The organism is Prauserella cavernicola (genome assembly GCF_016595675.1).
GTDB classification, from domain to species: domain Bacteria; phylum Actinomycetota; class Actinomycetes; order Mycobacteriales; family Pseudonocardiaceae; genus Prauserella_A; species Prauserella_A cavernicola.
Map to the genome: position 1 here is coordinate 57,526 of NZ_JAENJH010000012.1, position 55,261 is coordinate 112,786.

Genomic DNA, 55,261 nt, shown 5'->3' on the forward strand with positions numbered 1-55,261 from the left:
CCTGCACCAGGTGCGCACCCACCGACAGCGGTGCCAGCAGCGCGTCGAGCACGCCGTCGGCCAGTGTCCACTCCCTGGTGGACAGCACCCGATCGCCCCCACCGATCCCGAGTTCGCCCGCCCGCGCACGGGCCTGGGCGAGAACCTCGTCGACCGTCGAGCCCAGCAGCGCGGGCGTATCACCCGCGATGGGCAGCAGCGGCGAGAAGTCGTCGCCGGAGAGCCGGGCCTCCGACAGGTAGTCCAGCGCACCGGACGGCGTCGCGCCGCCGAGTCCACGGCCGAGCGGGTCGAGCGCGACGACCGCCGTGGTCTCCGCCTCGCCCACCTGGTCCGCGGCACCGTCGGGACCCACGAACGCCACGCGCGCCCCGGCCGCGCCGGCCACCACGTGCGCCCCGCACCACCACGTGCCCAGCAACACCCCGGCCGTCTGCCAGTGGGCGGGCAGGTCCACGGCGACGGCGTCGCCCTCCTCCACGTCGAGCTCCTCGACCAGCCAGTTCGCGGTCTTGGCCGCCCAGTTCACGAGGGTGGCGACCGACAGCTCGATCCGGCTGCCCAGCGCGTCGTCGTAGTGCGTCACCACCGGGCGGGCGGAGGACGACAGCAGGGGCCGGAGAAGGTGCTCGGTGAGACTCACGGCCACGACTGTAACTAGTTCACGCAGGGCGCCGTGGCCCGCATCGGCGCTGCGGCAGGCGCCGATCCACCGCCCGAAGGCTGCTGCTGATCCCGCTTCGCCAGGTCGTCGACGAAGCCGCGCACCTCGCCGAGATCGACGGTGACGATGCTCTGCCCGTCCTGGCTGCGCGCGCCGACCTGCTCGACCGGGATCGTCACGAACTCCATGTCGCCGTTGGCGATTCCCTTTGCCTGCTCGGCGAAACCGAGCAGGTTGAGGCCGGGGTCGAGCACGAGCGAGCGGCGCAGCGTCTCGGTGAGCTGGCCCAGCCGCTCCGAGTTGGTGAGCGTGCCGGCCGAGAGCACCTGGTTCAGCGCAGAGGAGAGGAACACCTGCTGGCGGACGATCCGGTCGAGGTCACCCCTCGGGAGGTTCTTGCGCTGCCGCACGAACGACAGCGCCTCGCCGCCCGAGACCACCTGCGGGCCCGCGGCGAAGTCGGCGCCCGAGTCCTTGTCGACGGTGGGGGCGTTGAGACACACCTCGACGCCCCCGAGCGACTCGGTGAGCAGGTAGAAGCCGAGCAGGTTGATCTCGGCGTAGTGGTCGATGCGGACCTGGGTGAAGTCCTGGACCGTCCGGACCAGCGCCCGGCGGCCCGCCTGGTCGGAGTCGCGCTCGACCCGCGCGTGGTCGGTCATGCCCTCGGCGCGCAGCCGCTGCGACTCGGCGACCTTCGCGGCACCGTAGGCCGAGTTGATCTTTCCCTTGCCGCCCTGCGGGACGTCGACCCACGTGTCGCGGGGGATGGAGATGCCGGTGGGCTTCCCACCGTTCTTGGGGATGCGCAGCACGATCAGGGTGTCGGTGTTGACGCCGGCTTTGTCCTCGGTGCGCAGCTCCTTGAGCATCGACAGCGGCAGCGGGTTGCCCTGCATGTCGTTTCGGGAGTCGGCCCCGACGAGCAGGATGTCGGTGGCGCCGTCGTCCTGCGGCGGAGGGGGAGGGGTGTCCGGGTCCTCGTCGTCGACGTTCTGCTGCAGCGCATCGGTGGTCTGCACGTTGTCCTGCAGGTCGTCCAGCGTGGTGTAGGCGTAGCCGGTGGCGGCGAGCGCGACCACCGACAACAGGGCTACCACAGTCCGGACCGTCCCCCTGCCGACCGCCCGCAGTCTGCTGCGGCGTGGCGGCGCGGGGGCGGGACGGGGACGGGGGTACGGCGTCGGAACCGGACGGGCCACCGCCTCGTCGGCAGGCTCCTTCGCCTCCGGTTCCCCACCCTCGCGCTCGTCGCGCTCGTCCACGCTGGCTCCTCCCCACCCCGCGTGCGATCCGAACGATCAGTTTAGTTGACGCAGGGCACTCCACCGGCCGTTATCGGTTCCTCGGCCGGGTCATCCTCGGAGGTCTGCTCCTGGCTCGTGGTGGTGGGTTCGGAGTACTGCCGCGCGTGGCCCGTGAAGCTGGCCGGCCGCGCCTCGACCGACGAGCCGTACTGGAAGTCGGTGCCGAACAGCACCTGCAGCTGACCACTCGGCACCGTGTCGTCGGGCTCGGCGGCGACCTCGCCGCCGAGTGCCTGCTTCAGTAGCTCGGCACCCACCTCGTCGCCCGGCGCGTACCGCACCACGGTGGCGGTCTGCGGGTCCATTGTGGCCGAACTCTCGCCGAGGAAACCGTTGTCCTGCAACTTGTCCCGCATCTCTTCACCGAGACCGGGGTCGCCGGAGGCGTTGTAGATCTCAACGGTGTAGTTCTCGGCCCCCTCGATGGTGGTAGGCGCCGCGGACCCGTTCGGGCCTGCCTCGTCGTCCTCGTAGCCGACGAGGCCGTCGACGAACTTCCTGACCTCGTCGACGTCGATCTCGAGCGCCAGCGCGGCGCCGAACCGCGCGTTGCCCACCACAGGAATGGTGCGGAACTCGACGTTGCCGCCGCTGAGGTTGCGCATCTGCGCCGCGAACTGCAACAGGTCCCAGTCCTGGGAGAGCACCACCGAGCGCTGCACCGCGCCAACCACGTCACCGATCTTGCCGGGGTTGAACAGCGTGTCGGGGGAGAGCATCTTGCGGACCAGCCCGGAGAGGAACGCCTGCTGCCGCGCGATGCGGTCGAGGTCGCCGTTGGGCAGCCCGTAGCGCTGCCGCACGAACGCGAGCGCCTGCACGCCCTCGATCGTCTGCGCGCCCGCGCGCAGGTTGACGCCGGACTTCCGCTCGCGCACCGGCTCGTTCAGGCACACCTCGACGCCGCCGAGCGCCTTGGTGACCTCGTAGAAGCTGGCCAGGTTCACCTCGGCGTAGCGGTCGATGAGTCCCGGCTTGTCGAGCAGCTGCTCGATGGTGGCGATCAGGTTCTTGCGGCCGGCGACCTTGGCCTGCTCGTCGATCTCCTCGAGGTCGGTCTCGCCCTCGTTCTGCAGCGTGCTGAACGTGTCGTTGTAGGCGTAGACGAACGCGCTGTTGAGCTTGTGGGTGCCGTAGCCGCCCGCCAGTTCCACCCAGGTGTCGCGGGGGAACGAGATGGCGGTGGCGCGAGTGCCGTCCTGGGGGATGTGCACCAGGATCATCGTGTCCGTCTGGCGCTCGCCCGTCGCCTCGCCGGCGTGCAGCCGGTCGAGCACCTCCTGCGGCAGCGGGTTGCCCTGAGCGTCGGTGCGGCTGTCCTGGCCGACGAGCAGGATGTCGATGGCTCCGTCGAGTGGTTCGGCCTGAGGGTCGACGTCGGAGCCGAAGACGTCGGTGGTGGTGACACCGTCGTTCACGCCGCCGATGAACTGCCACAGGTACCAGGTCAGAGCCAGCACAGTGACAGAGAGCAGCGAGACGACGACCTTGCCACCGCGCAGCGCGAGCGTGCCCACCCGTCCCCTGCGGTGCACCGTGGGCGCCTCGACCGGTCCCCGCGGCCAGCCGGTCACGTGCGCTCCTCCCCGTCAGTCCCGCAGTCAACCCTACTGATGCGGACGTGAGAGGGACGTTCAAATCCGAAACGTTGCCCGGATGTTGCCTTCGCTCGCACCGGCGCCGTGGCACACTGCCCGGACGAGCCATGGGGGAACACGGGAGGCAAAGCATGCGGGTCCTGGTCACGGGCGGTGCCGGGTTCATCGGTTCGCACTTCGTGCGGCAGGCGCTCTCCGGGGCGTATCCGGCGCTGCGGGACGCCGAAATCGTGGTGCTCGACAAGCTGACGTACGCGGGTAGCGAGACGAATCTCACGCCTGTCGCCGACAGCGATCGGCTGCGCTTCGTCCGTGGCGACATCTGCGATCCCGCCACCGTCACCGAGGTGATGCGGGGCGTCGACCTCGTCGTGCACTTCGCGGCCGAGTCGCATGTGGACCGTTCCATCCTCGGCGCCGCGGACTTCGTGCTCACCAACGTGCTCGGCACGCAGACGTTGCTGCAGGCCGCCTACGACGCGGGTGTGGGCAAGTTCGTGCACGTCTCCACCGACGAGGTCTACGGCTCGATCGCCGAGGGCTCGTGGACGGAGGAGCACATCCTCGAGCCGAACTCGCCCTATTCGGCGTCGAAGGCGTCGTCGGATCTGCTCGCGCGCTCTTTTCACCGCACCTACGGCCTGCCGGTGTGCGTCACGCGGTGCTCGAACAACTACGGGCCGTACCAGTTCCCCGAGAAGGTCATCCCGCTGTTCGTCACCAACCTGCTCGACGGCCTGCAGGTGCCGCTCTACGGCGACGGGCTCAACGTGCGCGACTGGTTGCACGTGGACGACCACTGCCACGGGATCCAGTTGGTGGCCGAGCACGGCAGGGCGGGCGAGATCTACAACATCGGCGGTGGCACGGAACTCACCAACCGGGAGCTGACGGAGCGGCTGCTGGCCGCCGTCGGCGTCGGCTGGGAGATGGTGCAGCCGGTCGAGGACCGCAAGGGACACGACCGCCGATACTCGGTCGACATCACGAAGATCAGCACGGAGCTCGGCTACCGGCCGCGCGTCGACTTCGCCACCGGCCTCACCGACACGGTGCGCTGGTACACGGAGAACCGCGTGTGGTGGGAACAGCTCAAGGGGCGCGCCGCGCTCACGGAAAGGTGATCAGGTTTGGCGAAACTGGCTCTGCTCGTGCCCGGGGGTTCCGGGCAGCTCGGGCGTGATCTGGCCGCGCTCACGAGCGATGACGTCGACGTGCGGGCTCCCGGCTCCGCGGCGCTGGACGTGACACAGACGGGTGCGGTCGTCGAGGCCGTCACCGACCTTGCCTCGCGTGCCAGGGAGGCGGGCAGCTTCCCCGTCGTGGTCAACGCCGCCGCGTACACGGCCGTGGACGCCGCCGAGGAGGACGAGGCGAGGGCGTTCGCCGTGAACGCCGACGGTCCGAGGGTCCTCGCGGCGGTGTGCTCCTCGCGCAGGGTTCCGCTCGTGCACGTCTCCACCGACTACGTCTTCGCCGGCGACGGGGACCGCCCGTACGAGCCGGACTCGCCGCTCGGCCCGCACAGCGCCTACGGCCGCACCAAGGCCGCTGGCGAGGACGCCGTGCTCGGCTCCGGCGCCAGCGCGTGGATCGTGCGTACGGCCTGGGCCTACGGCGCGACCGGCGCGAACTTCGTGAAAACCATGGCACGGCTGGAAAGCGAGCGCGAGACGTTGTCCGTTGTGGACGACCAGCGTGGCTCGCCGACGTGGTCGGCCGACCTCGCCGCGGGCCTGGTCGAACTGGCCGGCCGCATCGCCGAGGACCGAGGGCCCGAGCGCAGTGTGCTGCACTGCACCGGCGGCGGAGACACGACGTGGCACGGCTTCGCGCGGGCGATCTTCGAGGAGCTGGGCGCCGATCCGGACAGGGTGCACCCGTGCTCCACCGACGAGTTCCCCCGGCCCGCGCCGCGGCCGGCCTACTCGGTCCTGTCGAACGAGGCGTGGAGCGAGTCGGGACTCACCCCGCTGCGCCCGTGGCGAGAGGCGCTGCACGCCTTCGTCGCCGCGCACCGCGAGGCGCTGCGTCAGCCCACCGCCCGGCGGTAGGCGGCGACGGTCGCCTGGGCGCAGCGCCGCCAGGTGAAGCTGGCCGCGTGCGCCCTGCGCGCGGCGGCCGTCGACGCCGCGTCGGGTTCGTCCACCGCGGCACGCAGCTCTCCGGTCAGGCCCTCCACATCGCCGTAGCCCACGAGGTGGGCGAGCCCGGCCGAGACCTCCCGCAGCGCGGGCACGTCGGTGCACACCACCGGCACGTCGCACGCCATCGCCTCCAGCACCGGCAGGCCGAAGCCCTCGTCGCGCGAGGGCAGCACCAGTGCCGACGCCCCGGCCACCACACGCTGCAGGTCCAGATCGGACAGATAGCCGACGTGCTGTGTGCGCTCGGCGGCGGGAAACGTGCCGGGTCCCGCGAACACCAGCGGCGGCAGGTCCGGGTCGGCGGCGTGCGCCTCGAGCAGCCAGCGCAGTCCCTTGCGCGGTCCCGGCGCCCCGGCGAAGAGCAGGTACCTGCCAGGCAGGCCGAGTCGCTCGCTGAGCTGCTGGCTCGGCGGGCGGGCCGCGAACCAGCCCGCGTCGACGCCCAGCGGGGTCACGTCGATCTTGGCGCGGTCGACGTCGAGCCGCTCGGCCACCCGGTCGGCGACCGCGGCGGTGGGCGTGCAGATCACGTCGGCGCGGGCAGCGCCGCGCCGCACCAGTTCGGGCAGCTCGGCATCGCTCGGCGGCAGCTCGTCCGGTGCGTCGAAGAACGCGAGGTCGTGGATGGTGAGCACCCCGGCCGCGCGGTACGTGCGCGGCAGTACGAAGTTGGTGCCGTGCACGACGTCGGTGGCTCCGGCGAACAGCTCCACCGGGGGGAACGTCGAGCGCAGCCACGCCTTGCGCAGCAGCCGCGCGGCGACCGGCATCCCCCTCGCCCGCACGCCGTGCGGCAGCACCGAACGCAGCTTTCGCCAGCCCCGCAACGTGAACGCCACCGCGCGGGTGTCCACACCGGACAGCGACGCGAGCTCCTCGGACAGCGAGGCGGTGTAGCGGCCGATCCCCGTGCGGTCTCCCAGCAGCGGGGTGCCGTCGAGCAGCACGCGCAGGTCCTTGCTAGCCACGGCGCAGACCCCGCCTGGCCAGCTTCTTCACTCGGCCGCCCGCGCGCCGCGCGAGCTCGGTGGGACCTCCCGCGGTGAGGTACTCCTTCACCAGCGCCAGGTCGCGGCGCACCAGTTCCGCGCCGCGCACCGGATCCGCCACGGTCAGGTCGGCGGCGCCCGGCAGCCGGTCGGCGGCGGGACGCGGGTCGCGGCAGAACTCCACGAGCGGCTCCAGCACCACCGGCCACGTGTAGCGGCGCGCGACCTGCTCGATGCGCTCCCGGCAGCCCTGCGCGAACTCGGTGTCGTAGAGGCAGCGCTCCAGCGCGTCGGCCAGTGCCTCGCTGTCCTCGGGCGGCACCACCACGCCGAGACGTTCCTCGCGCACCAGGTCGGCGAAGGCGTCGCCGTCGGTGGTGACGATGGGCAGCCCCGACCACAGGTAGTCGAGCACCCGGGTGCGGAACGCGAAGGTGGTCTCGACGTGCTCGAAGTGGGTGGTGACTCCGCAGTCGGCGTCGAGCAGCCAGTTCTGCCGCTCGTCGTAGGGCACCCACTGCTCGTTGAAGAACACGTGCTTGCCGGTGAGCCCGAGCGAGTCGGCCAGCCGGATGGTCCGCGCGCCGATGTCCATCTCGGCGACCTCCGGGTTCGGGTGGCGCATGCCGAGGAACACCAGCCGCACATCGGCGCGCGTCGTGCTCAGGCGCTCGATCGCGCGCACGAGCGTGAGCGGGTCGAACCAGCTGTAGACCCCGCCCGCCCACAGCACCACGTGGTCGGTCTCGGCGATGCCGTCGAGCGAGGCTCGCAGGCCGGGCCCGGTGCGCTGCGGCGGCCTCGGCGACAGGCCGAACGGCACCACCGACAGCAGTGACCGGGTGGTGGGGTCGGCGTCGTAGAGACGCGGGGTGAGCCTGCCCATCGCGGCGAGGTGGCCCAGCCAGAAGTGCCGCTGCCGCTGCGAGGCGCACAGGAAGAAGTCGCCGCGCTCCAGCTGCGCGTCGAGCACCTTCGTGACGCCGACGAGGTCGGCCGCGCGTTTGTCGTCGGGCGTCTCCTTGCCCTGCTCGAGCAGTTCGAGGTGCATCGGGTCGTACAGGTCGCACACCACGATCTTGTGGGCGTGCTCGTTCTTGAGCGCGGGAGCCAGCTCCAGCACGTGCCCCTGCAGGATCACGATGTCGGCCCACTCGACGGGCTCGGCGAGGTCGCGCCTGCGGGCCGCGCTGACCGCGAACGGCGCCGGCGGCGGGTCGGCGAGCGGGTTGACGGTGACGAGCCTGACCTCGTGCTCGCCGGAGAGCACCTCGGCGATGTTCCACGCCCTGATGGCGGGGCCCGCCATGCGCTCGGTGATCGCGTCGCCGGTGATCACCAGGACCCTGCGGCGCTTGCCGAACGACTTCTCGATGCCGAACGCCGACACCAGGATGTCGTGCGCCGCGAGGTAGCGCGGCAGCGGGTACGCGGGCTCGAGTGCGTTGCGCAGCAACGGAAGCAGGTCGGCGTCGGTACGCACGCGAGCGGCCTGCTCGGTCTCCCTGGCCTCGGCGAGCGAGGGCAGCAGCTCCACGAACTGGTCGACGGCGAGCACCCCGGCGAGCGCGCTCCTCGGCACGGGGACCGGCTCGGTCTCGGCGGGGCCGACGCCACGCTGGAGGTCCAGCTGCGTGGCGTCGAGCTCGCCGCGCGCGGTGGCGCGGCGGACGGTGAGCGCGAGCGCGGCGGGCAGGGCGGTGGCCAGCGTCTCGGCGGAGAGGTTCTTGTAGAGCGCGCAGAGTGCGTTGCGCTCCAGCAGGAACGTCTCCCGGCCGCTGTCCGGTGTGTCCACTTCGGACATCGTGCCGTGGTGGTGGTGGTAGGACAGCGACTCCGGCACGTACCGCACCCGCCAGCCGCGCAGGTTCAGCCGCCAGCCCAGGTCGACGTCCTCGTAGAACATGAAGAAGCGCTCGTCGAAGCCGCCCAGTTCGGCGAACACGCTCGCGCGCACGAACATGGCCGAGCCCGTGGCGAACAGCACGTCCTTGGCGGTGTCGTGCTCGCGGGCGGGCACGTCGGCGATGGGCGAGCCCGCGTGCCGCTTGTAGCCCATGCCGAACCAGGTGAGCCCGCCGTCGACGAAGTCGGTGCCGGTGCCCTCCCAGTCGAGGACCTTGCTGGCCACGGCGGCCACACCGGGCTCGTCGCGCAGCGCCGACACGGCCGCGTCGACCCAGCCGGGAGCGGGGCGGGCGTCGTTGTTGAGGAACGCGAGCACGGTGCCCTCGGCCTGCCGCGCGCCGAGGTTGCAGCCGCCGGCGAAGCCGAGGTTCTCGCCGGACTCGATCAGGCGCACGTCCGGCACGGCGGCGCGGATGCGGGCGGCGTCGTCGCCGGGTGAGGCGTTGTCGACGCAGATGATCTCGAGCCGTGGGTAGTCGTGCTCGCCGAGAGCGCGCAGGCACGTGATGGTGTCGTCGGCGCCGCGGTAGTTGACCACGACCACCGAGACCAGCGGCTGTACCAAGGTTGCGCTCCTCGCGTCTACTTGGTCAGAGCCTATCGGCCTGCCCAGCGCCGCCAGAGGACGCCTCGCGCCACCACCGAGCGCCCGCCGACGCCCCGGCGGGCCAGCAGCGCGGCGGGCAGCCGCGCCGCCACCTCGGCGAGGACGCGGCAGCGGAGTCCGAGGCGGAAGTTCGCCGCGTCCGGCACGTCGCGGCGCAGCGGAAGCACCGCGGTCAGCGCCGCGAAGCGCGCCAACTCGCGGGCTGCCACGCTCGCGGGAGCGCAGCGGACGAGCATGAGCAGCCGGTTGCGCTCGTTCCAGCGGTGGAACAGGGGCGAGCCGGGCCGGGTGCTCGCGCCGTGCCGGTGCCGGGCGACGGCGTCCTTCGCCACCACGAGGTCCCAGCCGGCGAGCCGCAGCCGCCACGCGGTGTCGGTGTCCTCGTAGTAGCAGAAGAAGGCCGAGGGCACCGAGCCCGCGGCCCGCAGTGCCCCGGTGCGCAGCAGCGCGGCACCGCCGCAGAAGCCGAACGACTCGGCGTGCTCGGTCAGGTCGGCGCCGTGGCCGTCGGCGGTCAGCCGCACGCCGAGCGACTGTGGCGTGCCGTCGGGGTACTCCAGCCGCGAGGCGACCGCGGCGACACCGGGCGACATGGCGTCCTCCAGCGCGGCCAGCCAGCCCGGCTCCGGCGCGGCGTCGTCGTTGAGCCAGGCCACGTACTCGGTGTCCACAGCGGACAAGGCGGCCGCGAGTCCGCCCGCGTAGCCCGCGTTGCGCGGCAGCCGCAGTACCTCGGGTGCCGACGGGTGCTCGGCGAGCAGGCGTGCCGACCCGTCGTCGGAGGCGTTGTCGACCACCAGGGTCCGGTGTGGACGATCCTGCGCCGCGAGGGCGTCGAGGCAGTCGGTGAGGTGCGCCGCGCCACGCCAGGTGACGACGACGACGGTGGTTGCGGGCACGCGGGCAGAATAGCGGCGTGCGTGAACTCGTCGTGCTCGCCGAGCAGCTGCTCGCGCCCGTGCCGGGTGGCACGGGCCGCTACACGGCCGAGCTGCTGCGTGCTCTGGCGACCACGGTGCCGGAAGGCTGGGCGCTCACCAGCGCCGTGGCCAGGCACTCCGACGTCGAGCGCGCCAGGCTCGATGGCGTGCCGGGCCCGAGGGTGCTGCCCCTGCCGCGGCGGGCGCTGATCGCGGCCTGGCAGCTCGGGCTGCCGCTGTGGCCGGGCGGGTCGGCGGTGCACGCGCCCACCCCGCTGGCGCCGCCGAGAACACCTCGGGGCCGCACGCTCTCGGTGACGGTGCACGACACCGTGCCGTGGACCCATCCCGAGACCCTGACCCCGCGCGGCGTCGCGTGGCACATCTCGGCCATCACCAGGGCAGCGGCCACCGCCACCGCGCTCGTCGTGCCCACGCGCGCGGTCGCGCGCGAGCTGGCCGAGCACGTACCCGGCGCCGACGGTGCCCACGTGATCGGACACGGCGTCACCGAGCTGCCCGCACCGGCGCCGCTGGAGCTGCCGCCCCGCTACGTGCTCGCGGTCGGCACGCTCGAACCGCGCAAGGGCATCGACGTGCTCGTCCGGGCCGTGGCCGGGCTCGACGAACCGCTGCTGCTCGCGGGCCAGCCCGGCTGGGGTGAGCTCGACCCGGTCCGGCTCGGCGAGCGGGCCGGGCTGCGTCCCGGCCAGGTCAGGGTGCTCGGCAGGCTGACCGACGCCGAGCTCGCCGCCGCGCTGCGCGGCGCGACCGTGCTCGCCGCGCCGAGTCTCGCCGAGGGCTTCGGGCTGCCCGTGCTCGAGGCCATGGCCGCAGGGGTACCGGTCGTGCACTCCGATGCGCCCGCCCTCGTGGAGGTCGCCGGGGGAGCGGGCCGCAGTGTGCCGCGCGGCGACGCCGACGCGCTGACCGCGGCGCTGCGCGAGGTGCTCGGCTCGGCGAATCTCGCCCGTGAGCTGGGGAAGGCCGGCCGGGCCAGAGCGGCCGCGTTCTCGTGGCGAGCGGCCGCCGAGGCCATCTGGTCACTGCATAGTGGGGCGAGTTCGTCGGATCCTGTCCGCTCGGAGTACGGGGGGCCGTAGTCTGCACGGGTGGCAGAACCACACGTGCTGATCGACGCCACGGCCGTGCCGGCCGATCGTGGTGGCGTTGGACGGTACGTCGATTCGCTCGTCGCCGCGCTCGACGAGGCCGGTTCGAACCTCACCGTCGTGTGCCAGCCCCGCGACGCCGAGCTGTACGCGGGCCTCGCGCCCCGCTCCCGGATCGTCAGCGCCGCCGAGTCGACGGCCACCAGGACCGCGCGGCTGACCTGGGAACAGACCACCCTGCCGAGGCTCGTCCGCAGACTCGGCGTCGACGTGGTCCACTCGCCGCACTACACGATGCCGCTCGGGAGCAGGGCGGCCTCGGTCGTCACGCTGCACGACGCGACGTTCTTCACCGACGCCGTGCTGCACTCGTCGGTGAAGGCGCGCTTCTTCCGGGCATGGACCGTGGCCGCGCTGCGCAGGGCCTCGCTGTGCGTGGTGCCCAGCGCCGCGACCGCGGAGGAGCTCACCCGCGTCACGCGGACCCGCACCGCCGAGGTCGAGATCATCCAGCACGGAGTGGACACCGACCGGTTCCACCCGCCCGCGCCGGAGGAGACGCAGGCCGCGCGTGACGCTGTCGGGCTCGGCGACACGCCCTACGTCGCGTTCCTCGGCGCGCTCGAACCCCGCAAGAACGTGCCCGCGTTGATCAGGGGCTTCGCGCTCGCGGTCGCCGACCGGCCCGATCCGCCCGCGCTCGTCCTCGCCGGCCAGCCCGGCTGGGACCGGCAGGTGGAGAACGCGCTCGACGCCGTGCCCCACCGGCTGCGGGTGATCCGCGCCGGATATCTGCCCTTCGGCACACTCGCCGGGTTCCTCGGCGGCGCCGAGCTCGTCGCCTACCCCAGCCTCGGCGAGGGCTTCGGCCTGCCGGTGCTGGAGGCGATGGCGTCGGGGGCGTGCGTGCTCACCACGCGCAGGCTCGCGCTGCCCGAGGTCGGCGGCGACGCCGTGGCCTACTGCGGGGTCGGAGCGGGCGACGTGGCCGCGGCCCTCGGCGACCTGCTGGACGACCCGACGCGCAGGGCCACGCTCGCCGAGGCCGCACAGCGCAGGGCCAAGGAGTTCTCCTGGGAGACCAGCGCCGAGGGCCACCAGCTGGCCTACGACAAGGCCTGGCACCTGCACCGCACCCGCGAATCCTGACGAGCCGGGACGCTCCGCCGCCGGAGGCGAGGAGAGCCATCCGGCGTGCCGGGTGCACAATGGCCGCGTGACCGAGCCGAAGACGTACGGCGACGGCGTCGCCGTGGTGACAGTGACGTACTCGCCGGGGGAGACGCTGGAACGCTTCCTCGACACGCTCGCCAAGGCGACCGACCGGGACGTGCGGGTCGTGCTGGCCGACAACGGCTCCGTCGACGGCGCGCCGGAGCGGGCCGCCGAGCGCGAGAACGTGCAGCTGCTCAGCACCGGCGAGAACCTCGGCTACGGCACCGCGGCCAACCGGGGCGTCGCCGAACTCGACGACGGCTACGGCTGGGTCGTCGTGGCCAACCCCGACCTCGAGTGGGACCCGGGTTCGCTCGACGAGCTGCTCGACGTCGCGAAGCGCTGGCCGCGCGGCGGGGCGTTCGGACCGCTGATCCGCGAGCCCGACGGCACCGTCTACCCGTCGGCCCGGCTGCTGCCCGAGCTCAGGCGCGGGATCGGGCACGCGGTCTTCGGCAAGGTGTGGCGCTCCAACCCGTGGACGCGCGCGTACCGCCAGGAGAAGGGCGCGCCGACCGAGCGGGTCGCGGGCTGGCTGTCCGGTTCGTGCCTGCTCCTGCGGCGGGAGGCGTTCGACTCGATCGACGGGTTCGACCCGCGCTACTTCATGTACTTCGAGGACGTCGACCTCGGCGACCGGCTCGGCCGCGCGGGCTGGCACAACGTCTACGCGCCCTCCGCCGCGGTGATGCACATCGGCGGACAGGCGACGTCCAAGGCGTCGGCGAAGATGCTCGCCGCACACCACGACAGCGCCTACCGCTACCTCTCCGACCGTCGCAAGGGCGTGCTGTGGAAGCCCGTGCTCATGGCGATCCGAGCCGGGCTCGCGGTGCGGCTGCGCCTGGAGACCCGTCGCGGCTGAGTCCGCGTCCCCGACACGACGAAGGCCGTCCTCACCTCGCGGTGGGGACGGCCTTCGCTGTCGATGGGGGACCTACAGGCCCTCGAGCCTGCGGGCCATCGTGGACTGGGCCTGCTTCGTCCGTGTGGTCGGGACCAATCCGCTGATCTCGGTCTCCTCCGGGCCTGCGTCCTCGGCCTCCGGCGCGTCGAGCCGCGACGTCGGCTGGGAGTCGGCCAGGTGGGAGTCGCTGCTCTGGATGAACGCCGCCGAGAGCTTCGTGGTCGTGTCCGGGTCCTCTTCCGTGTCGAGCCACTGGACGACTGACGCCGGGATCTGCTGCGTGTTCGCGGCATCCATCGGCGACGTCATGTTGTCCGGTGTCACCACGCCGTCGCGCGCCTGGGCGCGGATCAGTACGGCATCAGCCCGATCGCGGGGATCCATGCCCTCGCCTCCCCGATACTTCACCGAGGCCCTCTCTCGCCGGGGCCGCCGCGTTGCTGTCTAGGGTAGGGCCTCCGGCCACGGACCGTTAGAGTTTCCCCCGGTTTGTCGCCGGATGATCACCAAAGGGAAAGGGAAGGTGCCCGGATGACCTCCGTGACCGGAGCAGATGCCGTGGTGCTGGTCGGTGGCAAGGGCACTCGCCTGCGCCCGCTCACGCTCTCCGCGCCGAAACCGATGCTCCCGACGGCCGGTGTGCCCTTCCTGTCCCACCTGCTCTCCCGCATCCGCGAGGCCGGGATGACGCACGTGGTGCTCGGCACGTCGTACCGCGCCGAGGTGTTCGAGGACTACTTCGGCGACGGCTCCTCGCTGGGCCTGGAGATCGAGTACGTCGTGGAGGACGAACCGCTCGACACCGGCGGCGCCATCCGCAACGTCGCCGACCGGCTCCGAGCCGACGACGTGGTGATCTTCAACGGCGACATCCTCTCCGGCGCCGATCTCGGCGCGCTCGTCGCGACCCACCGCGAGGCAGAGGCCGACGTCACTCTGCACCTGCAGCGCGTCGACGACCCGAGCCGGTTCGGCTCCGTGCCCACCGACGCCGACGGCAGGGTCACCGCGTTCCTGGAGAAGACCCCGGATCCGCCGACCGACCAGATCAACGCCGGGTGCTACGTGTTCCGCCGCGAGGTGGTCGAGTCCATTCCCGCCGGCCGCCCGGTCTCGGTGGAGCGCGAGACGTTCCCGGGGTTGTTGTCGGCCGGGGCGCGCGTGCACGGCTTCGTCGACAGTTCGTACTGGCTCGACGTCGGCACGCCCGAGGCGTTCGTGCGCGGGTCGGCCGACCTGGTGCGCGGGCTCGCGCCGACGTCGGCGCTGCCGGGCCCGACCGGTGAGGTGCTGCGGCTCGACGGCGCGAGCGTCGCCGACGGCGCCGTCGTGTGCGGTGGCACGACGCTCGGCGCGGGTGCCGTCGTCGGCGAGGGCGCGAGGGTCGAGGGATCGGTGCTCTTCGACGGCGCGCGGGTGGATGATGGTGCCGTGGTGGAGGGTTCGGTGCTGGGCTCCGGCGCATGCGTGGGAGCCGGTGCGGTGCTGCGCGGCGTGGTGCTCGGTGACGGCGCCTCGGTCGGCGACGGCTGCGAGCTGCTCGACGGCGTACGGGTGTGGCCGGAGGCGGTGCTTCCGTCCGGTTCGATCCGGTTCTCGAGCGATGCCTGAGCGGTTCCGCCGCTGGGAACCCGGGTTTCCCGTCGAGGTCTCCTCGGCGGTCGCTCCGCTGCGGCGCGGCTCGGGTGATCCGTGCCTGCGCCGGGACGAGGCGGGCAGGCTGTGGCTCACCGCCAACACCGAGGGCGGCCCTGGCACGCTCGTGTTCGTGCGCCGCGCCGACGGCGCCATCGAGGCGAAGGCCTGGGGCGGCGGTGCGGAGGTCCTGCTCGACGGATTGCCCGCCCTGCTCGGAGCCGACGATGACGACGCGGGCTTCGTCGCCCACCACGACGCCGTCGCCGCGTCCAGGCGGCAGCGTCCGCTGCTGCGACTCGGCGCGACGGGCCGCGTGTGGGACGTGCTGATCCCCGCGGTGCTGGAGCAGAAGGTCACCGGCATCGAGGCCAGGCGCTCGTGGCGCGAGTTGTGCCGCCGCTTCGGCGAGCCCGCGCCGGGACCCGTTCCGGCCGGGATGCGCCTTCCGCCGACGCCGGAGGCCATTCGCTCCATCGTGGACTGGAACTGGCACAGGGCGGGCGTTGATCTGAGCAGGCGCGCGGCACTGATCGCCGCCGCGAGCGTGGCGCACCGGCTCGAACGAGCGGTGGAACTGCGTGGTGCCGAGGGCCGGGCGTGGCTGCGGAAGGTGCCGGGCATCGGTGTGTGGACGGCGGCCGAGGTCGCGCAGCGCGCGTGGGGCGATCCGGACGCGGTGAGCTTCGGCGACTTCCACATCCCGGCCGTCGTCGGCCACGCGCTGGTGGGCAGGGCGCTCGACGACGAGGGCCTGCAGTCCGTGCTCGCCCCGTACGCGCCGCAGCGGCAGCGTGCTGTGCGCTACGTGGAGGCCGCCGGGTTCTCCCGGCCGCGGTTCGGACCCCGGTATCCGGTCAGGGACTACCGCGCGATCTGACGGAACCCCTCGAGCAACTGGCTCTCGGCGAGGTCGAGGTAGGCCTCGAGGCTCTTCTCGGCCTTGGCGAACTGGCGATTGGTCAGCAGGTCGGCGATGTTGCGGTTGAGCTCGATGTAGGGCTCGTGGAACTCCCTCGGCCGCGCCATCACGTGGAAGCCCAGGCGCAGCTCGGCCACGACCTGGCGCATGATCTCGTCCACGCGCGGGCTGCCGATCAGCGCGGTGAGCGCCTGGTGGAAGCGGATGTTGGCGGTGCCGACGTCGAGCCACCGCTGCTGCGGAGCGGCCTGTTCGGCCACGGCGACCTCGGCGTCGATCGCGGCGATCAGCTCGGGACGGGCCTTGCGCCCCGACCGGATTGCGCTGGTCTCGATGACGCGCCGGGTGCGGTAGAGGTCCACGATGTCGTCGGCGTCGAGCACGCGGACGAACACGCCGCGGTGGAACTCGTGCACCAGCAGCCGTTCGTGGACGAGCAGGCGGAACGCCTCGCGAAGGGTGTTGCGCGAGACCGACAACGCCTTGCCCGCGCTCTCCTCCGACAGGCGGGTACCCGGGGGCATCGCGCCCTCGATGATGCGCTGGCGCAGCAAATCGGCGACGCGTTCGGCCGTGCTCGTGCGGTCGAGCAACGTGCGATCGCCCGCGAGTAGCTCCACCCACGGGTCAGTGGCGGCCATGACCCCTCCATGTTCGTGTGACCGCAGCTTAACAAAACGAAGTAGGACAAGACTCTTGCAGGATTGTTGAACAACTCGTACCTTCTCTGAAACACCGGACCCGGGATGGGAGGCCGTTCATGGCCGACGAAGCCAGCTCGCCCACCAGCGAAAAATCCGACAAGAAGGGCGCTTCTGGCACGCTCGGCGCCGCGACGAAGCGTGGCGCGCTGATGGGCGCGATCTTCCTGATGGCGACCAGCGCCGTCGGTCCCGGCTTCATCACCCAGACGACCACGTTCACGGCCTCGCTGGGCGCGGCGTTCGCGTTCGCGATCCTGGTTTCGATCCTCGTCGACATCGCGGTGCAGCTCAACGTGTGGCGAGTCATCGGCGTCTCGGGCATGCGCGCCCAGGATCTCGGCAACAAGGTGCTGCCCGGCATCGGCTACGTGATGGCCGCGCTCGTGGTGGTCGGCGGGCTGGTGTTCAACATCGGCAACGTCGCGGGCACCTCGCTGGGGATGGACGCGCTGTTCGGTCTCGACGTCAAGATCGGTGGCACGATCTCGGCGATCATCGCCATCGGCATCTTCCTGTCCAAGCGGGCGGGCGTCGCGATGGACCGCCTCGTGGTGGTGCTGGGCGTGCTGATGATCGGGCTGACGACCTACGTCGCGATCGTGTCCGGTCCCCCCGTCGGCGAGGCGCTCACCCAAGCGGTATTGCCGGACAACATCGACTTCCTGGTGATCACCACGCTGATCGGTGGCACCGTCGGCGGCTACATCACCTACGCGGGCGCGCACCGGCTCGTCGACTCGGGCACCACCGGCGTCGAGCAGGTCAGGGACGTCTCGCGCAGCTCGGTCGTCGCGTTGCTGGTGACCGGCCTGATGCGCGTGGTGCTGTTCCTCGCCATCCTCGGCGTGGTCGCGGGCGGTGTCACGCTCGCCGCGGACAACCCGTCCGCCGACGCCTTCCACCACGCCGCCGGCGAGGTCGGGCTGCGGCTGTTCGGCATCGTGCTGTGGGCAGCGGCGATCACCTCGGTGGTCGGCGCCTCGTACACGTCGGTGTCGTTCGTGGTGACGTTCTCGCCCGCGCTCAAGCGCAGGCAGAACTGGCTGGTCGGCGGGTTCATCGCCATCTCGCTGGTGGCGTTCCTGCTGCTCGACCAGGCCCCGACGACGCTGCTGATCCTCGCCGGAGCGCTCAACGGGCTGATCCTGCCCGTCGGGTTCGGTGTGCTGATGTGGGTCGCCGCGCGCCGCTCCGACCTGCTGGGTGGCTACCGTTACCCGCGCTGGCTGCTGATCATCGGCGTGCTGGCGTGGCTGCTGACCCTGTACCTCGGCTGGAACTCGCTGAGCGGTATCGCCGATCTGTGGAGCTGACGATGCGTGTGCTGCCGTGTGCCGACTCTGGGCTGCTCGTCGAGCTCGACGACCTCACCGAGGTCAGGGCGCTGCACGCGGCACTCGAGGCCGACCGGCCCGAGGGCGTGACCGACTTCGTGCCCGCGGCCAGGACCCTGCTGTTGCGGCTCGGTCCCGGCGCTGACGTGACCGCGATCGAGCACGCCGTGCGCACCGTCCGGCCGGGCGAGGTCGCCGACACCGACAGCGAGCTGCTGCGGGTCCCGGTGGTCTACGACGGCGTCGACCTGGCCGAGGTGGCAGAGCTGACGGGGCTCACCGAGCGCGAGGTCATCGCCGAGCACACGGGTACGGAGTGGACGGTCGCCTTCGGCGGGTTCGCCCCCGGATTCGGCTACCTGATGGGAGGTTCGCCGAAACTGGAGGTGCCCAGGCGGGTCGAGTCGCGCACGCGGGTGCCCTTGGGCGCGGTCGGGCTGGCCGGCTCGTTCTCCGGGATCTACCCGCGCGAGTCGCCGGGCGGCTGGCAGCTCATCGGGCGCACGGAGCTGCGGATGTGGCAGGTCGACCGCGAGCCACCGGCGCTGCTGCGGCCCGGTGTGCGCGTGCGGTTCGAGGAGGCGGAGTGAACCGGGACCGGGCGAGCGTGGGGCTCGAGGTGCTGGAGCCGGGTCCGCTGGCGACGGTGCAAGACCTCGGCAGGCACGGGCTTGCCGGGATCGGCGTCGGCAGCTCTGGTGCCGCCGACCGTGGGTCGCTACGGCTGGCCAACCGTTTGCTCGGCAACGACGAGAACGCGGCGGCCGTGGAGGTGACCTTCGGCGGGTTCGCGGCGCGGGCGCTGCGCGACCTCACCGTGGCGATCACCGGCGCGCCGTGCCCGGTCACCGTCGACGAGCGCGGTGCGGCGACGAACGCGCTGGTGCGGGTTCCGGCCGGTGCCGTGCTGCGGCTCGGCGTCCCCGACCGTGGGCTGCGCGCCTACGTCGCGGTGCGCGGTGGCATCGCCGTTGACCCGGTGCTGGGCTCGCGCTCCACCGACGTGCTCTCCGGACTCGGGCCCGAGCAGCTGTGCGCGGGCGTGGAGCTGCCCGTCGGCCCGGCTCCGCGACAGCTCCCCGTCACCGACTTCGCGCCGGTCGCGCCGTTGCCCGCCGACGAGCTGGTGCTCACCGTTGTGCCGGGCCCGAGACAGGACTGGTTCACCTGCGAGGCGTTCGCCGCGCTGCTGCGGGAGTCCTACGCGGTGACCTCGGAGACCAACCGCGTCGGCATCCGGCTCGACGGTCCCGAGCTCGCGCGGAGCAGGGACGACGAACTGCCCAGCGAGGGCATGGTGATGGGCTCGCTGCAGGTGCCACCGTCGGGCAGGCCGACGCTCTTTCTCGCCGACCACCCGGTGACCGGCGGTTATCCGGTGATCGCCGTGGTCGTGGCCTGCGATGTCGACAAGGCCGCTCAGGCGCGTCCTGGCATGCGCGTGCGGTTCACCGTGAAGGGAAGGGGACACCGATGACCGGGACACCGGCGGAGGTCAGGGAGCGGTTCCGCGCCGGGCTGCGGGTGCCGACCTCGGGCTACTGCCCCGGCTGGACGCAGGCCAACCTGCTGAGCCTGCCGAAGGCCGACGCCTACGACTTCCTGCTGTTCTCCCAGCGCAACCCCAAGCCGTGCCCGGTGCTCGACGTGAGCGAGCCGGGACAGCGCAGCGCGTCGATCTTCTCCGGTGACCTGAGCACCGACCTGCCGGCGTATCGCGTGTACCGCGACGGCGAGTTCGTCGACGAGCGCTCCGAGGTCGCGGACCTGTGGCGTGAGGACCTGGTGACCTTCCTGATCGGCTGCAGCTTCACGTTCGAGACCGCGCTGCTGGAGGCCGGTGTCCCGGTCCGGCACCTCGATGCGGGCTCCAACGTGCCGATGTACGAGACCAACCGCGAGTGCAGGCCCGCGGGCTCGCTCTCGGGTCCGCTGGTGGTGTCGATGCGCCCGGTGCCCGCCGAGCTGGTGGCCACGGCGGTGCGGGTGACCTCGCGCTACCCGGCGGTGCACGGCGCGCCCGTCCACATCGGATCGCCTGAGCTGCTCGGCATCGCCGACCTCGCCACTCCGGACTTCGGCGATGCCGTGGAGGTCAGGCCGGGCGAGATACCGGTGTTCTGGGCGTGCGGGGTGACGCCGCAGGCCGCGGTGATGCGGTCGAAGCCGTCGTTCGCGATCGCCCACGCGCCGGGCCACATGGCGATCACCGACGTCCGCGACGCCGAGTTCCAGATCCCTTAGGCGGGTCTGACGGCGGCGGCGACGATCGCCACTGCCTCGTCGGCATCCAGGCCGAGGGCGCGCACCGTCTCGGCGTAGCGCTCGGCCGCCTCCTGCGCCTGCCTGCGGCTCTGGTCGCCGGAGGCCGCGACGAAGCTGCCCGCCCTGCCCCTGGTCTCGATGAGCCCGGCCTCCTCCAGCTCCCGGTAGGAGCGGGCGATGGTGTTGGGCGCGATGCCGAGGTCGGTCGCGAGCCCGCGCACGGTGGGCAGTTTCGTGCCCACGGCCAGCGTGCCGTCGTTGATCTGGCGGGCCAGCTCCGTGCGGACCTGTTCGAAGGGCGGCACCTTCGAGGTGCTGTCCACGGTGACGATCACGAGTGCCTCCAGACCGAGTGCGTCAGGCGCGTTCGAGTGCGGCCGAGATCAGCTCGCCCAGATCCTCGCTGCCCGAGGGCAGCGCGTCCACCGGCCACCAGCGGAGGTCGTCGGACTCGTCGCTGGCCACCGGCGCGGCGTCGCGCGGAGCGCGGACGTAGTAGCGGACGTCGAAGTGTCGCGTCGGAACACCCAGCGAGCACGTGAGCGCGTGGACGTCGAGGTGCACCGGCTCGGGATCGAGCTTGAGCCCGGCGATGCCCGACTCCTCGGTCGCCTCGCGCAGCGCGGCGTCGGCCAGCGTGGCGTCGCCCGGCTCGCAGTGCCCGCCCAGCTGCAGCCAGCGCCCGACCCTCGGGTGCAGCGTCAGCAGCACGCGCTCGCCCGGCTCGTCGAGCACCACGGCCGAAGCCGTGATGTGGCCGGGCACGCACTCGCGCGCGCACGCGTCCTCGCGCGCGGTCAGGAAGCCGAGGTAGCTCTGCCGCAGCGACTCCTGGCCCCCGCTCGAAGGCCGCCAGGAGTCCAGAGTGGACACGACATCGGCATGCAGCGAATGCGGCACTAGAGTTCCACCAATCCATCTCCGGTATCCCGCGCCTCGCGCGGCTCCGGTGCTCGCAGGGGATGACCGATCGCGACCGCGCCGAGCGGCTCCCACGACTCGTCCAGCCCCAGGGTCTGTCGCACGATGTCGGCCGCGAAGATCGTGGATCCGATCCAGCACGAGCCGAGGCCCTCCGCGGCCAGCGCCACCAGCAGGCCCTGCACCGCCGCGCCGCCCGCGACCGTGAACATCGTGTGCTCGCAGGCGTTGCGGCGCGCGTCGGGGTAGGTGTGCGCGCCCTCGGCGACGAGGAACGGCACCACCACCTCGGGCGCGTTGAACAGGATGTCGCCTCGGCTCAGCCGCTTGGCCACCTGCTCCTCGGTGAAGCCGTCGCCGACGAGATCCGCGCGCCAGGCGTCGCGCATGGCCTCCAGCAGCTTGTCGCGCTGCGGCCTGCTGCGCAGCCACCCGAAGCGCACCGGGTGGGTGTGGTGCGGAGCCGGTGCCGTCAGCGCGGACGCGATCGCCGCGCGCAGCGACTCCTCGGCCACCGGCTCGTGGCTGAACTCGCGCACCGACCGCCGTGCGGGCACCGCCTCGCGGCGGCCCTGCGCGATCGACTCGTTGGTGCCGAGGCGGAACAGGTCCTCCTCCACCGGGCGCACCAGGTCGCGTGCCGTGGCCGTGTCGTCGCCGATCTCCAGCCCGCGCACAATCGCTATCGGCATGCCGCCGAGCTTGCCCTTCACCAGATCCGCCGCCGCCGCCACCTCGTCGGCCACGGCGACCTCGGTGACGGCGAGCTCGTTGCCCTGCCCGTCGATCTTGCCCTCGTAGGAGTGCAGCACCCGCATTCCCGACGAGCCGATCGCCGCGTCGGTCTGGCCGACCCGCCACGCGCGCCCCATCGTGTCGGTGACCACCACGGCCACCTCCACGCCGAGCCGTTCGCGCAGGCCGTTGCGCAGCGCCAGCGCCGAGGCGTCCGGGTCGGCTGGCAGCAGCGCGACCTCGTCGCGCTCCACGTTCGACGCGTCGACACCCGAGGCGGCCTGCACGATCCCCAGGTGGTTCTGCGTGATCAGCGTGCGCGCGACCCTCGCGATCACGCGCACGGACTCCTCCTCGACGAGCTTGCGCCGCGCAGCGTCCCGCGCCTCCGGATCGCTCGGCACCGTGACGAGCCTGCCCTCGGCCTTCGAGACGATCTTGCTCGTCACCACCACCACGTCGCCCGAGCGCAGCCACGGCGCCGCCCGCACGACGGCTCCGGTCAGGTCGTCGCCGGGGCGGAACTCCGGTAGTCCCTCGACCGGGATGATCTCCAGCCTGGTGCCGCCGTGGTCAGTCAACGTCCACTCCAGACAGCTCCAGTGCCGCGCGCGCCATCCCGGTCGTCGCCTCCACATCGGACATCAGCAACGGCACGGCGCGCACGGCGACCCCCGGCACGTCCACGGTCTCGCCGGACTGCACGAGCCAGCCGTCGAGCAGGCCGTCGTCGGAGGTCTGCCGCGAGCCGTAGTGCCTGCCGACCGCCTCGGCCGTGGTCTCCACTCCGATCGCGCTCAGGCACGCGTCGGCCATGCCGCGCAACGGTTTGTCGCCGATGATGGGGGAGACGCCCACGACGCCCGCGGACGTCTTGCGCAGCGCCTCGCGCACACCGGGAACCGCCAGCACCGAGCCCACCGACACCACCGGGTTCGACGGCGCGAACAGCACGGCGTCGGCGTCCTCGAGGGCCTCGACCACGCCGGGGCCGGGGGCGGCCTCCTCGGCGCCCACGGGCACGATCGAGTGCGCGGGCAGCTCGGCGCGGTAGCGCACCCACCACTCCTGGAAGTGCAGCGCCTTGCGGCTGCCCTGCTCGTCGGGGTCGTCCACTACGACATGGGTCTCCACGCGGTCGTCGGTCATCGGCAGCAGCCGCACACCGGGCCGCCACCGGTCGCACAGTGCCTCGGTGACCGCCGACAGCGGATAGCCGGCGCGCAGCATCCGCGAGCGGATCAGGTGCGTGGCGATGTCCTTGTCGCCGAGCCCGAACCACGTCGGCTCAGCGCCGTAGGCCTCCAGCTCGGCCTTCACCGTCCACGTCTCGCCCGCGTGCCCCCAGCCCCTGGCGGTGTCGATGCCGCCGCCGAGCGTGTACATGCAGGTGTCGAGATCGGGGCAGATCCGCAGGCCGTGCATCCACACGTCGTCCCCGGTGTTGACCAGCGCGGTCACCTCGTGCGGCGACTCGCCCTCGCCGATCGGGGGCAGCCCGAGAGCGGCCTTCACGCCGAGCAGGAACCGGGCGCCGCCGACCCCGCCGACCACAACGACAACCTTCACAGCGCCTGCCTTTCCCTCACGACGCCCGATCCTTCCACGGAACCCAGTAGCGGTACCGGTGGTGCTCGCGGAAACCCAGACCGGCGTAGAGGTCCAGTGCGCCGGAGTTACCGACCGAGACCTGCAGAACACAGCGGGTAGCACCCTGGGCCGCGCCCCACTCGCCGATGCCCGACATCAGCGCGGTCGCCAGCCCGCGCCTGCGGAAGGCCGGGTCCACCGCGAGCCGCGCGACCAGCAGCAGCCCGTCGGCCACCGCGCCGCGCACGGAGCCCGCCGTCCCGCCGTCGACCTCGGCCACACCGAAGCCCACCGCGGGGCCGCTGGTGAGCACCCGCCGCTGTGCCTCGGTCGGCTCCGTGCCGCCCACCGTGAGCCGCCACCAGCCCGGAGTCGGCGCGTCGAGCACTCGCACGCGCGGGTCCCTGGTGGTGCTGTCGATGCCGCCGAGCAGCACCGCGACCTCGTGGCCTCCCGCGTACTCGGCGTAGGGCCGCCAGTCGTGCTCGCGCAGGGCCGGCTCGAGGGGTCCGTCCTTGATCGTCTGCACCACGGGATCGATCCGCTGCGCGTGGGCGAAGTCACACACGGTCTCCAGCGCGGAGGCCAGGCCGGTGCCGGGGTCGCCGACCGCCAGCGCACTGTTGGCCCTGCCCGTGAAGCCGCCCGCCGCCCGCAGCCGCCACCCACCGAGACGCCGCTCGGTCAGCGCCGGCCACGCGTCCGCGCACGCGTTTTCGATCTGCCCGGCCTCGGTCACGACTAGATTGGTACCAAAGGCAGCGAAAGACAGCGAAAGACGCCGAAAGGAGAGCTGATGAGCATCGCGCGCAAGGACGACCGGCACAACGAGGACCTGGTGCGAGAGATCTCCGACGGCTTCAACCGGGCGGTGGGAGCCAAGCGGGAGAAGGAAGAGGGCGACACCGAGCCGCAGGAGCAGCCGCGTTTCGTGGTCACGGGGGACATGCGGACCCCGCCCCAGACCGGCCGCGACAAGAGGCTGTGACCGACCCCTCTGACAGGGCCCTGATAAGGGTGGCCTCAGCTTAGAATGCCTGCCGGGACCGCGTAATGTCCGTGAGCGGGCCAGACCAGAGAAACAGCAGGAGAACGCAGTGACCTATGTGATCGCCGAGCCCTGCGTCGACGTGTTCGACAAGGCATGCATCGACGAGTGCCCCGTCGACTGCATCTACGAGGGCGACCGGATGCTCTACATCCACCCCGACGAGTGTGTCGACTGCGGAGCCTGCGAGCCGGTCTGTCCGGTGGAAGCCATCTACTACGAGGACGACGTCCCCGACGAGTGGAACGGCTACACCAAGGCCAACGTCGACTTCTTCGACGAGCTCGGTTCGCCTGGCGGCGCGTCGAAGGTCGGCAAGACCTCCCACGACCCGCAGTGGATCAAGGACCTGCCCCCGCAGGGCGAATGACCGCCGCGCTACCCGACTTTCCCTGGGACTCGCTGGCGGAGCACACCGCGACGGCACGGGCCCACCCGGACGGCATCGTCGACCTCTCGGTCGGCACCCCGGTGGATCCCGTGCCGGAGGCCATCCGCGACGCGCTGGCCTCGGTGTCGGACATCCCCGGTTACCCCACCACGCACGGCACGCCACAGCTGCGCGCCGCGGCGGTGGACGCGCTGCGCAGGCGGCACGGCATCGACGGGCTCGACCCCGACGCCGTCCTGCCCACCATCGGCTCCAAGGAGCTGGTGGCGTGGCTGCCGACGCTGCTCGGCGCCGGCGCGGGCTCGACCGTGGTCATCCCCGAGCTGGCGTACCCGACCTACGAGGTCGGCGCGCTGCTCGCGGGCGCCTCGGTGCTGCGCGCCGACGGTCTGACGCAGCTCGGGCCGCAGAAGCCCGCGGTGCTCTGGCTCAACTCGCCCTCGAACCCCACCGGGCGCGTGCTCGGTGTCGACCACCTGCGCAAGGTCGTGGAGTGGGCGCGCGAACGGGGCACGATCGTCGTCTCCGACGAGTGCTACCTGGCGCTCGCGTGGGAGAGCGAACCGGTGTCGGTGCTGCACCCCGAGGTGAACGGCGGCAGCCTCGACGGGCTGCTCGCGGTGCACTCGCTGTCGAAGTCGGCGAACCTGGCCAGCTACCGGGCGGGCTTCGTCACCGGCGACCCGGAACTGGTGCGCAAGGTCCTGGCCGTGCGCAAGCACGCGGGCATGATCGTGCCGAGGCCGGTGCAGGAGGCCATGACCGTCGCGCTGACCGACGACAAGGCCCTGTTCGTCCAGCGTGAGCGCTACGCGGGGCGGCGTGAGGTGCTGCGCACGGCGTTGCAGGACAGCGGTTTCCGCATCGACCACTCCGAGGCGGGCCTGTACCTGTGGGCGACGAGGGACGAGGACTCGGCCGACACGGTCGGCTGGCTCGCCGAGCGAGGCATCCTGGTCGCGCCGGGCACGTTCTACGGCCCGCGAGGCGGCAAGCACGTCCGAGTCGCCCTGACGGCGACCGACGAACGAGTGTCAACAGCCGCAACCCGCCTGACGCCCTGACCGGCGCCGCGAGTCCCCCACCCAGGCGCGCGAGTCCCCCGCTCGGGCATGCGAGTTCTGCAGTCCGGGCGGCGAGTGGCGCGCTGTGGAGCGGCGGCCGTCGCGTTCCCGGTCACCAGTCCACGTGCTCGCCGCGGACGCGACTCGCAATCGGGCACGCGGTCGGTGCCCGGATGGGCAATTCGCGCGCTGGAATGGGGAACTCGCGCGCCGGAGCGGGGGACTCGCACGCCTTGGCGGGGAACTCGCACGCCTTGGCGGGGAACTCGCGCGCCTGAGCGGGGGACTCGCGGTCTGGAGCGGGGGACTCGCGCGCTTTGGCGGGGGACTCGCGGGCTGGCCTTGGCACGCGGGGCCGGGTGGCTACGCCTGGGCGTAGCCACCCACCGGTCAGTCGTTCGCGTGCAGGGCCGCGTTGAGTTCGATGCCCGTGCCCTCGCGCGGGACTGCCTCGACCGCGCCCGTCGCCGAGTTGCGGCGGAACAGCACACCCGAGACGCCGGAGAGGTCGCGCGCCTTCACGGACTTGCCGTCGATGGCCACCTTGGTGCCCGCCGTGATGTAGAGCCCGGCCTCGACGACCGAGTCGTCGCCCAGCGAGATGCCGACCCCGCCGTTGGCGCCGATGAGGCAGCGCTCGCCGACCGAGATCACCTCGGTGCCGCCGCCGGAGAGCGTGCCCATGATCGAGGCGCCGCCGCCGACGTCGCTGCCGTCGCCCACCACGACGCCCGCCGAGATCCGGCCCTCGACCATCGAGGCGCCCAGCGTGCCCGCGTTGAAGTTCACGAAGCCCTCGTGCATGACCGTGGTGCCGCTCGAGAGGTGGGCGCCGAGGCGCACGCGGTCGGCGTCGCCGATCCGCACGCCGCCGGGCGTCACGTAGTCGACCATGCGCGGGAACTTGTCCACGCTGTAGACGGTCACCGGGCCCTTCGCGCGCAGGCGCAGGCGCGTGGCCTCGAAGCCGTCGACCGGGCAGGGGCCGTGGTTGGTCCACACCACGTTGGACAGCAGCCCGAACTGGCCGTCGAGGCTGAGCCCGTGGGGCCGGACGAGCCGGTGCGACAGCAGGTGCAGGCGCAGGTACACGTCGTGCGCGTCGGCGGGGGCCTTCGACAGCGAGGCGATCGAGGTGCGCACGGCGACGACCTCGACCCCGCGGTCGGTGTCCGTGCCGAGCAGCGCGAGGGCGGCCTCACCGAGTAGCTCGGCGGTCTCCTCGCCCGACAGGCGCGTGGTGCCCGACTCGCCGTCGGTCGTCAGCTTCGGATTCGGGAACCAGGTGTCGAGCACTGTGCCGTCGGTGGTGACGGTGGCCAGGCCGACACCGGTCGCGCCGGTGGTTTCCGGGTTGGGGGTCTGCTCACTCACGGCCGTAACCGTAACCCGCGGCTCAGCTCGACTGCGTCGTGACTTCGGGCAACTTCGACACTCCGGCCTCGACCTGGCCGAGCGTCGTCGACATGTCGACCAGGATGTCCGTGCACTCGTCGGAACCCTCGTTGCCGCAGTTTCCGGCCCGGTACGCGCGGATCAGCTGGTCGAGTTCGCGGCCGGCCTCGGCGAGTTCCGGATGCTCCGTGCCGGCGAACTTCTGCGCCATGCCCGGCATGGTGCCGAGCTGCGTCACGAACTTCTCGCAGCCGGGCGAGTCCACCTGCGTGGGTTCGGTGAAGCAGACGTCGGTGGTGAGGGCCTCGAGTTTCATCTGAAGTGCGCCGGGGCCCGGGTCGGCCGCGGCTCCCTTCGGGGTCGGGCCCGCCTCGCGCGAACAGCCCGACAATGACAGCAGCACCGCCACGGCGGCGACCAGAACAGCACGGGTACGCACGTATCAACCGTACGCACCGCGGGATACGGTGCTGCCCATGGCCTCGCTCGACCTGCACGCCGACCCCGTCGACCTCACCGCCGCACTCGTCGACATCGCCAGCGTCTCCGGGGAGGAGGCCGCGATCGCCGACGCCGTGGAGACCGCGTTGCGCGCGCAGGCCCCTCACCTCGAGGTGACGCGCGACGGCGACGCCGTGCTGGCGCGCACGTCGCTGGGGCGGGAGTCGCGGGTGGTGCTGGCCGGGCACCTCGACACCGTGCCGGTGAACGGGAACCTGCCCGGCAAGCGCACCGGTACCGGCGACGACGAGGTGCTGCACGGTCTGGGCACGGTGGACATGAAGGGCGGCGACGCGGTGTTCCTGCACCTCGCCGCCACGCTGCCGGAGCCACGGCACGACGTGACTTTCGTGTTCTACGACTGCGAGGAGGTCGAGGCGGTGCGCAACGGCCTCGGCCGCATCGAGCGTGAGCTGCCCGGCTGGCTCGAGGGCGACCTCGCGATCGTCGGCGAGCCGTCCAACGCCGTGATCGAGGCGGGCTGTCAGGGCACCATGCGCGTCGAGCTGCGCACCGCGGGGACGCGGGCCCACACGGCGCGTGCGTGGATGGGCAGCAACGCCATCCACGCGCTCGGCGAGCCGCTGCGCCGCCTCACCTCCTACGAGCCGAGGGTCGTGGAGATCGACGGGCTGACCTACCGCGAGGGCTTGCAGGCCGTGCGCATCGGCGGCGGGATCGCGGGCAACGTCGTGCCGGACTCGGCCGTGCTGGCCGTCAACCACCGCTTCGCGCCCGACCGCAGCCCAGAACAGGCCGAGCAGCACCTGCGCGAGGTCTTCGACGGGTTCGACCTGACCGTGGTCGACAGCTCGCCGGGCGCCCTGCCGGGGCTCGGCGCACCGGCGGCGGCCGAGCTGGTCGCGGCGGCGGGTGGCACGGCGGCCGCGAAGCTCGGCTGGACCGACGTCGCCCGGTTCGCCGCGCTCGGGATGCCCGCGGTGAACTTCGGCCCCGGCGACCCGACGCTGGCGCACACGCAGCAGGAGCACGTGGCCACCATCGAGATCCGCCGTGTCGCCGAGGTGCTCAGGTCGTTCCTGGCCGCGTGACTCTAGGCTGGGCGCTGTGAGTGACCAGGTGACGCACAGCGTCCGAGACGACGAGGAACACCCGCCGGAACGCCACCGCGGTCCGGTCGTGCTCCGCAGGGGACGGCAGGCCGAGGACTCCACGACCGACCAGCGCCTGCTGGACTCGCGGGGCCCGAGCGACTGGGTGCACACCGACCCGTGGCGGGTGATGCGCATCCAGGCCGAGTTCGTCGAGGGCTTCGGCGCGCTCGCCGAGGTGCCGCGCGCGGTCACCGTGTTCGGTTCGGCGCGCACCCCGAGGGAGCACCCCGAGTACCAGCTCGGCCGCGACATCGGTGCGGCGCTGGCCAACGCGGGTTTCGCCGCGATCACCGGCGGCGGCCCCGGCGCGATGGAGGCCGTCAACCGCGGCGCCTCCGAGGCGGGCGGGCTCTCGATCGGGCTGGGCATCGAGCTGCCGTTCGAGCAGGGCCTGAACCCGTGGGTCGACCTCGGCGTGAACTTCCGTTACTTCTTCACCCGCAAGACGATGTTCATCAAGTACGCGCAGGCCTTCATCTGCCTGCCCGGCGGGTTCGGCACGCTGGACGAGCTGTTCGAGGCTCTCACGCTCGTGCAGACGAAGAAGGTCACGAAGTTCCCGGTGGTGCTGTTCGGCAGCGAGTACTGGGGCGGGCTCTACGACTGGGTCCGCGACACGGTGCTGGCCGAAGGCAAGATCGGCGAGCGCGACGCGGCGCTGTTGCACGTCACCGACGACATCGACGACGCTGTGGGCATCGTGCTCGAGGCATACAAGGCGTGGGAGGAAGCTCACTAGTGCGACGGATCTGCGTCTTTTGCGGCTCGTCGGCGGGCACCAGCCCGGACTACTCCGAGGAGGCCGCCAAGCTGGGCACGCTGCTCGCCGAGCGCGGCCTCGGCCTGGTCTACGGCGGGGCGAGCGTGGGCCTGATGGGCGCCGTCGCCGACGCCGCGCTCGCGGCGGGCGGCGAGGTGATCGGCGTGATCCCCAAGCACCTGATGCGGGTGGAGATCGCGCACCACGACCTCACCGAGCTGCGCGTCGTGGAGGACATGCACGAGCGCAAGGCCACGATGGCCGAGCTGTCGGACGGGTTCCTGGCCCTGCCCGGCGGCGCGGGCACGCTCGAGGAGCTGTTCGAGGTCTGGACCTGGGCGCAGCTCGGTCTGCACGCCAAGCCCGTGGGCCTGGTGGACATCTCGGGCTACTTCGCCAAGCTCGGCGAGTTCATCGACCACATGTCGGCCGAGGGGTTCCTCAACCGGGCCAGCCGCGAGCTGATCACCATCGACGCCGACCCGGTGGCCCTGCTCGACAGGTTCGCCCGGCACGAGGCCGTGCCGATGGACAAGTGGGCGCAGGACTGAGAGCTCAGGCCGCGTCGGGACGCTTGTGATAGGCGTCCACGTACTCCTGCTTGGACAGCTCCATGATCGCGTACATGATCTCGTCGGTCACCGCGCGGCGGATGGCGGGCGACTCCTTGAGCCCTTCGTAACGCGAGAAGTCCAGCGGCTCGCCGAAGCGCACCGTGACCTTCGCGAGCCTCGGGATCTTCTTGTCGTGCGGCAGCAGCTGTTGCGTTCCGACGAGCGCCACCGGCACCACCGGTGCGCCCGTCGCGAGCGCCAGCGCGCCGACGCCGGTGTGCCCGCGGTGCAGGCGGCCGTCGAGCGAGCGCGTGCCCTCGGGGTAGATGCCGAACGCGCCGCCCGCGTCGAGCACCTTGCGCGCGGCGCCGAGCGCCGCCAGTCCCGCCTTGGCGTTGCCGCGCTCGACGGGCACGTAGCCCAGCGCGGAGAGGAACGCCGCCATCAGCCGGGCCTTCGGGCCCTTGCCGATGAAGTACTCCGCCTTGCCGAGAAACGCCACGGGACGGGGCGTCACGATCGGGATCACGAAGGTGTCGGCGGCGGAGCGGTGGTTGGCGGCCAGGATCACCGGCCCGTCCGTCGGCACCCGTTCCGAACCCACCACGACCGGCCGGTACACGAGCCTGGCCAGCGGCGCGAGTATCCGGCGGATCAGCAGTTGCAGCACATCTCCTCCAGCGGCGTAGTCGACCCAGCATGGCACGATCGGATGTCATGAACGAGCGGTGGTTCGCCCGGCGAACCTGGCAGTATCCACAATGGACGGCCGATGAGCTGCGGCTGGCCAAGGGTGCGCGCACGGTCTCCGTGGTGCTGCCCGCGCTGGACGAGGCCGAGACGGTGGGCGAGGTCGTCGCGTCGGTGCTGCCGCTCGTGGGCACCCTCGTGGACGAGCTCGTGGTCGTCGACTCCGGTTCCTCCGACGGCACAGCCGAGGTCGCCGCGGCGGCGGGCGCCCGGGTGGTGCACCGCGAGGACGTGCTGCCCGAGTGGGCGCCGGTGCCCGGCAAGGGCGAGGTGCTGTGGCGCTCGCTGGCCGCCACCAGCGGCGACGTGGTGGTCTTCCTCGACTCCGACCTCGTGGAGCCCGACCCCGGTTTCGTGCCGGCGTTGCTCGGGCCGCTGCTGTGCGAAGACGGCGTGCACCTGGTGAAGGGCTTCTACCGCAGGCCGCTGCGACTCGAGACCGCCGAGCTGGGCACCGGCGGCGGGCGGGTGACCGAGCTCGTGGCAAGGCCGCTGCTCGCAGCGCTGCGGCCCGCGCTGTCCGGGCTGGTGCAGCCGCTCGGCGGCGAGTACGCGGCCACGCGTGAGCTGCTGGAGTCGGTGCCGTTCGCCACCGGCTACGGCGTGGAGATCGGGCTGTTGCTCGACGCCGAGGCTCGGCACGGGATCGACGCGCTCGCGCAGGTGAACCTCGGTGTGCGCAAGCACCGCAACCGCTCGCTGCTGCAACTCGGCGTGATGGCGCGCCAGATCCTCGGCACCGCACTGGCCCGCTGCGGCATCGAGGCCTCCGGCGAGGGGCTGACCCAGTTCGCCCAGGTCTCGGGGGAGTGGCTGCCGGAACACACCGACGTCGAGGTGGCCGACCGCCCACCCCTGCGTGAGGTCCTGACCCCCGGGAACGGATCACCCCGACCGCGGTGAAGGGCACCTTTACTGCATTCAACGCGGTAAAGGTGCCCTTCACCGCGGTGGCTCTCCCGCGCGGACGGCGGTGGTGTGCCACGATCGGGGCGTGACCACCGCGCTCATCTATCTCGTCGTGATGCTGCTCGTGGCCGCCGTGGTGTTCCTGCTCGCGGCCGTCGTGTTCGGGCGGGGCGAGGAACTGGCGCCGCTGGCACCCGGCAGCTCGCCGACCCGGCTGCCCGCCGAGGACATCACCGGTGACGACGTGGGCGGGGTCAAGTTCCAGCTGGTGCTGCGCGGCTACAAGATGTCGGAGGTCGACTGGGTGATGACGCGGCTCGGCGGGGAGATCGACGGGCTGCGCTCGCGCGTCGCCGACCTCGAGGCCGAGCTCGCGCGGCGCAACCAGCACGAGGCGTCCCAGTGACCGACCTGGTGGTGTCCGTTGACGTCCAGGCTCCGGCAGGCACCACGTGGCTCGCGCTCACCGACTGGCACCAGCAGCGGGAATGGATGCTCGGCACCGACGTGCGCGTGGTGTCCGGCAACGGCCGCAGCGTCGGCTCGCGGCTGGAGGCGTTCACGGGGCTCGCCGGTGTCGGCTTCACCGACACCATGGAGATCACGAGCTGGGAGCCCCCGGTGCGCTGCACCGTGCGCCACCTCGGGTTCCTCGTGCGCGGGACGGGCGCGTTCCACGTGCAGGACAAGGGCCCGAACCAGTCGGTGTTCATCTGGTCCGAGCAGCTCGAGCTCCCGTTCGGGGTGGTCGGACGGCTCGGCTGGCCACTGGTGAAACCCGCGTTCTCCCTCGGCCTGCGCCGTTCGCTGCACAACTTCGCGCGCTTCGCCGAGTCGTACACGGTGGGCGGATGAGCGAGCTGCTCGGCAGGGACGGCGTCAGGCGCTGTTCGTGGGGCAACTCGGCGCCGGACTACGCCGAGTACCACGACACCGAGTGGGGCGTGCCCCTGCGCGGGGAGGTCGCGCTGTTCGAGCGCCTGTCGCTCGAGGCGTTCCAGTCCGGGCTGTCATGGCTGGTGATCCTGCGCAAGCGCGAGGCGTTCCGGCGGGTGTTCGCCGGGTTCGAGCCGGAGCGTGTCGCCGCGTTCGGCGACGACGACGTGGCCAGGCTGCTCGGCGACGCCTCGATCGTGCGCAACCGGGCCAAGATCACCGCGACCGTCGGCAACGCCCGCGCGGTGGCCGAGCTCGACGAGCCGCTCGACGAGCTGCTGTGGTCGTTCGCGCCGGACGGCGACGGCCGCGTGCGGCCCGCGACGATGGCCGACGTGCCCGCGGTGACGGCCGAGTCGAAGGCGATGGCGCGCGCACTCAAGAAGCGCGGCTTCGCCTTCGTCGGCCCCACCACGTGCTACGCGATGATGCAGGCCACCGGCATGGTCGACGACCACGTCGAGGGCTGCTTCCGCGCGGGCTGACCTCGCTCAGCTGCCGGTGAAGTCCGGCTTGCGCTTGGCGACGAACGCCTCCACGGCCTCGTGGTGGTCCGCGGTGGCCCCGAGCGCCGACTGCGCGGCGTCCTCGGCGGCGAGCGCCTCCCGCAGCGTGCTCTCCGCGGCGGTCGCGAGCGTGCCCTTGATCTTGGAGTAGGCGACCGTCGGCCCCGCGGCGAGTTTCGCCGCCACCTCCTGCGCCCTGCCCGCGAGGTCCTCGTCGGCGACGACCTCGCCGACCAGCCCGATCCGCTGCGCCTCCTCGGCGCCGACGGTGCGGGCGAGCAGCATCAGCTCGGCGGCGCGGCCGTAGCCGATCAGCCGCTGCAGCGTCCACGAGGCACCCGAGTCGGGGCCGAGACCGACGTTGGCGAAGGCCATCAGGAAGTTCGCCGAGTTCGCCGCGACGCGCAGGTCGGCGGCGTAGGCGAACGCGGCGCCCGCACCCGCGGCGGGACCGTTCACGGCGGCGATCACCGGCTTCGGCGCCTCGACGATGGCCGTGACGATGGGGTTGTAGTGCTCGCCGACGGTGCGCAGCGGCGCGTCGTCACCGGCCTGCAACAGCCCGACGTGCTCCTTGAGGTCCTGGCCCGCGCAGAACGCCTTGCCCGCTCCGGTGAGCACGATCGCCCGCACGCCGGGGTCGGCCGAAGCCTGCGTCAACTCGGCCAGCAGGCGCTCTTTCAACTCGACCGTCAGTGAGTTGTATGCCTTGGGGCGGTTCAGGATCAGGGTCCGCACGCGGTCGCGGTCCGACCGCAGCAGCACGTCCTCGGTGGTCACGGGAAAACCCCTCCTCTCGTCTGGGTGGCCACGCGAGTCTGACAGCCCCGCGAGCCGCATACCAGCGTGGATGCGCCGACGCTAAGATCGGTCCGCGTTCACGGCCCGTTGCTGATGGGGGACAATGGTCACGACCCGGTTGTTCCCAGGAGCGCGAGCCGGGCACTGCTTGAAGACGGAGGGAGCACGCTATGGCGGCCATGAAGCCCCGGACCGGAGATGGTCCCCTCGAAGTTACTAAGGAGGGGCGGGGCCTCGTGATGCGCGTACCGCTCGAGGGCGGTGGGCGACTCGTCGTCGAGCTGTCGGCCGAGGAGGCCAAGGACCTCGGTGCGGCCCTTCAGGAGGCCACCAGCTAGTCACGTACCAACCGCCCCCACCGCCGGCCGGCGACGTTCGGACCGGCTGTCTTCACTGTGCCTGGAGGCCGTCAATGGCGCGCTCCCCGCTCCCGTCCGTACCCAGCCGGCTGCTCGACATCGAGGTCGCCGACAGCGCTCGCAGAGGGGAACCGCTCGCGGCGGTGCTCACCCCTGACGGCGAGTCGGCCTACTCCGAGCTCGCCGTCAGGGTGCGCGCCACCGGCAAGGCAGGTGAGGTCCAGCTCGTCCCCGGCGACGAGGGCCCGCGGTGGTTCGTCGGCGTCGGCGACGGCACCGAGAAGCAGTACCGCTGCGCCGGCGCGGCTTTCGTCCGCGCGGCCAGCTCGTTCGCCGCGGCCGAGGCCGATGCGGGCCGGAGGAGCCCGAAGCGGGTGGCCGTCGCGCTGCCGGCCGAGGCGTCCTCCGAGCACGTCGCGGCGTTCGCCACGGGCGCGCTGCTCGGCGGCTACCGCTTCACGGTCAGCTCCGACGAGCCCCCGGCGAGCGTGCGCACGGTGCGGCTGCTGGCCGCGCACGAGCGCGCGGTGCCCGAGTACACCGGGGCGGTCGACCGCGCCCGCGAGCTGGCCGCCGCGTCCGCGCTGGCCCGTGACCTGGCCAACGCCCCGGCCAACGTGAAGAACCCGGCGTGGCTCGCCGACGTCGCCGAGCGAGTCGGCGGCGAGGTGCCGGGGCTCTCGGTGACGGTGCGGGACGAGCACTGGCTCTCGGCGCAGGCGTTCGGCGGCGTGCTCGCGGTCGGCGGCGGCTCGGAGAGCCCGCCGCGGCTGATCGAGCTGAGCCACCGGCCGCGCGGCGCCACCACGCACCTGCTGCTGGTCGGCAAGGGCATCACATTCGACACCGGCGGCATCTCGATCAAGCCCGCGCAGGGCATGCACCTGATGCGCACCGACATGTCCGGCGGTGGCGCGGTGATCGCCGCGATGCGGGCCATCGCTGCGCTGCGGCTCGGCGTCAGGGTGACCGGCCTGGTGCCCGCGGCGGAGAACCACGTGTCCGGTTCGTCCTACCGGCCCGGCGACGTGGTGCGCCACTACGGCGGGCGGACGACGGAGGTCGCCAACACCGACGCCGAGGGCAGGATGGTGCTCGCCGACGCGATCGCGTACGGCGTGCAGCGCTACCGGCCCGACGCGGTCGTGGACGTCGCGACGCTGACCGGTGCCATGAAGGTGGCGCTGGGCCTGCGCACCGGCGGGCTGTTCGCCAGTGACGACGAACTCGCCGAGCGCGTGCTCGCCGCGGGGGAACGCACCGGGGAGCAGTGGTGGCGGATGCCGCTGCTGGCCGACCACGCCGAGGACGTGCGCAGCGACATCGCCGACGTCCGGCAGGCTCCGCCCGGTCCCGGCGGGATCACGGCCGCGTTGTTCCTGCGCGAGTTCACCGCGGACCTGCCGTGGGCGCACCTCGACATCGCGGGCCCCGCGCGGTCGGAGAAGAACTACGACGAGGTGGTGCCCGGCGGCACCGGCTTCTCCGCGCGCACGCTCGTGGAGCTCGCCGCGTCCTACGCCGGTCGCTGAGCCCGGTCCCTGACGAAGTCGCGGAACGCCGTGACGGCGGGCGGCAGTGGGTGAGCCGAGGGCCACGCCAGCCCGATCGCCCGCGTGACCCTGGGCGAGAGCGGTACCTCGGTGACCCCGGCCGGCGTGCCGGGCCCGAACTTCGGTAGCACGGCCACGCCCAGTCCGGCGGCGACCAGGCCGCGCACCGTATCGGACTCCTGGCCCTCGAACGCGATCCTCGGGGTGAAGCCCGCCCGCGCGCACAGGTCGTCGGTGATCCGCCGCAGGCCGTAGCCGTGCTCGAGCAGCACGAAGTCCTCGGCCGCCAGGTCGCTCAGCCGCACGCGCTCGCTCGTGGCGAGGCGGTGGCCTCGTGGCAGCGAGACGAACAGCTCCTCCTCGGTCAGCGTCACCGACTCGACCTCGGAGCCCTCGGGCGGAGGGGCGATCAGCGCCAGGTCGATCGCGCCGGCGAGCAGCCTGTCGACGATGTCCTGCCGTGAGCCCTGCACGAGGCTGAACCGGGCGTGCGGGTGCGTGGCGCGGAAGTCGCGCAGCAGCCGTGGCACGAGCGAGCGGCCCATCAGGTGCAGGAAGCCGAGCACCACCTGGCCGCGCTGCGGGTCGATCTCCTCGCGGGCCTGCCGGACGCCCTTGTCGAGCACGTCGAGCGCGCGGTCGGCGGCGTCGGCGAGCAGTTCGCCCGCGCGCGTGAGCCGGATGCCGCGGCCCGCGGGGACGATCACGGGCGCGCCGAGGCGCTCGCCGAGCAGCGCCAGCCGCCTGCTCGCGGTCGGCTGCGGGATGCCGAGCTGCTGTGCCGCGCGGGTGACGTTGCCGGTGACCCTGAGCACGCGCAGGAGCGGAGCGTGCGCCGCGAGGTCGGCCGTGAGCGGGGCATCCGTCGAGTCATCCACCACGGTATTGATTATCGGCCATCGGCGTATTGGACGTATTGGTCGCCGCTGCTTAGCGTCGGCCGACGTGGTGACGATCGCGCCGGAACGGGCGCAGGTACGCAGGTCGCGCAGGGTCAGCGTCGCGATGGCGACGGCGGGGGTGGCCTCGTTCGCACTGCTCTACGCGCCGCAGCCGCTGTTGCCGCAGCTGGCCGCCGAGTTCGCGCTGGACCCGGGCCGCGCCTCGCTGGCGGTGAGCGTCGCGACCGGAGCCCTCGCCATCGCGGTGCTGCCGTTCGCGGTGCTCTCGGAGCTCGTCGGCCGCAGGCCGATCATCGTCGCCTCGGTGCTGTCGTCGGCGGTGCTGGGCCTGGTGCTGCCGTTCGTGTCGTCGTTCGAGCTGCTGCTCGCGCTGCGGGTGCTGCAGGGCATCGCGATCGCGGGCTTTCCCGCCGTCGCCGCGGCCTACCTCATGGAACAGCTCGGCAAGAAGGGCGTCGCGGCCGCGGTCGGCATGATGATCGCGGGCAACACGATCGGCGGGATGTCGGGCAGGCTCGCCAGCGGGTTCACCACCGACCTGCTCGGCTGGCACGGCGCGCTGGCCGTGGTCGCCGTGTTGTCCCTGCTGTGCGCGCTGCTCACCGTGGTCGCGCTGCCGCCGCGCGATCCCGGCGACGAACCCGCGCGGGACGGCCCCGTGCGGGAGCGGCTGCGCGGGGTGGTCGCCGGCATCGGCGTGGCGCTGCGGCAGCCGGTGCTGCTGGCCCAGTACGCCGTCGCGCTGCTGGCGATGGGCGCCTTCGTCGGGCTCTACAACGCCGCCGGGTTCCGGCTCACCGGCGAACCGCTCGGGCTGAGTCCCGCCGTGGCCTCGCTCGTGTTCCTCGCCTACGCGATGGGCTCGGTGTCGTCGGCGACCGCGGGCAGGCTGGTCAACCGGCTCGGCAGGCGGCGGTCGCTGGGGCTCGCCTTGACGACGACCATCGCGGGCGCCGCTCTGACGTTGCCGAACTCGCTGCCGCTGGTCGTCGCCGGGTTCCTGGTGCTCACCGCCGGGTTCTTCGCCGCGCACGCCGTCGCCAACGGGTGGGCGGCGGCCGAGGCGCCCGAGGGCGCGCGCGGGCAGGCCTCCGGCCTGTACACACTCGCCTACTACCTCGGCAGCAGCGTGGGCGGCACGCTCGGCAGCATCGTGTACGGCCATGCGGGCTGGGGCTGGCTCGTCGCCGTGGTCACCACCTGGCTCGCGCTGGCGATGCTCAGCTGCCTACCGCGGCCGCGAGCAGTCCGTCGCCGACGGGGATGATCGCCGGGCGCAGCCGCTCGTCCTCGCGGGCGGCCCTCGCCACCTCTCGCAGCGCCATCACCTCGGGGTCGCGGCGCGCCATCGGGTCGCCGATCCGGCCGTCGGTCAGCACGTTGTGGAAGACGATCACGCCGCCGGGACGCAGCAGCTGCACACCGAGGTCGAAGTAGTTCGGGTACTCGAGCCTCGCCGCGTCGGCGAAGACCAGGTCGTAGCCGCCCGAGGTGAGCCTCGGCAGCACGTCGAGGGCGCGGCCCATGATCAGCCGCGTGCGCCCCGGCGGGAAGCCGGCGTCGAGGAACACCCTGCGAGCGGAGCGATGGAACTCCGGTTCCAGGTCGATGGTGGTGAGCACCCCGTCGAGCGCCATGCCCCGCAGTAGGTGCAGGCCGCTCACCCCGGTGCCGGTCCCGATCTCCACCACGGCTCTGGCCTGCAACGTCGCGGCGAGAAAGCCCAGCGCGGCGCCGGTCGCGCACGACACCGGCCTGCAGCCGAGCTCCTCGGACCGCGCCCGGGTGGCGGCCAGCAGCTCGTCGTCGGGGAGGTAGCTCTCGATGAAGTCGCCGAGATCGACCGGCCCCGTGATGCTCGTCTCGGAGTTCACGCGCAGAGGTTAGCGCGACCAGGCCCTGTGACTCGGTCAACCACGCTGAACTTGTGTTCTCAGGCTGCTCTCAGTCCTGTCTCACTAAAACCGTAAGGAAGCACTGCACACTTCGTCTCAAGGATGGGAACACCCGACGCGGCCAGCGCGTTGGGCAGGGTGAACAGGGGGAGAAGGCCGATGGAGGTGCCTCAGCTGTCGAGACACAGCACGCAGACCGCGCCGAAGCCGACCGATGCCGAGGTGGCAGAGCCGGCAGTGGTGAGCGCCGCGGGTGACCAGGGGGACGTGGCGTGGACGCCGCCGTCCTGGGACGAGGTCGTCCGTGAGCACGCCGACCGCGTCTACCGGCTGGCCTACCGCCTCACCGGCAACACGCACGACGCCGAGGACCTCACCCAGGAGACTTTCATCCGGGTGTTCCGTTCGCTCGCGTCGTACAAGCCCGGCACGTTCGAGGGCTGGCTGCACCGCATCACCACCAACCTGTTCCTCGACATGGCGCGCCGTCGTTCGCGCGTGCGCATGGAGGGGCTCCCCGACGACACCGATCGCATCGTCGGCGACGACCCGAGCCCGGAACAGGTCTACTCCGAGACGCACCTCGACCCGGACCTGCAGGACGCGCTCGACGAGCTGCCGCCCGAGTTCCGTGCCGCCGTCGTCCTGTGCGACGTCGAAGGTCTCTCGTACGAGGAGATCGGCACCACGCTCGGCGTTAAGCTCGGCACCGTGCGCAGCAGGATCCACCGTGGCCGGCAGGCCCTGAAGGCCTCACTGGAGCGTCGTCGCGCGCTCAAGCTGGAGGCGAGCGTATGACTGATCACCGGGGCTGGGGTCTCCCCGAGTCGCACCTGCTGCCGGACGCGGTCGTCGCGTTCGTCGACAGGGAACTCTCGCTGGGTGCCCACGAACGGGCGGCGGCGCATCTCGCCCGCTGTCCCGGCTGTGCCGCCGAGGTGCGCGCGCAGCGACAGGCCCGCTCCGCGGTGCAGCACGCCGAGGCACCGTCGATGTCTCCCGGTTTCCTCGCGAGCCTGCGCTCGATACCCGAGCACACCGATCTGCCCTCATCGCCCGACAACCTCGCGATCAGCGAGGACGGGCAGCTCGTGGCCATCCAGCGACCGGACCGCGTCGCGGGCCTTCGCCACGCCATGCCCGGCGGTGCGCTGGGGAGCTCGGCACCGCTGGGCAACTCCGCGAACGTGCTGGGTACCGGGCCGCGGCTCGGCTCGTCGCGCCGCCGCACCGCTCAGGGCGCGGGCGTCGTGGTGTCCGGGCTCGTGCTGAGCGCGCTCGCACTGGTCGCCACGGTCGGGGCCGACGAGCAGCCAGGCGCGGAACGCAACGGCAACACGCCGTCGCCGCCCGCAGGCGTGCTGCGCGCCCACCTCGGACACACCACCGCTCCCACGACGACGCCGGTGACCACCAGCGTCAGCACCACGACGCCGGTGCCCACGCTGACACCGACCAGTGCCGTGGCGCCGATGGACGGACCTCGCTGAGCAACGCCGACTTCACCGTCGGGGCGGCAGAATCTCGAGTGCTGAGCCTCGGCGCGTAGGGTCGCTCTGGGCAATCACGCACCCACCGAGCACTGAAGCCGTCTGTCTGTCGGGGAATGATGAACCAGCCACCGAACTCACCACAGGAGGAACCGGGCGAGCACGAGCCGCGGCTGGGGCCGCGCCCGATCGCTCGTCCCTCCGTGGACCCGTCGCTCGCCGCGACGTTCGGCAGGCCGCGAGGGGTGGACGGCTCGTTCGACCAGCTCCACACGCCCGACCCCGGCCGCAACGGCGCGCAGGGCGCGCCGCCGCCTCCCGAGTCGCTGGCCGAGGCCTTCGGCAAGCCCGAGGGTTCCGAGAACGTGCTCCTGCAGCGCGCGCCCGACGACAACGGCGCACGCGCCAACGGCGATCCCGAGACCCCGCTGTGGTCGTCGTCGGGCGACCCGTGGCGCGACCCGGGTTCGGGGGCGATGCTCGGCGGCCCCGCCGTGCTCACCCACGACGAGGATTCCGAGAACGAGGACAAGCCGCGCGGTGCCCTGCTGAGCCTGCCCGAGGTGTTGTTCGGCCGGCGGGTCCGGCCGAGGGCGCTCGCCGTGCTCGGTGTGGTGGCGCTGCTGATCGGCGCCGTCGGAGGACTCGTCGGCTGGGGACTGGCCAGCGCGGGCGACTCGCTGACCGGTGAGCTCAACGTCGCCGAGGCGGACGCGGGCAAGGAGCGGGCCGCGGGCTCGATCGCCGACATCGCCAAGCGCGTCTCGCCCGCCGTGGTGTCGATCGAGGTCAAGTCCGGCCAGTCCGGCGGCTTCGGCTCCGGCGTGGTGATCGACCAGCAGGGCTACGTGCTCACCAACAACCACGTCGTCTCGCAGGCCACCCGCGACGAGCAGGCCGAGATCACGGCCGTGTTCATCGACGGGACCAGAGCGGGTGCCCAGATCGTCGGCACCGACCCGAAGACCGACCTCGCCGTGATCAAGGTGAACGTGTCGAACCCCGTGGTGATCGAGGTCGGCAAGTCCGCCGACCTGGCACCCGGCGACGCGGTGATCGCCGTTGGCTCGCCGTTCGGGCTCGAGAACACGGTCACCGAGGGCATCGTCAGCGCTCTCGACCGGCCCGTCACGGCGCCCGGCGAGAACGGCGACCCCGCCGTCACCTACGACGCGATCCAGACCGACGCCGCGATCAACCCCGGTAACTCGGGTGGCGCGCTCGTGGACTCCACCGGAGCGCTCGTGGGCATCAACTCCCTGATCCGCACGGTCGGCACCGGCGGTGAGGGCGGCAGCATCGGCCTCGGCTTCGCCATCCCGGTGGACCAGGCCATGCGGATCAGCGAGTCGCTGGTGCGGGACGGCAAGGTCAACCACGCCGACCTCGGCGTCAACGCCTCGTCGGTCGCGGCCAACACGTCCGAGGGCGCGCAGATCCAGAACGTCATCGACGGTGGTCCCGCCGCGAAGGCGGGTATCGCCGAGGGCGACGTGATCACCAAGGTCGGGGAGCGGCAGGTGCGCAACGCCGCCGAGCTGACCGTCGCGGTGCGCGAGCACGAGATCGGCGAGGTCGTGCCGGTGCGGGTAATTCGTGGCGGACGTCCGCTTACGGTCGACGTCACCTTGGGTTCAGACTAGCGGGGTAGGCTGAACGGGACGGTTCCGAGCGGAGGTTGCCAGGGTGTTCGAGAACGTTGGCTGGAGCGAGATCCTGATCTTGCTCGTCGCCGCATTGTTCATCCTCGGTCCGGAGCGGCTGCCGGAGGCGGCGGCCTGGCTGGGCAAGTCGGTCCGCAAGGTCAGGGACTTCGCCTCGGGCGCGCGCCAGCAGCTGCGCGACGAGATGGGCCCGGAGTTCGACGAGTACCGCAAGCCGCTCGAGGACCTGCGGTCGCTGCGGAACTTCGACCCCAAGCGGGCCGTGACCCAGCACCTGTTCGACGGTGACCCCGACCCGCTCGGCCTCGACAACGTCAACGGCACGAACGGGCACGGCAACGGTTCGAACGGCTCCGCGAAGCCGGTGGGCCAGCCCGCCGCGCCGGAGCCCCTCAAGCCGGGGGAGCGCCCCCCGGTGGACCCGGACGCCACGTAGCGCGCGAGTCCCCCGCTCCAGCACGCGAGTCCCCCGCCCAGGACCGCGAGTTCCCCGCTCGTGCCCCCGAGTTCCGCGTTCGCGGCACCCGGCGGCACGAGCAGGCGAGACTCTCGTCGAGCTCAGCGGGGATCAGCGGGGTTCAGCGCCCCGCGGGGCTCACGTTCAGCATCATCCCGGCCAGACCTCGGGCACGGACGCTCAGCTTCTCGGCCGCGCCCTTGAGCACCTGCGACGCGGGAGCCTCCGGCTCGGCCAGCACCAGCGGAGTGCCCGCGTCGCCCTGCTCGCGCAGGCGCGGGTCGAGCGGCACCTGACCGAGCAGCGGCACCTCGGAGCCTACGGACTTCGACAGCGAGTCGGCCACCGTCTGGCCCCCGCCGGAACCGAAGATCTCCATCTTCGAGCCGTCCGGCGCCTCCAGCCACGACATGTTCTCGATGACGCCCGCGATGCGCTGACGGGTCTGCAGCGCGATCGCGCCCGCCCGCTCGGCCACCTCGGCCGCCGCCTGCTGCGGCGTGGTGACCACCAGGATCTCGGCGTTGGGGACCAGCTGCGCCACCGAGATCGCGATGTCGCCGGTGCCGGGAGGCAGGTCCAGCAGCAGGATGTCGAGGTCGCCCCAGAACACGTCCGCGAGGAACTGCTGCAGCGCGCGGTGCAGCATCGGCCCTCGCCACACCACCGGTGTGTTGCCGGGCGTGAACATGCCGATGGAGATCACCTTCACACCGTGCGCCTGCGGCGGCATGATCATCTGCTCGACCTTGGTGGGCTTCTCGCCCGCGCCGATCATGCGCGGCACCGAGTGCCCGTAGATGTCGGCGTCCACGACGCCGACCGAGAGGCCGCGCTCGGCCATCGCGACCGCGAGGTTCACCGTCACGCTCGACTTGCCGACGCCGCCCTTGCCGGACGCGACGCAGTACACCCTGGTCATCGATCCCGGCTGGGCGAACGGGATCACCGGCTCCTCGGCGTTGCCGCGCAGGCGCTTGCGCAGTTCGGTCCGCTGCTCGTCGCTCATGACGTCGAGCTCGACCTTCACGTCGGTCACGCCGGGCAGCTTCGCGACGGCCGCCGTGGTGTCGCGGGTGATCGTCTCCTTGAGCGGACAACCCGCCACCGTGAGGTACACGGCGACGGTCACGACACCGTCCTCGCCAACGGTGACGTCCTTGACCATGCCGAGCTCGGTGATCGGTTTGTGGATCTCCGGGTCCTGGACGTCCTTCAACGCAGTCTGGACGTCCTCGACGCTGGGGGTCTCTTGCGTAGTGGTCACTGCTCGGGCACCGACCTTCTGTCGCTGGCGGTTGCGTTTGCTCTTCTCATGCTACGTGGCTGCCCGTTGAGGTCTTCCCGCAACTTGTCCAGCTCACCGCGCAGATAGTCGCGGGTGGCGACCTCGCCGACGGCCAGCCGCAACGCGGCCAGCTCGCGGGCGAGGTACTCGGTGTCGGCCTTGGTCTGCGCTGACCGCAGCCGGTCCTCCTCCAGCGAGACGCGGTCGCGGTCGTCCTGCCGGTTCTGCGCCAGCAGGATCAGCGGAGCGGCGTAGGCGGCCTGCGTGGAGAAGGCCAGGTTGAGCAGGATGAACGGGTACGGGTCCCAGCGCAGCGACACCGCGGTGAGGTTCAGCGCGATCCAGACGATCACGATGAGCGTCTGCCAGAACAGGTACTTGCCGGTGCCGAGGAAGCGCGCGAGCCGCTCCGAGAACCGGCCGAACGCCTCCACATCGACGTTGACCGCGAACCGCCGTGGCCGGCGGGGCTGGTCGAGTCGGCGCCGGCCGAGCAGCTCAGGCATGGTCGTTCTCCATGGTCGGCTCGGTGCCCACGTCGTGCAGGCCGGTCTCGCGCCAGCCCTCGGGCAGCAGGTGGTCGAGCACGTCGTCGACGGTGACGGCGCCGAGCAGGTGGTCCTCGGCGTCGACGACCGGGGCGCACGTGAGGTTGTAGGCGGCGAAGTAGCGCGTGACCTCGGTGAGTGTCGCCGTCGGGCGCAGCGGCGGCAGTCCGGTGTCGGCGACGGCGGCCACCAGGTCGGCGGGCGGCTCGCGCAGCAGGTGCTGGAAGTGGGCGCACCCGACGTAGCGGCCGGTGGGCGTCGCGCTCGGCGGCCTGCACACGAACACCATGCTCGCCAGCGCAGGGGTGAGGTCGGGGTTGCGGATGTGCGCGAGCGCCTCCGCCACCGTCGCGTCCGGCGTCAGCACCACCGGCTCCGGCGTCATCAACCCGCCCGCGACGTGCGAGGAGTACTCCAGCAGCCGTTTGACCGGCGCGGACTCGTCGGGGTGCATCAGGTCGAGCAGCCGGCGCTGGTCCCCGGGGGCGAGCTCGGCGAGCAGGTCTGCCGCGTCGTCGGGGTTCATCGCCTCGAGGATGTCGGCGGCCCGCTCCTCGGCGAGGTAGGCCAGCAGCTCCTTCTGGTTGTCCTCGGGCAGCTCCTCCACTACGTCGGCGAGCCGCTCGTCGTCCATCGCGTCGGCGACCTCCTGCCTGCGCTTGAGCGGCAGGTCGCGCAGGGTCGCGGCGACGTCCACCGCGCGCATGGTGTCGAACAGCATCAGCAGCTGGCCCGCGCCCTGCGGCTGGCCGGTCAGGTCCGACAGCCCGAGGCCCGCGACCTCCTCCCACGGCACCACGCGCAGCGACGAGCGCCGTCTGCCGAGCCCGAGCGGACCGCCGCGCTCGTGGATCGCGAGCTTGGCCAGCACCCAGTCCCGCGTGCGGGTGGGTTCCATCGCGGCGTCGGCGACGGTCACCCGTTCCCCGGACTGCGCGAGACTCGCCCGAGCGTCGAAGAGCTGGCCGAGCACGAGGACCTCGTTGGGGCGCTGGGTGAAGCGGCGCATGTTGACCGAGCCGGTGGCGAGCGTGACGGCGTTGGGCTCGATGGCGGTGACGCGCAGCATCGGCACGAACACGCGACGTCGGGTGGCGAGTTCCACGACCAGCCCGAGCACGCGCGGCGGCTGTTGGTCGAGGCGCAGGCCCGCGACGAGGTCGCGGACCTTCCCGATGGATTCGCCGTCGGGGCCGAACACCGGCAACCGTGCGAGCTGAGCTGCGAAGACCCTGTTCACGGCAGCCATGTGGTCAGACTAGGCGCTCACCAGGGCACCCGCCCGGCTACGCGCCGTGGGCCGGCGGCCCAGGGCGCGATCTCGCGCACGGCGGCGAGCACGAAGTCGTCGACGTTATCGACGTCCGACTCCACGGCCCACAGCCAGTTCACCACCGCCCGCACGAGCGTCCAGTCCCGTGCGAGGTCGGCGTCCAGCCCGGCGGCGCCGACGACCGCGGCGAAGCGCTCGGACAGCGTGGACAGTTCGGACAGCCCGGACAGTCCGGACTCAGCTCGCCGGTTCCACAGCAGCGGGATCACGCCGAACTCGGGATCGGCGACGATCGGCTTCGGGTCGATCACCAGCCAGTCCTCGCGGGTGCCCGCCAGCACGTTCTCGTAGTGCAGGTCCTCGTTGACCATCAGGTTCGCGCGGTGCGGCCCCCGTTCGCGGCACACCGCGACGGCGGCGTCCAGCAGCCGCCTCGGCACCGGCCTGCCGAGTGCGTCCCAGCTGGCGGTGAGCTCCTCGGCCCAGCCCGCCGCGTCGTCGCGCAGGTCCCTGCTCAGCGGCGGAGGCGGCACCGACAGCCTGCGGAGCAGGCCGCCCGCGACGGCCACGGCCCGCTCGATCGGCACGTCCGCGAGCGAACGGCCGCTCGCCAGCCGCTCCAGCAACAGCACGCCCTCGCCGGGATCGCTCTCCCACAGCCGCACCGCGCCCTCGCCTCGCCACGCGGCCAGCGCGACGGGCTCGTCGCGCGTCTCGGTGTCCAGCCACGTCAGCTTGAGCACCGCCGCTTCGCCACCGCGCCGCACGGGCAGCACGAGGCCGACATAGCCGTGCATCGGGTCGCCGTCGGGCTCGAGGCCCCATCGCAGGCAGTACCGCCGCACGAGTCCGGGCAGCCTGGCCAGCCAGCGCCTGCCCGGTTCGCCCTCGGCCGCCACGAGCTGTGCGGCGAAGGCGGGCGGAATGGTCGGCTCGCGCATGATCCTCAGCATTTCAGCGGGATCAAACCCTTTTCGTGCGGAGTACGATCCGATTTATAACGGTGTTTCCACCTGGGAGCCGCCATGTTGGTAGAAATCCTGATCATCGTGGTCATCGTCGTAGCCATCGGGCTCGCGGCCAGCGTGCGCGTGGTGAAGCAGTTCGAGCGCGGGCTCGTGTTCCGCTTCGGCAGAGTCGACACGGCACCGAGGGAACCGGGGCTCACGATGATCCTCCCGATCGCCGAACGCATGACCAAGGTCAACATGCAGATCGTGACGCTGCCCGTGCCAGCCCAGGACGGCATCACACGCGACAACGTCACCGTGCGGGTGGACGCGGTCGTGTACTTCAAAGTGATCGATCCCCGGCAGGCCATCGTCGGCGTCGAGAACTACCGGTTCGCGATGTTGCAGGTGGCGCAGACGTCGTTGCGCTCGATCATCGGCAAGAGCGACCTCGACGACCTGCTCTCGAACAGGGAGCGGCTCAACGAGGGGCTCGAGCTGCTGATCGACAGCCCGGCACTGGGCTGGGGCATCCACATCGACCGCGTGGAGATCAAGGACGTCGCGTTGCCCGAGACGATGAAGCGCGCGATGTCGCGCCAGGCCGAGGCCGAGCGCGAACGTCGTGGCCGGGTCATCGCCGCGGACGGCGAGCTGCAGGCGTCGGAGAAGCTCGCGATGGCGGCCGAGCAGATGGCCCACACCCCGGCCGCGCTCCAGCTGCGTCTGCTGGAGACCGTGGTGGAGGTGGCCGCGGAGAAGAACTCGACGCTCGTGTTGCCCTTCCCGGTCGAGCTGCTGCGCTTCCTCGACAAGGCCACTGCCCCGCCTGCCGAGGCCTCGGTCCCCGAACAGCAGCGGACCGGCATCAACGGTGAGCGAGGCCCCGTCGGGCTGACCCCGGGTGACGAGACGGGGAGGGATCACACTCAGCGGTAGGAGCCTCCGCGAGCACGAATCCCGCTGCTGAACCGCACCGGACTACCGTGGCGGCGTGGTGACGAGCGCGGCTGAGGAATCCGGCGAGACCGGTGCCAACGGAGTGTCCACTGGCGTGGGTGTGCTGGACCGCGTGGTCGCGATCCTCGACGCGGTGGAGCGGGCGCCGATGGGTGCGAGCGAACTGGCGCGGCATCTCGGGCTGTCCGTGCCGACCGCGCACCGGCTCGTCTCCGGCATGGTCCGGCACGGCCTGCTGCGCCGGGATGCCGAAGGGCGCCACCACGTCGGGCACCGGTTCACGTCGTCGGCGCTCGCGGGTGCCGCCGTGCCGGTGCTCAAGGAACTGAGCCGGACCACGGGGGAGACCGCGCAGCTGTGGGCGCGCCGAGGCGCCGACCGGCTGTGCCTCGCGAGCGTCGAGTCGCCGGAGGAGCTGCGTGCGTCGGTTCCCGTGGGTACCGTGCTTCCGTTGTCCGCCAAGGGATCCGCGGCACTCGTGCTCACCGTGGCCGACGCGGGCTCACCGCGCTGGCTGCAGAGCGTCTCGGAACGCACTCCGGGGCTCTCGTCGGTCAGTGCCGCCGTGCGCCACGGTGACGAGGTGATCGCGGCGGTGTGCCTCGCCGCGCCCGTGTCGCGGGTGAGTGCCGATGGTCCCGGCGCCGACTACGGCCACCTCGTGGTGGCCGCCGCCGACGAGCTCGAAGAAGCCCTCCGCGCCCGCTGACCCCGACTCGCGCCATGCGCGGTGAAGGGCACCTTTACTGCGTTCAACGCAGTAAAGGTGCCCTTCACCGCAGTCGATTCGAACCTCGGACCTTGCTCCCTGGGGAGTCGTGCGCTTATCGTCTTTCTCGTTAAATGAGTAGTTGTACTCACTATTTGAGAACGAGGAGTGCTGATGGCAGAGCCGCCGTTGACCGGAATCCGCGTGCTCGAGCTGGGCAGTTTCATCGCGGGCCCGTTCGCGACCCGGATCTTCGCGGACTTCGGCGCGGAGGTCGTCAAGATCGAACGGCCCGGTGCCGGTGACGAGCTCAGGGGATGGCGCCGCACGCGCGGCGAGACGTCGATGATGTTTCGCACCATCGCGAGGAACAAGAAGTCGGTGACGCTGGACCTGAGTTCGCCCGAAGGCAAGGAGATCGCCCTCGAGCTCGTGCGGCGCAGCGACGTCGTGGTGGAGAACTTCCGCCCCGGCACGCTCGAACGCTGGGGCCTCGGGCCCGACGACCTCGCCGACGTCAACCCCGAGCTCGTGTTCGTGCGCATCTCCGGCTACGGTCAGACCGGGCCCTACCGCGACCGTGCCGGGTTCGGCGGCGTCGCCGAGGCCTTCGCGGGCCTGCGCCACATCACGGGCTACCCCGACCGTCCTCCAGTGCGCCCCGCCGCGCCGATCGGCGACGCCGCTGCGGGGCTCTACGGAGCCATCGGTGCCCTGATGTTGTTGCTGGCCAAGGCGAAGGGCCACCGGCACGAGCGTCCGCAGGTGGTGGACGTCGCGCTGTACGAGTCGGTGTTCATGGCACTGGAGTCGCTGATCCCCGACCACGACGCCTACGGGATGGTTCGCGAGCGCACCGCGGGCAACCTGCCCGGCGTGGTGCCCAGCGGCGTCTACCCGACCGCCGACGGACAGTCCGTGATGATCTCGGGCAACTCCAGCGGCGCGTTCGGCAGGCTGATGACCGCGGTCGGCAGGCAGGACCTCGCCGACGACCCCGGACTGGCCGACGGCGATGCGAGATACGCGCGCGAACACGACCTCGACGACGCCATCACCGCGTGGACCACGCGGCACCCGGCGCCGGAGGCCGTCCGGTTGCTGAACGAGGCGGGAGTGCCCGCGGGACCTGTGTACGACGCGCGCGCCATCGCCGAGGACGAGCACTACCTGGCACGCGACATGCTGCGGCCCATGGAGGTGGTGGTCGACGGAGAGCCGGAGGAGATCCGGTTCCCCGGCGTGGTCCCCGCGCTGCCCGGCTCACCGGGAGACGTGCGCTGGGCGGGACCCGAGCTCGGCGAGCACACCGAGTCGGTGCTGGCCGAGCTCGGCATCTCCGGCGAACGCCTTGCCGGCTACCGCGCCAGGAAGGTGGTCTGAGGATGAGCGTCACGATCACCGACGTCGTGCTGCGCGACGGTCTGCAGGACGAGCCCGTCGTGGTGCCCGTGGCCGACCGCGTCGCGATCGCGGAGGCGCTGACCGCGGCGGGACTGAGGCAGCTGGAGGTCGCCTCGTTCGTCAACCCTCGGCGCGTGCCACGGATGAGCGGCGCGGAGGACCTGCTCGCGGCGTTGCCGGAGGGGCCTCGGTACAGCGTGCTCGCGCTCAACGCGCGCGGTGTCGAGCGGGCCGTGGCGGCCGGTGCGCGCGAGGTCGTGCTGGTGGCTTCGGCGAGCCGGGGCCACAGTCGGGCGAACGCCGGGAAGGACCCCGACGCCGCTCTGTCCGACGTGGCCGATGTGGTGGCCGCACATCCCGGCGTGGAGTTCGTCGCGGGCGTCTCCACGGCGTTCGTCTGTCCGTTCGACGGCGAGATCGCGCCCGAGGCCGCGGTGCGGATCGCGCGGCGCTTCACCGAGCTCGGCATCCGCCGCATCGGGCTCGCCGACACCCTCGGCACCGCCGATCCAGCGCAGGTGCTGCGCACTCTGCGTGCGGCCAGGGAAGCGTTGCCGGGCACCGAGTTCGGCCTGCACCTGCACAACGCCCACGGCCGCGCGCTCGAGACCGTCGACGCCGCGATCGCCGAGGGCGTCACCCGCTTCGACAGCGCCGCGGGCGGCTACGGCGGCTGCCCGTTCGCCCCCGGCGCGCACGGCAACATCGCCACCGAGGACCTCGTGGCCCACCTGCACGCTCGCGGCATTCCCACCGGGATCAACGAACGTGCTCTCACCGACGCCGTCGCCGTCCTCCGGGACGCGCTGGCCCGCGCGACGCCGCTGACCTGACAGGTCGGCAGCCGCACACGCAGTTCCCGTCAATGGTGACGTGGCCCGGAGCGCAGCGAGCCGGGTCGTGCGTACCGGAATAGGTCGGCAATGGTTCACACACTGTCCATCCTCGTACTCGTCGCGGTGTTCACGGTGGCCACCGTGACGCCGGTGAACATGGGAATCCTCGCGTTCGTCGCGGCGTTTCTCGTCGGCACCGTCTCGGGCGTGACGCTCGAGGACGTCCTCGGCTTCTTCCCCGGCGACACGTTCGTGCTCATCGTCGGCATCACGCTGCTCTTCGGCGTCGCCAAGGTGAACGGCACGATCGACCTCGTCGTCGCCGCGTCGTTGAGACTCGTGAAAGGCCGCCGCTGGGCGATCGTGTGGCTGATGTTCGCGCTCGCCGCGGTGCTGATGTCGCTCGGCTCGGTGCTCGCCGTCGGCATGCTCGCGCCCATCGCGATGCCCATCGCCGCGCGCTACCGCATCAACCCGCTCCTGATGGGCATGATGCTCAGCCACGGCGCGCTGTCCGCGGCGTTCAGCCCCATCACGGTGTACGGCGCGTTCAGCTCGGAACTGGTGGCGAACGCGGGACTCGACGTGAGTCCGCTGCTGATGTTCGCCGTGCCGTTCGTGTTCAACGTGGTGTTCGCCGTGGCGCTGTTCCTGGCGCTGGGCCGGGATCTGCTCAGGGGCGGCGACGACAGGGTCGAACTCGATGATCCCGGCGAGCCCTCCGGCGGTGCCGGGGCAGTGGTCGCGACGCGTGCCCGCACGACGCCCGAGGTCGAGGTGACGCCCATGCGGCTGCTGACACTCGCCGGAATGGTGGTGCTGCTCGTGCTGGGCGCGTTCGGGATCGACGTCGGCGTGGCGTCGTTCGTGGTGGCCACCGCGCTGTTGCTGCTGGCGCCCAACCGGCACAGCACCGCGGGTGAGCAGGTCGCGTGGCCCGCCGTGCTGCTGGTGTGCGGCATGCTCAGCTACATGGCGGTGCTGGAGCAGAACGGCACCCTCGACCTGCTCGGTGATGCGGCCGTGGCACTGGGCTCGCCGGTGCTCGCCGCGCTGCTGCTGTGCTTCGCCGTCGCGATCGTCTCGGCGTTCGGCTCGTCGATCGGCACGCTCGGTATCGCGCTGCCACTCGCGTTCCCGCTGCTGGCCTCGGGCGAGCTCGGCGCGGCCGGGTTCGTCGTGGTGCTCGGGTTCTGCTCGACGGTGGTGGACGTGAGCCCGTTCTCGACCAACGGCGTGATCGTGCTGGCACAGGCGCAGGTACCCGACAAACGACGGTTCCAGCGGCAGATGCTGGGCTACACGGGACTCGTCGTCGCCGGAGCCCCGTTACTGTCCTGGGCAGTGGCGATCCTGCCGTCGTCGCTCTAGCACGGAAGGGACTCGAACGTGGAGATCAACGGTCATCGCCCGCAGGTGGACGACGCGGCGTGGGTCGCGCCGGGTGCCGTGGTGTGCGGCCAGGTGACGCTGCATGCCGAGGTCAGCGTCTGGTACACGACGGTGCTGCGCGGCGACATGGACTCGATCACCGTCGGCGCTCGCAGCAACGTCCAGGACGGCACCATCGTCCACGCCGACCCGGGATTCCCGGTGACGATCGGCGAGGGCGTCAGCATCGGGCACAGGGCCGTGCTGCACGGCTGCACCATCGAGGACGACACGCTCATCGGCATGGGCGCGGTGGTGCTCAACGGTGCCGTCGTGGGCAAGGGCTCGCTCATCGCCGCGGGGGCCGTGGTGCTGGAGGGCACGCAGATCCCGCCCGGCTCGCTCGTCGCGGGCGTCCCCGGCAAGGTCCGCCGCGAGCTCACCGACGAGGAGCGCCAGGGCACCCTGCTCAACGGCGAGGCCTACCGGCACCTCAAGGGCCTGCACGAGAAGGCGGCCGAGTAGCCGGCCAGCGAGCGGCCCCGGCCCCCATTACGGGCCGGGGCCGCTCGTTGTTAGTCCGAACGGGCTAGTCGCCGAGGCCACTCCGCCTGCCGTGTTCGCGTGGTTACGTCCGTGTTGGCAGGATGAGACAATGGGCGGAGCGCTGGTGAGGGCCCACAGCGCGGACTATTCGAGGCACAGGTGATGATCGTGACCGGTCCACTCTCGTCGGGGCGACAGGCGCCCGGACTGCCCCGCCTCCCGACGCCGCCCACCGGCTGGCCGATCGGCTCGTACGACAAGTACGAGGAGGCGCAGCGCGCCGTCGACTACCTCGCTGACAACAACTTCACGGTGCAGGACGTGACGATCGTCGGGGTCGACCTGATGCTCGTCGAGCGCGTCATCGGCAGGCTCTCGTGGGGCAAGGTGCTCGGCACGGGCGCCCTGTCCGGCGCGTGGTTCGGCCTCTTCGTCGGTCTGTTGCTGAGCATGTTCAACAGCTCCGACGGGATGTCCTACGCGCCGATCCTCGTCGGCCTGGTCGCCGGTGTGTTCTTCGGCGTCATCTTCGCGGCGCTGAGCTACGCGTCGTCGAAGGGGCGGCGCGACTTCTCCTCGTCGAGTCAGCTCGTCGCGGGGCGCTACGACGTCCTGTGTCAGCCGCGCAACGCCGAGAAGGGCCGCGAGCTGCTCGCCAAGCTCGCGATGGGCACATCGGGCTGAGCGCTTCTCCCTTCCGTTCGGCCGAACGGAGCAACCTCCGCACTGAATCGTTACTGACCGTGCTTGCGCGGCCTACTCGCTGGGCATAAATTCTTCGAACCGGTCACCGGCACGGTTGCTTCCGTGCGCTTGGATTTCTCATGCACGACGGGGTGCGATGTGTGTCCTTCCTCGTGTGCCGATGTGGAGGGAGACCAGATGAGAATGGCCAGTACGCGATTTCGGCGAGGCCGATCGCCGGCCAGAGTTGCCGCGCTAGCCGGTGCGACGGTCGTGGGCGCCGGGTTGCTCACGGCATGCGGGACCGACGACGGCACGAAGATCAACGTCTACTACGCGCCCGAGGACAACTTCCAGACGGTCGTGGACAACTGCAACGAGCAGGCGGGCGGCCGCTACGAGATCGTCTACAACAAGCTGCCCCGCGACGCCGACGGCCAGCGGGAGCAGATGGTGCGCAGACTCGCCGCGGGCGACGACACCCTCGACGTGCTCGGGCTCGACGTCACCTGGGTCCCCGAGTTCGCGGAGGCGGGCTGGGTCGAGGAGTGGACGGGCCAGAACAAGGCCGAGGCCGAACGTGACGTCCTGCCGGGACCGCTGGAAACCGCGACCTGGAACGACAAGCTCTACGCGGCGCCGAAGAACACCAACGTGCAGCTGCTCTGGTACGACGACCGCATCACGCCGGAGCCGCCGCGCACGTGGGACGAGATGATGCGGATGTCGCGCGAGCTCGAACAGCGCGGCGAACCGCACCAGATCCTGTTCACCGGCGCGCAGTACGAGGGCCTCGTCGTGGTCTTCAACTCCATCGTCGAGTCGGCGGGTGGCCGGATCCTGTCCGAGGACGGGCAGTCCGTCGTGATGGACGACGGCGCGATGCGCGCGCTGGACATCCTCAAGGAGGTCAGCTCAACGGGGCTCACCGACCCGTCGCTGACCAACATGGAGGAGGACCAGGTCCGCCTCGCCATGCAGGAGGGCCGCGGCGCCTTCGAGCTCAACTGGCCGTTCGTCTACGCCTCCTACGCCGCCGAGAAGCCCGAGGACCTCGAGCACTTCAAGTGGGCGCCCTATCCCGGCGTCGGCGACGACGGCGGCAGGACGACGATCGGCGGCTACGACCTCGCGGTCAGCTCGGCCTCGCAGCACAAGCCCGAGGCATTCGAGGCCACGCTGTGCCTGCGCAGTGCCGAGAACCAGAAGTTCTCCGCGCTCAACGACGGTGTCCCGCCGACCATCGAGTCCGTCTACACCGACCCGAGCCCGCTCGACCCCTCCAAACCGGCCGACCCGGAGAACAACCCGAGCATGGCCACCGAGTACCCGATGAAGGACACGATCAGGGAGGCGCTGAAGAACGCGGCCGTGCGGCCGCTCACCCCGGCCTACCAGAATCTGTCCACGGTGATGTCGAAGGTGCTCTCCCCGCCCTCGGGCATCGATCCGCAAGGCACCGCGGAGGAGTTGCGTGAGCAGCTGACCGACGCGCTCGACTCGAAGGGCGTCATCCCATGAGCCACGCAGTCACCGAGGCGCCGGGACAACCGGCGCGCCCACAGGGAAAACCCGCGCTGAGCGAGGGAAAGAAGGCCGAGCGCAAGCTTGGTCTGCTGCTCTGCGCGCCCGCCGCGCTGGTGATGCTGGCCGTCACCGGCTACCCGATCATCTACTCGATCTGGTTGTCGCTGCAGCGCTACGACCTGCGGTTCCCCGACGAGCGCCAGTTCGTCGGCCTCGACAACTACGTCGCGGTGCTCAGCAACTCCTACTGGTGGACCGCCTTCGGCACCACGATGTTCATCACCGTCGTGTCGGTGGCGATCGAGCTCGTGCTCGGTATGGCGCTCGCGCTGATCATGCACCGCACGCTGGTGGGCAGGGGACTGGTCCGCACGGTCACGCTGATCCCGTACGGCATCGTCACCGTGGTGGCCGCGTTCTCGTGGTTCTACGCGTGGACGCCCGAGACCGGTTACCTGGCCAACGCGCTCGCGGGTGACGGCGCTCCGTTGACGGAGCAGTGGCCGTCACTGTGGATCATCATCCTCGCCGAGGTCTGGAAGACGACGCCGTTCATGGCGTTGCTGCTGATGGCCGGCCTGGCACTCGTGCCGGACGACCTGCTGAAGGCGGCCTCGGTCGACGGCGCCAACGCG

At 71.7% G+C, this 55,261-nt stretch carries 60 protein-coding genes (2 of these 60 running past the window's edge); 37 read left to right on the forward strand and 23 right to left on the reverse strand.

Going from position 1 to position 55,261, the window contains the following annotated elements; translation table 11 throughout:
- The 3 genes in view from JHE00_RS31405 to JHE00_RS31415 are tightly spaced (at most 41 nt apart) and all read right to left on the reverse strand, a layout consistent with a single transcriptional unit that may run on beyond the window.
- Positions 1-643, reverse strand: the 5' portion of a protein-coding gene (locus tag JHE00_RS31405) for a TIGR03089 family protein (protein WP_200325209.1). Its footprint begins 71 nt before the window's first position; 643 of the gene's 714 nt are visible here — the first part of the coding sequence; the start codon lies at positions 641-643; its stop codon lies off the left edge, out of view.
- A 14-nt stretch (positions 644-657) separates the two neighbouring features.
- On the reverse strand, positions 658-1,929 hold the full coding sequence (locus JHE00_RS31410; RefSeq protein WP_200325211.1) for an LCP family protein: 1,272 nt from the start codon (positions 1,927-1,929) through the stop codon (positions 658-660).
- A 41-nt stretch (positions 1,930-1,970) separates the two neighbouring features.
- Complete coding sequence (locus JHE00_RS31415) at positions 1,971-3,545, reverse strand: LCP family protein (RefSeq protein ID WP_200325213.1); 1,575 nt, start codon at positions 3,543-3,545, stop codon at positions 1,971-1,973.
- Positions 3,546-3,700: 155 nt separating this feature from the next.
- On the opposite strand from JHE00_RS31415, the gene rfbB reads away from it, so the two are divergent.
- On the forward strand, positions 3,701-4,693 hold the full coding sequence (rfbB, locus tag JHE00_RS31420) for a dTDP-glucose 4,6-dehydratase (protein WP_200325216.1): 993 nt from the start codon (positions 3,701-3,703) through the stop codon (positions 4,691-4,693).
- Positions 4,694-4,699: 6 nt separating this feature from the next.
- A complete protein-coding gene (gene rfbD / locus JHE00_RS31425; protein WP_200325218.1) occupies positions 4,700-5,623 on the forward strand; it encodes a dTDP-4-dehydrorhamnose reductase in 924 nt (307 codons plus the stop codon).
- Here rfbD and JHE00_RS31430 read toward each other — a convergent pair.
- The 3 genes from JHE00_RS31430 to JHE00_RS31440 are packed head-to-tail and all read right to left on the reverse strand — an operon-like array spanning position 5,602 to position 10,119.
- Complete coding sequence (locus tag JHE00_RS31430; RefSeq protein ID WP_200325220.1) at positions 5,602-6,684, reverse strand: glycosyltransferase family 4 protein; 1,083 nt, start codon at positions 6,682-6,684, stop codon at positions 5,602-5,604. The two genes, rfbD and JHE00_RS31430, sit on opposite strands and share 22 nt — an antisense overlap.
- Positions 6,677-9,178: a glycosyltransferase gene (locus JHE00_RS31435; RefSeq protein ID WP_200325222.1), complete on the reverse strand. Its 2,502-nt coding sequence runs from the start codon at positions 9,176-9,178 to the stop codon at positions 6,677-6,679. The genes JHE00_RS31430 and JHE00_RS31435 overlap by 8 nt, the downstream gene beginning before the upstream one ends.
- Positions 9,179-9,210: 32 nt before the next feature.
- Positions 9,211-10,119, reverse strand: coding sequence for a glycosyltransferase family 2 protein (locus tag JHE00_RS31440; protein ID WP_200325224.1), 909 nt, complete (start codon positions 10,117-10,119; stop codon positions 9,211-9,213).
- Positions 10,120-10,136: 17 nt separating this feature from the next.
- Between JHE00_RS31440 and JHE00_RS31445 the strand changes: the two genes are divergently transcribed.
- The 3 genes from JHE00_RS31445 to JHE00_RS31455 all read left to right on the forward strand — a co-directional run bounded on the left by JHE00_RS31445 (position 10,137) and on the right by JHE00_RS31455 (position 13,332).
- A complete protein-coding gene (locus JHE00_RS31445; protein WP_200325226.1) occupies positions 10,137-11,243 on the forward strand; it encodes a glycosyltransferase family 4 protein in 1,107 nt (368 codons plus the stop codon).
- Between the two features lie 24 nt (positions 11,244-11,267).
- Entirely contained in the window at positions 11,268-12,401 is a 1,134-nt protein-coding gene (locus JHE00_RS31450; RefSeq protein ID WP_200325515.1) for a glycosyltransferase family 4 protein, read from the forward strand.
- 67 nt (positions 12,402-12,468) lie between these two features.
- Positions 12,469-13,332, forward strand: a complete 864-nt coding sequence (locus JHE00_RS31455; RefSeq protein WP_200325228.1) for a glycosyltransferase family 2 protein — start codon at positions 12,469-12,471, stop codon at positions 13,330-13,332.
- Between the two features lie 72 nt (positions 13,333-13,404).
- On the opposite strand, the gene JHE00_RS31460 is transcribed toward JHE00_RS31455, so the two are convergent.
- The gene (locus tag JHE00_RS31460; protein WP_200325230.1) at positions 13,405-13,758 is read right to left on the reverse strand and encodes a hypothetical protein; all 354 of its coding nucleotides are present in this window, start codon (positions 13,756-13,758) and stop codon (positions 13,405-13,407) included.
- 147 nt (positions 13,759-13,905) lie between these two features.
- On the opposite strand from JHE00_RS31460, the gene manB reads away from it, so the two are divergent.
- Together manB and JHE00_RS31470 are read left to right on the forward strand one after the other, a co-directional pair.
- Entirely contained in the window at positions 13,906-14,985 is a 1,080-nt protein-coding gene (gene manB / locus JHE00_RS31465; RefSeq protein WP_200325232.1) for a mannose-1-phosphate guanylyltransferase, read from the forward strand.
- Positions 14,978-15,889, forward strand: coding sequence for a DNA-3-methyladenine glycosylase family protein (locus tag JHE00_RS31470; RefSeq protein ID WP_200325234.1), 912 nt, complete (start codon positions 14,978-14,980; stop codon positions 15,887-15,889). Before manB ends, JHE00_RS31470 begins: the two co-directional genes overlap by 8 nt.
- Here JHE00_RS31470 and JHE00_RS31475 read toward each other — a convergent pair.
- Complete coding sequence (locus JHE00_RS31475; protein ID WP_200325236.1) at positions 15,874-16,572, reverse strand: GntR family transcriptional regulator; 699 nt, start codon at positions 16,570-16,572, stop codon at positions 15,874-15,876. The two genes, JHE00_RS31470 and JHE00_RS31475, sit on opposite strands and share 16 nt — an antisense overlap.
- Before the next feature lie 212 nt (positions 16,573-16,784).
- On the opposite strand from JHE00_RS31475, the gene JHE00_RS31480 reads away from it, so the two are divergent.
- The 4 genes from JHE00_RS31480 to JHE00_RS31495 are packed head-to-tail and all read left to right on the forward strand — an operon-like array spanning position 16,785 to position 20,213.
- Positions 16,785-17,948, forward strand: coding sequence for an NRAMP family divalent metal transporter (locus JHE00_RS31480; protein WP_230425367.1), 1,164 nt, complete (start codon positions 16,785-16,787; stop codon positions 17,946-17,948).
- 2 nt (positions 17,949-17,950) lie between these two features.
- Entirely contained in the window at positions 17,951-18,559 is a 609-nt protein-coding gene (locus JHE00_RS31485) for a 5-oxoprolinase subunit B family protein (protein WP_200325240.1), read from the forward strand.
- The gene (locus tag JHE00_RS31490) at positions 18,556-19,446 is read left to right on the forward strand and encodes a 5-oxoprolinase subunit C family protein (protein WP_200325242.1); all 891 of its coding nucleotides are present in this window, start codon (positions 18,556-18,558) and stop codon (positions 19,444-19,446) included. Before JHE00_RS31485 ends, JHE00_RS31490 begins: the two co-directional genes overlap by 4 nt.
- The gene (locus tag JHE00_RS31495; protein ID WP_200325244.1) at positions 19,443-20,213 is read left to right on the forward strand and encodes a putative hydro-lyase; all 771 of its coding nucleotides are present in this window, start codon (positions 19,443-19,445) and stop codon (positions 20,211-20,213) included. The genes JHE00_RS31490 and JHE00_RS31495 overlap by 4 nt, the downstream gene beginning before the upstream one ends.
- Here the strand turns inward: JHE00_RS31495 and JHE00_RS31500 are convergent.
- From JHE00_RS31500 to JHE00_RS31520, 5 genes are read right to left on the reverse strand one after another with little or no spacing between them, the layout of a single operon-like run.
- Positions 20,210-20,569, reverse strand: coding sequence for a GntR family transcriptional regulator (locus JHE00_RS31500; RefSeq protein WP_200325246.1), 360 nt, complete (start codon positions 20,567-20,569; stop codon positions 20,210-20,212). The genes JHE00_RS31495 and JHE00_RS31500 overlap by 4 nt on opposite strands.
- A gap of 22 nt (positions 20,570-20,591) precedes the next feature.
- The gene (locus JHE00_RS31505; protein WP_200325248.1) at positions 20,592-21,134 is read right to left on the reverse strand and encodes an NUDIX hydrolase; all 543 of its coding nucleotides are present in this window, start codon (positions 21,132-21,134) and stop codon (positions 20,592-20,594) included.
- Positions 21,134-22,528, reverse strand: coding sequence for a coenzyme F420-0:L-glutamate ligase (locus JHE00_RS31510; protein WP_200325250.1), 1,395 nt, complete (start codon positions 22,526-22,528; stop codon positions 21,134-21,136). Before JHE00_RS31510 ends, JHE00_RS31505 begins: the two co-directional genes overlap by 1 nt.
- The gene (gene cofD, locus JHE00_RS31515) at positions 22,464-23,459 is read right to left on the reverse strand and encodes a 2-phospho-L-lactate transferase (RefSeq protein ID WP_200325252.1); all 996 of its coding nucleotides are present in this window, start codon (positions 23,457-23,459) and stop codon (positions 22,464-22,466) included. Before cofD ends, JHE00_RS31510 begins: the two co-directional genes overlap by 65 nt.
- A gap of 16 nt (positions 23,460-23,475) precedes the next feature.
- Positions 23,476-24,219: a GNAT family N-acetyltransferase gene (locus tag JHE00_RS31520; RefSeq protein WP_200325254.1), complete on the reverse strand. Its 744-nt coding sequence runs from the start codon at positions 24,217-24,219 to the stop codon at positions 23,476-23,478.
- 57 nt (positions 24,220-24,276) lie between these two features.
- Between JHE00_RS31520 and JHE00_RS31525 the strand changes: the two genes are divergently transcribed.
- The 3 genes from JHE00_RS31525 to dapC all read left to right on the forward strand — a co-directional run bounded on the left by JHE00_RS31525 (position 24,277) and on the right by dapC (position 25,983).
- A complete protein-coding gene (locus tag JHE00_RS31525; protein ID WP_200325256.1) occupies positions 24,277-24,468 on the forward strand; it encodes a hypothetical protein in 192 nt (63 codons plus the stop codon).
- A 109-nt stretch (positions 24,469-24,577) separates the two neighbouring features.
- Entirely contained in the window at positions 24,578-24,898 is a 321-nt protein-coding gene (fdxA, locus tag JHE00_RS31530; protein WP_200325258.1) for a ferredoxin, read from the forward strand.
- Complete coding sequence (gene dapC / locus JHE00_RS31535; protein ID WP_200325260.1) at positions 24,895-25,983, forward strand: succinyldiaminopimelate transaminase; 1,089 nt, start codon at positions 24,895-24,897, stop codon at positions 25,981-25,983. Before fdxA ends, dapC begins: the two co-directional genes overlap by 4 nt.
- 390 nt (positions 25,984-26,373) lie before the next feature.
- Here the strand turns inward: dapC and dapD are convergent, their stop codons facing one another.
- Positions 26,374-27,357 carry a 2,3,4,5-tetrahydropyridine-2,6-dicarboxylate N-succinyltransferase gene (gene dapD / locus JHE00_RS31540; protein WP_200325262.1) on the reverse strand — a complete coding sequence of 328 codons (984 nt, stop codon included), beginning with the start codon at positions 27,355-27,357 and terminating at the stop codon, positions 26,374-26,376.
- A 22-nt stretch (positions 27,358-27,379) separates the two neighbouring features.
- Entirely contained in the window at positions 27,380-27,817 is a 438-nt protein-coding gene (locus tag JHE00_RS31545) for a hypothetical protein (protein ID WP_200325264.1), read from the reverse strand.
- A gap of 37 nt (positions 27,818-27,854) precedes the next feature.
- Between JHE00_RS31545 and dapE the strand changes: the two genes are divergently transcribed.
- From dapE to JHE00_RS31560, 3 genes are read left to right on the forward strand one after another with little or no spacing between them, the layout of a single operon-like run.
- Positions 27,855-28,931 (forward strand): succinyl-diaminopimelate desuccinylase, encoded by a 1,077-nt coding sequence (dapE, locus tag JHE00_RS31550; protein WP_200325266.1) that lies wholly within the window; start codon positions 27,855-27,857, stop codon positions 28,929-28,931.
- A 16-nt stretch (positions 28,932-28,947) separates the two neighbouring features.
- The gene (locus JHE00_RS31555; protein WP_307832202.1) at positions 28,948-29,733 is read left to right on the forward strand and encodes an LOG family protein; all 786 of its coding nucleotides are present in this window, start codon (positions 28,948-28,950) and stop codon (positions 29,731-29,733) included.
- Positions 29,733-30,305, forward strand: a complete 573-nt coding sequence (locus JHE00_RS31560; protein ID WP_200325268.1) for an LOG family protein — start codon at positions 29,733-29,735, stop codon at positions 30,303-30,305. The genes JHE00_RS31555 and JHE00_RS31560 overlap by 1 nt, the downstream gene beginning before the upstream one ends.
- 4 nt (positions 30,306-30,309) lie before the next feature.
- Here the strand turns inward: JHE00_RS31560 and JHE00_RS31565 are convergent, their stop codons facing one another.
- On the reverse strand, positions 30,310-30,978 hold the full coding sequence (locus JHE00_RS31565) for a lysophospholipid acyltransferase family protein (RefSeq protein WP_200325270.1): 669 nt from the start codon (positions 30,976-30,978) through the stop codon (positions 30,310-30,312).
- A gap of 47 nt (positions 30,979-31,025) precedes the next feature.
- On the opposite strand from JHE00_RS31565, the gene JHE00_RS31570 reads away from it, so the two are divergent.
- From JHE00_RS31570 to JHE00_RS31585, 4 genes are all read left to right on the forward strand, one after another.
- Positions 31,026-31,961 carry a glucosyl-3-phosphoglycerate synthase gene (locus tag JHE00_RS31570; RefSeq protein WP_200325272.1) on the forward strand — a complete coding sequence of 312 codons (936 nt, stop codon included), beginning with the start codon at positions 31,026-31,028 and terminating at the stop codon, positions 31,959-31,961.
- A 91-nt stretch (positions 31,962-32,052) separates the two neighbouring features.
- Positions 32,053-32,373, forward strand: coding sequence for a DivIVA domain-containing protein (locus JHE00_RS31575; protein WP_200325274.1), 321 nt, complete (start codon positions 32,053-32,055; stop codon positions 32,371-32,373).
- A complete protein-coding gene (locus JHE00_RS31580; RefSeq protein WP_200325276.1) occupies positions 32,370-32,822 on the forward strand; it encodes an SRPBCC family protein in 453 nt (150 codons plus the stop codon). Before JHE00_RS31575 ends, JHE00_RS31580 begins: the two co-directional genes overlap by 4 nt.
- Positions 32,819-33,388, forward strand: coding sequence for a DNA-3-methyladenine glycosylase I (locus JHE00_RS31585; RefSeq protein WP_200325278.1), 570 nt, complete (start codon positions 32,819-32,821; stop codon positions 33,386-33,388). Before JHE00_RS31580 ends, JHE00_RS31585 begins: the two co-directional genes overlap by 4 nt.
- A gap of 6 nt (positions 33,389-33,394) precedes the next feature.
- Here the strand turns inward: JHE00_RS31585 and JHE00_RS31590 are convergent, their stop codons facing one another.
- The gene (locus JHE00_RS31590) at positions 33,395-34,189 is read right to left on the reverse strand and encodes an enoyl-CoA hydratase-related protein (RefSeq protein WP_200325280.1); all 795 of its coding nucleotides are present in this window, start codon (positions 34,187-34,189) and stop codon (positions 33,395-33,397) included.
- A gap of 191 nt (positions 34,190-34,380) precedes the next feature.
- Between JHE00_RS31590 and JHE00_RS31595 the strand changes: the two genes are divergently transcribed.
- Positions 34,381-34,548: a DUF3117 domain-containing protein gene (locus JHE00_RS31595; RefSeq protein ID WP_009152618.1), complete on the forward strand. Its 168-nt coding sequence runs from the start codon at positions 34,381-34,383 to the stop codon at positions 34,546-34,548.
- A gap of 74 nt (positions 34,549-34,622) precedes the next feature.
- Entirely contained in the window at positions 34,623-36,101 is a 1,479-nt protein-coding gene (locus tag JHE00_RS31600) for a leucyl aminopeptidase (RefSeq protein ID WP_200325282.1), read from the forward strand.
- Here JHE00_RS31600 and JHE00_RS31605 read toward each other — a convergent pair.
- Positions 36,086-37,003, reverse strand: coding sequence for a LysR family transcriptional regulator (locus JHE00_RS31605; protein WP_200325284.1), 918 nt, complete (start codon positions 37,001-37,003; stop codon positions 36,086-36,088). The two genes, JHE00_RS31600 and JHE00_RS31605, sit on opposite strands and share 16 nt — an antisense overlap.
- Before the next feature lie 124 nt (positions 37,004-37,127).
- Here JHE00_RS31605 and JHE00_RS31610 point away from each other — a divergent pair, with 124 nt between their 5' ends.
- Positions 37,128-38,291 (forward strand): MFS transporter, encoded by a 1,164-nt coding sequence (locus JHE00_RS31610; protein WP_200325519.1) that lies wholly within the window; start codon positions 37,128-37,130, stop codon positions 38,289-38,291.
- Here JHE00_RS31610 and JHE00_RS31615 read toward each other — a convergent pair.
- On the reverse strand, positions 38,245-38,898 hold the full coding sequence (locus JHE00_RS31615; RefSeq protein ID WP_200325286.1) for an O-methyltransferase: 654 nt from the start codon (positions 38,896-38,898) through the stop codon (positions 38,245-38,247). The genes JHE00_RS31610 and JHE00_RS31615 overlap by 47 nt on opposite strands.
- A gap of 180 nt (positions 38,899-39,078) precedes the next feature.
- Here JHE00_RS31615 and sigE point away from each other — a divergent pair, with 180 nt between their 5' ends.
- The 4 genes from sigE to tatB all read left to right on the forward strand — a co-directional run bounded on the left by sigE (position 39,079) and on the right by tatB (position 42,509).
- Positions 39,079-39,717 (forward strand): RNA polymerase sigma factor SigE, encoded by a 639-nt coding sequence (sigE, locus tag JHE00_RS31620; RefSeq protein WP_200325288.1) that lies wholly within the window; start codon positions 39,079-39,081, stop codon positions 39,715-39,717.
- Complete coding sequence (locus JHE00_RS31625) at positions 39,714-40,409, forward strand: anti-sigma factor family protein (RefSeq protein WP_200325290.1); 696 nt, start codon at positions 39,714-39,716, stop codon at positions 40,407-40,409. The genes sigE and JHE00_RS31625 overlap by 4 nt, the downstream gene beginning before the upstream one ends.
- Positions 40,410-40,528: 119 nt before the next feature.
- Positions 40,529-42,052: a S1C family serine protease gene (locus JHE00_RS31630; RefSeq protein ID WP_200325521.1), complete on the forward strand. Its 1,524-nt coding sequence runs from the start codon at positions 40,529-40,531 to the stop codon at positions 42,050-42,052.
- A 43-nt stretch (positions 42,053-42,095) separates the two neighbouring features.
- Entirely contained in the window at positions 42,096-42,509 is a 414-nt protein-coding gene (gene tatB / locus JHE00_RS31635) for a Sec-independent protein translocase protein TatB (RefSeq protein ID WP_200325292.1), read from the forward strand.
- 142 nt (positions 42,510-42,651) lie between these two features.
- Here the strand turns inward: tatB and JHE00_RS31640 are convergent, their stop codons facing one another.
- Genes JHE00_RS31640 through JHE00_RS31655 form a run of 4 tightly spaced genes read right to left on the reverse strand, consistent with a single transcriptional unit; the run spans position 42,652 to position 46,580 of the window.
- Positions 42,652-43,797 (reverse strand): Mrp/NBP35 family ATP-binding protein, encoded by a 1,146-nt coding sequence (locus JHE00_RS31640; RefSeq protein WP_200325294.1) that lies wholly within the window; start codon positions 43,795-43,797, stop codon positions 42,652-42,654.
- Positions 43,794-44,324, reverse strand: a complete 531-nt coding sequence (locus JHE00_RS31645; RefSeq protein ID WP_200325296.1) for a DUF1003 domain-containing protein — start codon at positions 44,322-44,324, stop codon at positions 43,794-43,796. Before JHE00_RS31645 ends, JHE00_RS31640 begins: the two co-directional genes overlap by 4 nt.
- Positions 44,317-45,615 (reverse strand): magnesium transporter MgtE N-terminal domain-containing protein, encoded by a 1,299-nt coding sequence (locus JHE00_RS31650; RefSeq protein ID WP_200325299.1) that lies wholly within the window; start codon positions 45,613-45,615, stop codon positions 44,317-44,319. Before JHE00_RS31650 ends, JHE00_RS31645 begins: the two co-directional genes overlap by 8 nt.
- A 17-nt stretch (positions 45,616-45,632) precedes the next feature.
- Entirely contained in the window at positions 45,633-46,580 is a 948-nt protein-coding gene (locus JHE00_RS31655; RefSeq protein ID WP_230425330.1) for an aminoglycoside phosphotransferase family protein, read from the reverse strand.
- Between the two features lie 84 nt (positions 46,581-46,664).
- On the opposite strand from JHE00_RS31655, the gene JHE00_RS31660 reads away from it, so the two are divergent.
- From JHE00_RS31660 to JHE00_RS31700, 9 genes are all read left to right on the forward strand, one after another.
- On the forward strand, positions 46,665-47,528 hold the full coding sequence (locus tag JHE00_RS31660) for a slipin family protein (RefSeq protein ID WP_200325303.1): 864 nt from the start codon (positions 46,665-46,667) through the stop codon (positions 47,526-47,528).
- 55 nt (positions 47,529-47,583) lie between these two features.
- Positions 47,584-48,258, forward strand: coding sequence for an IclR family transcriptional regulator (locus tag JHE00_RS31665; protein ID WP_307832203.1), 675 nt, complete (start codon positions 47,584-47,586; stop codon positions 48,256-48,258).
- Positions 48,259-48,432: 174 nt separating this feature from the next.
- Positions 48,433-49,641 carry a CaiB/BaiF CoA transferase family protein gene (locus tag JHE00_RS31670; protein ID WP_200325305.1) on the forward strand — a complete coding sequence of 403 codons (1,209 nt, stop codon included), beginning with the start codon at positions 48,433-48,435 and terminating at the stop codon, positions 49,639-49,641.
- 2 nt (positions 49,642-49,643) lie between these two features.
- Positions 49,644-50,495 (forward strand): hydroxymethylglutaryl-CoA lyase, encoded by an 852-nt coding sequence (locus tag JHE00_RS31675; RefSeq protein WP_200325307.1) that lies wholly within the window; start codon positions 49,644-49,646, stop codon positions 50,493-50,495.
- A 90-nt stretch (positions 50,496-50,585) separates the two neighbouring features.
- Positions 50,586-51,869 (forward strand): SLC13 family permease, encoded by a 1,284-nt coding sequence (locus JHE00_RS31680; RefSeq protein ID WP_200325309.1) that lies wholly within the window; start codon positions 50,586-50,588, stop codon positions 51,867-51,869.
- A 24-nt stretch (positions 51,870-51,893) separates the two neighbouring features.
- Positions 51,894-52,394 (forward strand): gamma carbonic anhydrase family protein, encoded by a 501-nt coding sequence (locus JHE00_RS31685; protein WP_200325525.1) that lies wholly within the window; start codon positions 51,894-51,896, stop codon positions 52,392-52,394.
- A 183-nt stretch (positions 52,395-52,577) separates the two neighbouring features.
- A complete protein-coding gene (locus JHE00_RS31690; protein ID WP_200325527.1) occupies positions 52,578-53,099 on the forward strand; it encodes a general stress protein in 522 nt (173 codons plus the stop codon).
- Positions 53,100-53,297: 198 nt separating this feature from the next.
- Positions 53,298-54,620 carry an ABC transporter substrate-binding protein gene (locus JHE00_RS31695; protein WP_200325311.1) on the forward strand — a complete coding sequence of 441 codons (1,323 nt, stop codon included), beginning with the start codon at positions 53,298-53,300 and terminating at the stop codon, positions 54,618-54,620.
- On the forward strand, positions 54,617-55,261 hold the 5' portion of the coding sequence (locus JHE00_RS31700; protein ID WP_200325313.1) for a carbohydrate ABC transporter permease. 300 nt of this gene lie beyond the right edge of the window; only the first 645 of its 945 coding nucleotides appear in the window; the start codon lies at positions 54,617-54,619; its stop codon lies off the right edge, out of view. The genes JHE00_RS31695 and JHE00_RS31700 overlap by 4 nt, the downstream gene beginning before the upstream one ends.

Bases quoted from the DNA above. Each gene is read 5' to 3' on its own strand.
- rfbB (WP_200325216.1), top strand. From the start codon at position 3,701: ATGCGGGTCCTGGTCACGGGCGGTGCCGGGTTCATCGGTTCGCACTTC.
- JHE00_RS31460 (WP_200325230.1), bottom strand. From the start codon at position 13,758: ATGGATCCCCGCGATCGGGCTGATGCCGTACTGATCCGCGCCCAGGCG.
- manB (WP_200325232.1), top strand. From the start codon at position 13,906: ATGACCTCCGTGACCGGAGCAGATGCCGTGGTGCTGGTCGGTGGCAAG.
- JHE00_RS31470 (WP_200325234.1), top strand. From the start codon at position 14,978: ATGCCTGAGCGGTTCCGCCGCTGGGAACCCGGGTTTCCCGTCGAGGTC.
- JHE00_RS31475 (WP_200325236.1), bottom strand. From the start codon at position 16,572: ATGGCCGCCACTGACCCGTGGGTGGAGCTACTCGCGGGCGATCGCACG.
- JHE00_RS31480 (WP_230425367.1), top strand. From the start codon at position 16,785: ATGGGCGCGATCTTCCTGATGGCGACCAGCGCCGTCGGTCCCGGCTTC.
- JHE00_RS31485 (WP_200325240.1), top strand. From the start codon at position 17,951: ATGCGTGTGCTGCCGTGTGCCGACTCTGGGCTGCTCGTCGAGCTCGAC.
- JHE00_RS31495 (WP_200325244.1), top strand. From the start codon at position 19,443: ATGACCGGGACACCGGCGGAGGTCAGGGAGCGGTTCCGCGCCGGGCTG.
- JHE00_RS31510 (WP_200325250.1), bottom strand. From the start codon at position 22,528: ATGTGGAGGCGACGACCGGGATGGCGCGCGCGGCACTGGAGCTGTCTG.
- JHE00_RS31525 (WP_200325256.1), top strand. From the start codon at position 24,277: ATGAGCATCGCGCGCAAGGACGACCGGCACAACGAGGACCTGGTGCGA.
- dapC (WP_200325260.1), top strand. From the start codon at position 24,895: ATGACCGCCGCGCTACCCGACTTTCCCTGGGACTCGCTGGCGGAGCAC.
- dapE (WP_200325266.1), top strand. From the start codon at position 27,855: ATGGCCTCGCTCGACCTGCACGCCGACCCCGTCGACCTCACCGCCGCA.
- JHE00_RS31570 (WP_200325272.1), top strand. From the start codon at position 31,026: ATGAACGAGCGGTGGTTCGCCCGGCGAACCTGGCAGTATCCACAATGG.
- JHE00_RS31585 (WP_200325278.1), top strand. From the start codon at position 32,819: ATGAGCGAGCTGCTCGGCAGGGACGGCGTCAGGCGCTGTTCGTGGGGC.
- JHE00_RS31595 (WP_009152618.1), top strand. From the start codon at position 34,381: ATGGCGGCCATGAAGCCCCGGACCGGAGATGGTCCCCTCGAAGTTACT.
- JHE00_RS31600 (WP_200325282.1), top strand. From the start codon at position 34,623: ATGGCGCGCTCCCCGCTCCCGTCCGTACCCAGCCGGCTGCTCGACATC.
- JHE00_RS31610 (WP_200325519.1), top strand. From the start codon at position 37,128: ATGGCGACGGCGGGGGTGGCCTCGTTCGCACTGCTCTACGCGCCGCAG.
- sigE (WP_200325288.1), top strand. From the start codon at position 39,079: ATGGAGGTGCCTCAGCTGTCGAGACACAGCACGCAGACCGCGCCGAAG.
- JHE00_RS31625 (WP_200325290.1), top strand. From the start codon at position 39,714: ATGACTGATCACCGGGGCTGGGGTCTCCCCGAGTCGCACCTGCTGCCG.
- JHE00_RS31630 (WP_200325521.1), top strand. From the start codon at position 40,529: ATGAACCAGCCACCGAACTCACCACAGGAGGAACCGGGCGAGCACGAG.
- JHE00_RS31645 (WP_200325296.1), bottom strand. From the start codon at position 44,324: ATGCCTGAGCTGCTCGGCCGGCGCCGACTCGACCAGCCCCGCCGGCCA.
- JHE00_RS31650 (WP_200325299.1), bottom strand. From the start codon at position 45,615: ATGGCTGCCGTGAACAGGGTCTTCGCAGCTCAGCTCGCACGGTTGCCG.
- JHE00_RS31655 (WP_230425330.1), bottom strand. From the start codon at position 46,580: ATGCGCGAGCCGACCATTCCGCCCGCCTTCGCCGCACAGCTCGTGGCG.
- JHE00_RS31660 (WP_200325303.1), top strand. From the start codon at position 46,665: ATGTTGGTAGAAATCCTGATCATCGTGGTCATCGTCGTAGCCATCGGG.
- JHE00_RS31670 (WP_200325305.1), top strand. From the start codon at position 48,433: ATGGCAGAGCCGCCGTTGACCGGAATCCGCGTGCTCGAGCTGGGCAGT.
- JHE00_RS31675 (WP_200325307.1), top strand. From the start codon at position 49,644: ATGAGCGTCACGATCACCGACGTCGTGCTGCGCGACGGTCTGCAGGAC.
- JHE00_RS31680 (WP_200325309.1), top strand. From the start codon at position 50,586: ATGGTTCACACACTGTCCATCCTCGTACTCGTCGCGGTGTTCACGGTG.
- JHE00_RS31690 (WP_200325527.1), top strand. From the start codon at position 52,578: ATGATCGTGACCGGTCCACTCTCGTCGGGGCGACAGGCGCCCGGACTG.
- JHE00_RS31695 (WP_200325311.1), top strand. From the start codon at position 53,298: ATGAGAATGGCCAGTACGCGATTTCGGCGAGGCCGATCGCCGGCCAGA.